Source organism: Undibacterium sp. Ji50W, assembly GCF_049340445.1.
Lineage (GTDB): Bacteria > Pseudomonadota > Gammaproteobacteria > Burkholderiales > Burkholderiaceae_D > Undibacterium.
In genome coordinates this window covers 57,672-114,420 of record NZ_JBMPOX010000020.1, presented here as the reverse complement: position 1 = coordinate 114,420, position 56,749 = coordinate 57,672, and the positions used below count along the sequence as shown (strand labels likewise).

51 protein-coding genes, 1 pseudogene and 1 riboswitch (1 of these 53 running past the window's edge) are annotated in these 56,749 nt (G+C 52.3%); of the genes and pseudogenes, 24 read left to right on the top strand and 28 right to left on the bottom strand.

Features of this window, described 5'->3' with window-relative positions:
* Positions 1-1,415 precede the first annotated feature (1,415 nt).
* The 6 genes from ACO0K9_RS22370 to ACO0K9_RS22345 all read left to right on the top strand — a co-directional run bounded on the left by ACO0K9_RS22370 (position 1,416) and on the right by ACO0K9_RS22345 (position 9,579).
* Positions 1,416-3,209: an ABC transporter substrate-binding protein gene (locus tag ACO0K9_RS22370; RefSeq protein WP_422988554.1), complete on the top strand. Its 1,794-nt coding sequence runs from the start codon at positions 1,416-1,418 to the stop codon at positions 3,207-3,209.
* Between the two features lie 72 nt (positions 3,210-3,281).
* Entirely contained in the window at positions 3,282-5,129 is a 1,848-nt protein-coding gene (locus ACO0K9_RS22365; RefSeq protein WP_422988552.1) for an ABC transporter substrate-binding protein, read from the top strand.
* A gap of 50 nt (positions 5,130-5,179) precedes the next feature.
* Positions 5,180-6,118 (top strand): ABC transporter permease, encoded by a 939-nt coding sequence (locus ACO0K9_RS22360; RefSeq protein WP_422988550.1) that lies wholly within the window; start codon positions 5,180-5,182, stop codon positions 6,116-6,118.
* Positions 6,119-6,127: 9 nt separating this feature from the next.
* A complete protein-coding gene (locus ACO0K9_RS22355; RefSeq protein ID WP_422988548.1) occupies positions 6,128-7,243 on the top strand; it encodes an ABC transporter permease in 1,116 nt (371 codons plus the stop codon).
* Positions 7,244-7,252: 9 nt separating this feature from the next.
* Entirely contained in the window at positions 7,253-8,953 is a 1,701-nt protein-coding gene (locus tag ACO0K9_RS22350; protein ID WP_422988546.1) for an ABC transporter ATP-binding protein, read from the top strand.
* Between the two features lie 89 nt (positions 8,954-9,042).
* Positions 9,043-9,579 (top strand): NUDIX hydrolase, encoded by a 537-nt coding sequence (locus ACO0K9_RS22345; RefSeq protein ID WP_422988544.1) that lies wholly within the window; start codon positions 9,043-9,045, stop codon positions 9,577-9,579.
* Positions 9,580-9,743: 164 nt separating this feature from the next.
* Here ACO0K9_RS22345 and ACO0K9_RS22340 read toward each other — a convergent pair whose 3' ends face one another.
* Positions 9,744-10,025, bottom strand: a complete 282-nt coding sequence (locus ACO0K9_RS22340; RefSeq protein WP_422988542.1) for a hypothetical protein — start codon at positions 10,023-10,025, stop codon at positions 9,744-9,746.
* A gap of 141 nt (positions 10,026-10,166) precedes the next feature.
* Complete coding sequence (locus tag ACO0K9_RS22335; RefSeq protein ID WP_422988540.1) at positions 10,167-10,658, bottom strand: hypothetical protein; 492 nt, start codon at positions 10,656-10,658, stop codon at positions 10,167-10,169.
* 500 nt (positions 10,659-11,158) lie between these two features.
* On the opposite strand from ACO0K9_RS22335, the gene ACO0K9_RS22330 reads away from it, so the two are divergent.
* The 10 genes from ACO0K9_RS22330 to ACO0K9_RS22285 all read left to right on the top strand — a co-directional run bounded on the left by ACO0K9_RS22330 (position 11,159) and on the right by ACO0K9_RS22285 (position 22,579).
* Positions 11,159-12,556 (top strand): TldD/PmbA family protein, encoded by a 1,398-nt coding sequence (locus ACO0K9_RS22330; RefSeq protein WP_422988564.1) that lies wholly within the window; start codon positions 11,159-11,161, stop codon positions 12,554-12,556.
* The gene (locus ACO0K9_RS22325; RefSeq protein WP_422988538.1) at positions 12,556-13,878 is read left to right on the top strand and encodes a TldD/PmbA family protein; all 1,323 of its coding nucleotides are present in this window, start codon (positions 12,556-12,558) and stop codon (positions 13,876-13,878) included. Before ACO0K9_RS22330 ends, ACO0K9_RS22325 begins: the two co-directional genes overlap by 1 nt.
* Before the next feature lie 390 nt (positions 13,879-14,268).
* Positions 14,269-15,063, top strand: coding sequence for an enoyl-ACP reductase FabI (gene fabI, locus ACO0K9_RS22320; protein WP_422988536.1), 795 nt, complete (start codon positions 14,269-14,271; stop codon positions 15,061-15,063).
* A 79-nt stretch (positions 15,064-15,142) separates the two neighbouring features.
* Positions 15,143-16,336, top strand: a complete 1,194-nt coding sequence (bcsZ, locus tag ACO0K9_RS22315; RefSeq protein ID WP_422988534.1) for a cellulose synthase complex periplasmic endoglucanase BcsZ — start codon at positions 15,143-15,145, stop codon at positions 16,334-16,336.
* A 459-nt stretch (positions 16,337-16,795) separates the two neighbouring features.
* Entirely contained in the window at positions 16,796-18,259 is a 1,464-nt protein-coding gene (locus ACO0K9_RS22310; RefSeq protein ID WP_422988532.1) for a DEAD/DEAH box helicase, read from the top strand.
* 160 nt (positions 18,260-18,419) lie between these two features.
* On the top strand, positions 18,420-19,478 hold the full coding sequence (gene selD, locus ACO0K9_RS22305; protein WP_422988530.1) for a selenide, water dikinase SelD: 1,059 nt from the start codon (positions 18,420-18,422) through the stop codon (positions 19,476-19,478).
* 33 nt (positions 19,479-19,511) lie between these two features.
* A complete protein-coding gene (tal, locus tag ACO0K9_RS22300) occupies positions 19,512-20,447 on the top strand; it encodes a transaldolase (RefSeq protein WP_422988528.1) in 936 nt (311 codons plus the stop codon).
* Positions 20,448-20,519: 72 nt separating this feature from the next.
* The gene (locus ACO0K9_RS22295; RefSeq protein ID WP_422988526.1) at positions 20,520-21,164 is read left to right on the top strand and encodes a CatA-like O-acetyltransferase; all 645 of its coding nucleotides are present in this window, start codon (positions 20,520-20,522) and stop codon (positions 21,162-21,164) included.
* On the top strand, positions 21,161-21,844 hold the full coding sequence (locus ACO0K9_RS22290) for a hypothetical protein (protein ID WP_422988524.1): 684 nt from the start codon (positions 21,161-21,163) through the stop codon (positions 21,842-21,844). The genes ACO0K9_RS22295 and ACO0K9_RS22290 overlap by 4 nt, the downstream gene beginning before the upstream one ends.
* A 33-nt stretch (positions 21,845-21,877) precedes the next feature.
* On the top strand, positions 21,878-22,579 hold the full coding sequence (locus ACO0K9_RS22285; protein WP_422988522.1) for a tetratricopeptide repeat protein: 702 nt from the start codon (positions 21,878-21,880) through the stop codon (positions 22,577-22,579).
* A 575-nt stretch (positions 22,580-23,154) separates the two neighbouring features.
* Here the strand turns inward: ACO0K9_RS22285 and ACO0K9_RS22280 are convergent.
* The 18 genes from ACO0K9_RS22280 to ACO0K9_RS22195 form a co-directional block, all read right to left on the bottom strand.
* Positions 23,155-24,789: a DUF342 domain-containing protein gene (locus ACO0K9_RS22280; RefSeq protein ID WP_422988520.1), complete on the bottom strand. Its 1,635-nt coding sequence runs from the start codon at positions 24,787-24,789 to the stop codon at positions 23,155-23,157.
* Positions 24,790-24,984: 195 nt separating this feature from the next.
* Positions 24,985-25,728, bottom strand: coding sequence for a hypothetical protein (locus ACO0K9_RS22275; protein ID WP_422988518.1), 744 nt, complete (start codon positions 25,726-25,728; stop codon positions 24,985-24,987).
* Positions 25,729-25,806: 78 nt separating this feature from the next.
* A complete protein-coding gene (locus ACO0K9_RS22270) occupies positions 25,807-27,246 on the bottom strand; it encodes a cobyric acid synthase (protein WP_422988516.1) in 1,440 nt (479 codons plus the stop codon).
* Between the two features lie 17 nt (positions 27,247-27,263).
* A complete protein-coding gene (locus ACO0K9_RS22265; protein ID WP_422988514.1) occupies positions 27,264-28,073 on the bottom strand; it encodes an ABC transporter substrate-binding protein in 810 nt (269 codons plus the stop codon).
* On the bottom strand, positions 28,070-28,987 hold the full coding sequence (locus ACO0K9_RS22260; RefSeq protein ID WP_422988512.1) for a cobalamin-binding protein: 918 nt from the start codon (positions 28,985-28,987) through the stop codon (positions 28,070-28,072). The genes ACO0K9_RS22265 and ACO0K9_RS22260 overlap by 4 nt, the downstream gene beginning before the upstream one ends.
* Positions 28,988-29,099: 112 nt before the next feature.
* Positions 29,100-30,113, bottom strand: a complete 1,014-nt coding sequence (gene cobD / locus ACO0K9_RS22255; protein WP_422988510.1) for a threonine-phosphate decarboxylase CobD — start codon at positions 30,111-30,113, stop codon at positions 29,100-29,102.
* A complete protein-coding gene (cbiB, locus tag ACO0K9_RS22250; protein WP_422988508.1) occupies positions 30,106-31,059 on the bottom strand; it encodes an adenosylcobinamide-phosphate synthase CbiB in 954 nt (317 codons plus the stop codon). The genes cobD and cbiB overlap by 8 nt, the downstream gene beginning before the upstream one ends.
* A complete protein-coding gene (gene cobU / locus ACO0K9_RS22245) occupies positions 31,053-31,631 on the bottom strand; it encodes a bifunctional adenosylcobinamide kinase/adenosylcobinamide-phosphate guanylyltransferase (protein WP_422988506.1) in 579 nt (192 codons plus the stop codon). The genes cbiB and cobU overlap by 7 nt, the downstream gene beginning before the upstream one ends.
* Positions 31,628-32,977: a cobyrinate a,c-diamide synthase gene (locus tag ACO0K9_RS22240; RefSeq protein WP_422988504.1), complete on the bottom strand. Its 1,350-nt coding sequence runs from the start codon at positions 32,975-32,977 to the stop codon at positions 31,628-31,630. The genes cobU and ACO0K9_RS22240 overlap by 4 nt, the downstream gene beginning before the upstream one ends.
* On the bottom strand, positions 32,971-33,540 hold the full coding sequence (gene cobO / locus ACO0K9_RS22235; RefSeq protein ID WP_422988562.1) for a cob(I)yrinic acid a,c-diamide adenosyltransferase: 570 nt from the start codon (positions 33,538-33,540) through the stop codon (positions 32,971-32,973). The genes ACO0K9_RS22240 and cobO overlap by 7 nt, the downstream gene beginning before the upstream one ends.
* A gap of 106 nt (positions 33,541-33,646) precedes the next feature.
* Entirely contained in the window at positions 33,647-34,420 is a 774-nt protein-coding gene (locus tag ACO0K9_RS22230; RefSeq protein WP_422988502.1) for an ABC transporter ATP-binding protein, read from the bottom strand.
* Positions 34,420-35,430 carry a FecCD family ABC transporter permease gene (locus ACO0K9_RS22225; protein ID WP_422988500.1) on the bottom strand — a complete coding sequence of 337 codons (1,011 nt, stop codon included), beginning with the start codon at positions 35,428-35,430 and terminating at the stop codon, positions 34,420-34,422. Before ACO0K9_RS22225 ends, ACO0K9_RS22230 begins: the two co-directional genes overlap by 1 nt.
* Positions 35,431-35,631: 201 nt before the next feature.
* Positions 35,632-37,524 (bottom strand): TonB-dependent receptor domain-containing protein, encoded by a 1,893-nt coding sequence (locus ACO0K9_RS22220; protein ID WP_422988498.1) that lies wholly within the window; start codon positions 37,522-37,524, stop codon positions 35,632-35,634.
* A 315-nt stretch (positions 37,525-37,839) separates the two neighbouring features.
* Positions 37,840-38,093: riboswitch (cobalamin riboswitch) on the bottom strand.
* Between the two features lie 115 nt (positions 38,094-38,208).
* A complete protein-coding gene (locus ACO0K9_RS22215) occupies positions 38,209-38,553 on the bottom strand; it encodes a PilZ domain-containing protein (protein ID WP_422988496.1) in 345 nt (114 codons plus the stop codon).
* Between the two features lie 53 nt (positions 38,554-38,606).
* Entirely contained in the window at positions 38,607-39,164 is a 558-nt protein-coding gene (locus ACO0K9_RS22210; RefSeq protein WP_422988494.1) for a histidine phosphatase family protein, read from the bottom strand.
* A 1-nt stretch (position 39,165) separates the two neighbouring features.
* On the bottom strand, positions 39,166-39,933 hold the full coding sequence (locus ACO0K9_RS22205) for an adenosylcobinamide-GDP ribazoletransferase (RefSeq protein ID WP_422988492.1): 768 nt from the start codon (positions 39,931-39,933) through the stop codon (positions 39,166-39,168).
* Positions 39,934-39,959: 26 nt separating this feature from the next.
* Complete coding sequence (gene cobT / locus ACO0K9_RS22200; RefSeq protein ID WP_422988490.1) at positions 39,960-40,997, bottom strand: nicotinate-nucleotide--dimethylbenzimidazole phosphoribosyltransferase; 1,038 nt, start codon at positions 40,995-40,997, stop codon at positions 39,960-39,962.
* Positions 40,998-41,005: 8 nt separating this feature from the next.
* Positions 41,006-41,404, bottom strand: coding sequence for a diacylglycerol kinase (locus ACO0K9_RS22195; protein WP_422988488.1), 399 nt, complete (start codon positions 41,402-41,404; stop codon positions 41,006-41,008).
* 230 nt (positions 41,405-41,634) lie between these two features.
* On the opposite strand from ACO0K9_RS22195, the gene ACO0K9_RS22190 reads away from it, so the two are divergent.
* Positions 41,635-42,414: an IclR family transcriptional regulator gene (locus ACO0K9_RS22190; RefSeq protein WP_422988486.1), complete on the top strand. Its 780-nt coding sequence runs from the start codon at positions 41,635-41,637 to the stop codon at positions 42,412-42,414.
* Between the two features lie 88 nt (positions 42,415-42,502).
* Here the strand turns inward: ACO0K9_RS22190 and ACO0K9_RS22185 are convergent, their stop codons facing one another.
* The 8 genes from ACO0K9_RS22185 to tkt all read right to left on the bottom strand — a co-directional run bounded on the left by ACO0K9_RS22185 (position 42,503) and on the right by tkt (position 49,679).
* Positions 42,503-43,102, bottom strand: a complete 600-nt coding sequence (locus tag ACO0K9_RS22185; RefSeq protein ID WP_422988484.1) for a hypothetical protein — start codon at positions 43,100-43,102, stop codon at positions 42,503-42,505.
* A gap of 20 nt (positions 43,103-43,122) precedes the next feature.
* Positions 43,123-43,410 (bottom strand): hypothetical protein, encoded by a 288-nt coding sequence (locus ACO0K9_RS22180; RefSeq protein ID WP_422988482.1) that lies wholly within the window; start codon positions 43,408-43,410, stop codon positions 43,123-43,125.
* Between the two features lie 244 nt (positions 43,411-43,654).
* The gene (locus ACO0K9_RS22175; protein ID WP_422988480.1) at positions 43,655-44,116 is read right to left on the bottom strand and encodes a cache domain-containing protein; all 462 of its coding nucleotides are present in this window, start codon (positions 44,114-44,116) and stop codon (positions 43,655-43,657) included.
* A 182-nt stretch (positions 44,117-44,298) separates the two neighbouring features.
* Positions 44,299-44,763 carry a BON domain-containing protein gene (locus ACO0K9_RS22170; RefSeq protein ID WP_422988478.1) on the bottom strand — a complete coding sequence of 155 codons (465 nt, stop codon included), beginning with the start codon at positions 44,761-44,763 and terminating at the stop codon, positions 44,299-44,301.
* 289 nt (positions 44,764-45,052) lie between these two features.
* Positions 45,053-45,733 (bottom strand): signal peptidase I, encoded by a 681-nt coding sequence (gene lepB / locus ACO0K9_RS22165; RefSeq protein WP_422988476.1) that lies wholly within the window; start codon positions 45,731-45,733, stop codon positions 45,053-45,055.
* A gap of 108 nt (positions 45,734-45,841) precedes the next feature.
* Positions 45,842-46,855 (bottom strand): type I glyceraldehyde-3-phosphate dehydrogenase, encoded by a 1,014-nt coding sequence (gap, locus tag ACO0K9_RS22160; RefSeq protein ID WP_422988474.1) that lies wholly within the window; start codon positions 46,853-46,855, stop codon positions 45,842-45,844.
* 206 nt (positions 46,856-47,061) lie between these two features.
* The gene (locus ACO0K9_RS22155) at positions 47,062-47,670 is read right to left on the bottom strand and encodes a GNAT family N-acetyltransferase (protein WP_422988472.1); all 609 of its coding nucleotides are present in this window, start codon (positions 47,668-47,670) and stop codon (positions 47,062-47,064) included.
* A gap of 5 nt (positions 47,671-47,675) precedes the next feature.
* Positions 47,676-49,679: a transketolase gene (gene tkt / locus ACO0K9_RS22150; protein ID WP_422988470.1), complete on the bottom strand. Its 2,004-nt coding sequence runs from the start codon at positions 49,677-49,679 to the stop codon at positions 47,676-47,678.
* Positions 49,680-49,883: 204 nt separating this feature from the next.
* On the opposite strand from tkt, the pseudogene ACO0K9_RS22145 reads away from it, so the two are divergent.
* The 7 genes and pseudogenes from ACO0K9_RS22145 to ACO0K9_RS22115 all read left to right on the top strand — a co-directional run.
* A pseudogene (locus tag ACO0K9_RS22145) lies at positions 49,884-50,159 on the top strand (SWIM zinc finger family protein); the annotation flags it as partial.
* 57 nt (positions 50,160-50,216) lie between these two features.
* The gene (locus ACO0K9_RS22140) at positions 50,217-53,237 is read left to right on the top strand and encodes a DEAD/DEAH box helicase (RefSeq protein ID WP_422988560.1); all 3,021 of its coding nucleotides are present in this window, start codon (positions 50,217-50,219) and stop codon (positions 53,235-53,237) included.
* A 9-nt stretch (positions 53,238-53,246) separates the two neighbouring features.
* Positions 53,247-54,488 (top strand): polyamine aminopropyltransferase, encoded by a 1,242-nt coding sequence (speE, locus tag ACO0K9_RS22135; protein WP_422988468.1) that lies wholly within the window; start codon positions 53,247-53,249, stop codon positions 54,486-54,488.
* 13 nt (positions 54,489-54,501) lie between these two features.
* Complete coding sequence (locus ACO0K9_RS22130) at positions 54,502-55,005, top strand: hypothetical protein (RefSeq protein WP_422988466.1); 504 nt, start codon at positions 54,502-54,504, stop codon at positions 55,003-55,005.
* Positions 55,005-56,138, top strand: coding sequence for a glutathionylspermidine synthase family protein (locus tag ACO0K9_RS22125; RefSeq protein ID WP_422988464.1), 1,134 nt, complete (start codon positions 55,005-55,007; stop codon positions 56,136-56,138). Before ACO0K9_RS22130 ends, ACO0K9_RS22125 begins: the two co-directional genes overlap by 1 nt.
* A gap of 8 nt (positions 56,139-56,146) precedes the next feature.
* Complete coding sequence (locus tag ACO0K9_RS22120; RefSeq protein ID WP_422988462.1) at positions 56,147-56,554, top strand: DUF350 domain-containing protein; 408 nt, start codon at positions 56,147-56,149, stop codon at positions 56,552-56,554.
* Between the two features lie 173 nt (positions 56,555-56,727).
* A protein-coding gene (locus tag ACO0K9_RS22115; protein WP_422988460.1) for a 16S rRNA (uracil(1498)-N(3))-methyltransferase crosses the window boundary here: on the top strand, positions 56,728-56,749 show its start. Its footprint extends 704 nt past the window's final position; 22 of the gene's 726 nt are visible here — the first part of the coding sequence; it begins with the start codon at positions 56,728-56,730; its stop codon lies beyond the right edge, outside the window.

Sequence of the window (56,749 nt, the reverse complement as noted above, 5' to 3'; positions counted from 1 at the left end):
CTTCCATGGCCTTGCGCGCCAGGCCCGATACCAGTGCATATACCACCAGCACGTGAAATAATATGACCAGCCCTAATCCGATAAATTTCTTTCCCGGCTCTTGCTGGCGATTTGAAAAATCCATTCCTGCTCCTCCACTACCACAAGGTCTACTGTTTGACGCGAGTCAAAACAACTCAAACAAAAAAGCGATTATAAATGCTGCGTGTCAATAAAACGCCATACTGACTTAAAACCGCTTATAAATTCATAAGCGGCAGGCTCACCAAAATATAAATCGCGCTTTAACCTAAAACTGACTTATTTAATTTTGCCAGCAAGCTTTTTTTTATGCCTACTAAAGCCCAACTGGTCCGACCAGTTATTGAGCAAATAGATAAGACTCAATCAATCGCTTAAGCCATTTACTTATTCAACCCGCACATTCAACACTATTTAACGATGCAACATAAGCTTATGACGATGCAACATGGACTTATAAGCTTGCTGCATACGCAACATCCAATGGCAGGTACAGTGAATAAGAAAGATCATTCTTTTTCAGTACTTACACAAAATCACATCCGACTGCGTTGCAGCTGCTGACACCAGCACTGGTCGGGGCTATTTTGCGTCTGCCCTATTTTTATTATTAAAATAATTATCAGCAAAACCACGCGGCAAATTATGCCTGTTTTTTACTCACTTGCTGCATTTTTCGCGATGAAAAAAATTTTCTCAGCTTGCGCGAAAATGAAAATTTACCTGTCAGAAAATTTTCCGAAGGCGCATAAAACCACTTATGCGAAGAAACTGTCAAGCGCTTTGCCAATTCTCCGGGCAAAAAAACAACATGGCGCATTTTGCCAAAAAATTCCTCATATAGGAAACCTAATTTCTTGTGCTATGCAGCATAAAAATGGTGCAAGCCTGTTTCCAGCCTACTCTCCCCATCGATAAATTTGCCTGCGACGTTACGCACCAAAATTAAATTTTTTTTGGCATGTTTTTTGCGATCAAAACTACCTTAAGTTGCGTTGCCAGTTTTCATTTTCATTACGCACAGCAACAAAGTGCAGTTCAAAATGGTGCGTTTTTTTCGCATTTCATGCTTAAACAACTACTACTGAAAGGATATTGCCCATTTATGGTGCCGGACTTGAAATAAAAATTTTCGTGACATGCGCCCGAGCGTGAAGACTTACGTTATGGTTACGGCTTTTTAAACCTTTCAAAGCTTTACCAAGGATAAGCAAAAGCAATTGCAGCGCGGCCCTGCCCTGAATCTGCGATGTCGCATACACTCGGACATCTGCATGTGCAACAGCAAACCTCGTGCTGACTGTTTCGTGGTCATTACGATATTTGGAAAACATATATCAGTGCCCCTTGCCTCCCTGGAAATGAATGTGATCTTCGAATAAGAGGTATGTGAAATGCCAGACCCGGTCAAGAATTTATATTCTACCCTTGCGCTGTTGATTGCTGCGACTGCAACACCATTCCTGCAAGCTGCTAACCCTGCTAATCCTGCTGATCCCAGCAAAATAGTCAGGCAAGCTTTTGAAGCCGCCGATGACGGCTTCGACATGGCGAAAACACAAAATTTCTATTCTGGCTGGGTCTGTGAAGCCCTCTTTGAACCGCTGCTCAGCTATGACTACCTGGCGCGCCCTGCCCGCCTGCTACCACTGACAGCCGAAGCCATGCCAGAAGTCACAGACCAGGGCAAGGTGTTTGTGTTCAAGATCAAGCCTGGTATTTTCTTCGCCCCCGACCCTGCATTCAAGGAAAAGAAGCACGAACTGACTGCAAACGACTATGTGTATACCTTCAAGCGCGTACTTGATCCGGTCAACCGTTCGCCAAATGCCAGTTTCATCGAAGGCAAGATAGTTGGGCTGGACGATGTCGCGACAAAAGCCAGGAAGACTGGCAAATTTGATTACGATGCCCCCGTCGCTGGCCTGAAAGCAGTCGATAAATACACCTTGCGTATAGAACTGAAGGCAACCGATTACAACTTCCTGTACGTAGTTGCCTATGGTGGCTTTGGAGCCGTTGCCAGGGAAGTCATCGAAACCTATGGCGACCAGACCGGCCTGCACCCGGTCGGCACCGGCCCTTACATGATAGAAAAGTACCTGCCGCGCAGTAAAATCGTGTTGACTGCCAATCCGGAATACCGCGGCTTTACCTGGGATTTCAAATCGACCGGCAGCGCCCGCGATGAAGAAATCGTCAAGCAGATGAAGGGCAAGAAAATGCCCCAGGTCGGCAAGGTCGACATCAGCATCATAGAAGAAGAACAATCGCGCTGGCTGGCATTTCAGGATGCCCAACTGGATATAGACAAGCTGCCGCAAAGTGCCGCGACTGCTGCACTGGATGGCGTGGAGCTGAAACCGGAATTGAAGGCCCAGGGCATCAAGATGGACCGCGTCACGGATGCCGGTATCGTCTTCACGATTTTCAATATGCGTGACCCGGTCGTCGGTGGCTATACCAAAGAAAAAATTGCCCTGCGTCGCGCGATAGGCATGGCCTACAGCTATGACGATGAAATAGCCCAGATGCGCCTGGGGCAGGCGGTGCGTTCAGAGATGATCATCCCCAAAGATGTGGTCGGCTATGACCCGGCTTACCGCAGCAGCCTGGCCTATGACATCAGCCTGGCGAATAAATTGCTCGATTATTTCGGCTACAAACGTGGTCCTGATGGATACAGAAACAACCCCGACGGCAGCCCGCTCATCCTCAAAAAAACCGTGGAACCGGCTGCCATCTTCAAAGTGCAGTCAGAAATCTACAAGCGCGGCCTGGACAAAATAGGTGTGCGCATAGAATTCCCGGTCAGTAATTTTGCCGACAACCTGAAGGCAGCATCCGCCTGCAAATTAATCATGTGGGGTGGTGCCTGGAATGCCGACTTCCCTGATGGCGAAAATTTCCTGCAATTGCTGTATGGTCCTAAAGCCGGCGCTGGCAACCACGCCTGTTATGAATCACCAGCTTATGACGCCTTGTTCCGCAAAGCGGTATCCCTGCCTCTGGGTGAAGAACGCAATAAGGTATATGCGCAAATGAATCGCCAGGTAGAGGCCGATACGCCCTGGGTGGTGCACACATCCCGCATCCGCAGCTGGCTGTATCGTCCCTGGATCACCGGCTACAAAAAACACCCAATATTGCATTCTGACTGGGTCTTCATAGATGTCGAAAAGCACTGAGCTTTTTCATTTTCTATAAAGCCCGTCATCACCATTAGCCCACACCGTTTTACCAAGCAGGAGAATCCGTCAATGAAGTTAGCTCATCCGTTTCAGCGCGATAAAACAGCGCGCACGCTGACCAGAACAGGCATGGCATTATGTCTGGCCCTGGCTGGCCTGATGTCATCTGCCCTGCCCTTGCAGGCGCTTGCCGCCACGCCTGACTTTGCTGATCCGGATAAAGTATTGCGCACCATCTTCCCGGTTGCTGAAACCGGCTTTGACCCTGCGGCGACCCGTGACCTGTATTCAAACGCGGTCAACGAAGCGATTTTCGAGCGCCTGTTTACCTATGATTACCTGGCCAGTCCCGCGAAAATCATTCCGGAAACAGCAGAAAGCATGCCCGAGATTTCTGCCGATGGCAAAACCTACACCATCAAGCTGAAGAAGGGTATTTACTTCACGCCTGATGCCGCCTTCAACGGCAAGAAACGTGAGCTGACGGTGGAAGATTATGTGTATTCCTTCAAACGCATCATGGATCCGAAAATCGCCTCTACCCATGTATGGCTGTTAGAGGACAAAATCACAGGTCTGGATCAGTTGGCTGCGCAGGCCAAAAAATCGGGCAAGTTTGATTATTCTGCCAAAGTGCCCGGCCTGGAAATCATCGACAAATATACCTTGCGCATCCACCTGACGCGACCGGACTTTAACCTGCCCATGATATTGGCCTACACCGCCATGTCTGCCGTCGCACGTGAAGTCATAGAAAAATACCAGGACGTACGGGGCGCTGCCATGGCCAACCCGGTAGGCACTGGCGCTTTCAAGTTGATTGAATGGGTACGCGGCTCGAAAATGGTATTGGATGCGAATCCGGATTACCACACCAATATCTGGGATTTCCAGCCCAGTGCCGACCCGAATGACCAGAAAATCGTCGCGGCAATGAAAGGCAAGCGCATGCCGCAAATTGGACGCGTCATCGTCAACGTGATACTGGAAGACCAATCTCGCCTGCTGGCATTCCAGAAAGATGAAATTGATTTGTTTCAGCTATATGGTGGCCTGGCACCACAAGTGCTGAACGGCCCGGATTTGAAACCAGAACTTGTCAAACGTGGCATACAGATGTCACGTATCGTTGACCCAGAACTGACTGTCTACTACTGGAATATGCAAGACCCGGTATTTGGTGGCTTGAGCAAGGAAAAGATCGCTCTGCGCCGCGCCATGGCCATGGCACACAATGTTGAAGAAGAAATACGTATCGTCGACAATGGTCATGCGGTACCGCTGCAATATCCTATTCCCCCTGGTGTGGTGGGACATGACCCGAATTACAAGAGCAGTATCCAGTACAATCCTGCCGCCGCCAATGCCTTGCTGGACAAATTCGGCTACAAAAAAGGCAAGGACGGTTACCGCACCCTGCCTGATGGCAGTCCGCTGGAAATTGTCCACACAGCACAGACTGAATCACGTGGCCATTTACAGGCCGAAGTCTGGAAAAAATCCTATGACGGCATAGGCATAAAAATGCGCGCCGAATTCCGCCCCTTTGCCGAAATCCTGAAAGCGGAAAAACAATGCCAGTTGATGCAGCGTATTGCGCCGTGGATAGCCGACTACCCCGATGGTGACAATTTCATGCAGCTGTTTTACGGCAAGAACATCCATATGAACAACAACGGCTGTGTCACCATTCCCGAATATGACAAACTGTATGAACAGTCACAAAAACTGGCACCGGGGCCAGAGCGTGATCTGCTGTATCACAAGATGACCCGCATCATGGAACTGTATTCTGCCCAACGCCTGGGCTATGCCCGCCACCGCATGATGCTGGCACAACCACGCGTAATAGGTTACAAAAAACATCCCATCATGCACATAGAGTGGATGCAGATCGACATCGACAAAAACAAATAGATAAAAAATGAGCCGCAGACTAACCGAAATTTGAAAACCGAAAGACAAACATGACCGCTTATATTCTGCGCCGCTTATGGCAGATGGCACCAACGATGCTGGGTGTCATCCTGCTGGTGTTTTTCCTGTTCAACTGGGTGGGTGGCGACCCTGCCTATATCCTGGCAGGCAAGATGTCGAATGCCGAACAGATTGCCAATATCCGCACACAACTGGGCATAGACCAGCCCTATTATGTACAACTGTGGATATTCATCAAACAGATCGCCACCTTCAACTTTGGCAATAGCTGGAGTACCGGTGAAGCCGTATCGTCCATCATAGGCACGCGCCTGGGACCATCGCTGACGGTCCTGATTCCCCTGACCATCATCGAAACCCTGATCGCGATTGCACTGGCGCTAGCGATTGCCTTCAAGCGCGGCTCATTCACCGACCGCGCCGTGATGATTGCCTGTACCGTCGGCATGTCGGTCAGTATCCTGGTGTACATCATCGTCGGCCAGTATTTCTTCGCCTACAAACTGGGCATGTTCCCGGTACAGGGCTGGGGCAATCATTTTGTCGAGAACCTGTTCAAATATTCTGCCCTGCCTATCCTGATTGCCCTGGCTGTGGGCGTGGCACCAAATCTGCGCCTGTTCCGCACCTTTGTTCTGGATGAAGTGAACCAGGATTATGTGCGCACCGCCCGTGCCAAAGGTGTGGCCGAAAGCCGCGTGAAATGGGTGCATGTATTGCGCAATGCATCGATCCCCATCATCACCCACGTCATGTCGAACCTGCCAGCCCTGCTGATTGGTGCCTTCCTGATCGAACGTTTCTTTTCCATTCCCGGCATAGGCCGTGAAGTGATCCTGGCAGTGGAACGCAGTGACTTTCCTGTGATTAAAGCCATCACCGTGTATGTCGCTGCCGCCACCATGTTCTTTAATTTGTTGACCGATCTGTTGTACCAGGCGGTTGATCCACGCGTACAGTTGAAATAAGGATCATTCATGAGCACGACTACAACAAATCCATCTGTTCAAACTGTATCTCCCGGACTATGGGCGCTGGCCTGGCGCCGTCTGCGCGCCGACAAGGTCGCCATGATAGCCATGGGAATAGTGATCGCCTTTTTAATTGCCCTGGTGCTGTCTGCCACCGGTGTCATCGCTTCTGACTGGGAACAGGAAAGCGGCGTCAGCTATGCCCCGCCGACCTTTGTCGGCGCAGATACGGGTACTGTCACCAAAGCTGAGGTCGAAGCACCACCTCCTGACAATCCGCTAGACCCGCTGGCCGACATCATTCGTGAATTGCGCAAGCAGCCTGATGCTGATCAGGCTGTCGTCGTCAACGAGTATGGCATTCCTGACCCGCTGGCAAAAGAAATGGCAGAAATCCGCGCTGAACTTGCCAAGTCTGGCAAAGCAGTCGTAGGCGAACGCCTGACTACCTTGCCATTTGGCGCTGACAAATGGGGACACGACATCATCAAGAAAACTGTCAAGGGTGCCGAGACTTCCATCGTCGTTGGCCTGGTTGCCGCTTTCCTGGCGACTTTGCTGGGTACCATGTTTGGTGCGCTGGCTGGTTACTTTGGTGGGAAAGTCGATGATTTCTTTAACTGGTTCTACAGCATCTTTACTTCCATCCCCTACCTGTTGTTGATACTCTCGGTTGCCGCGGTATTACAGCAAAAAGGGGTGACCACCATCATCCTGATTCTGGCCTTTACCGGCTGGACTGGTCCTTTCCGCCTGATCCGTGCCGAATACATGAAGCACAAGGCGCGTGAATACGTATGGGCGGCTGATGCCATCGGCGCTTCGCATTGGCGCAAGATGTTTGTGCATATCTTCCCGAATGTCAGCCATGTGGCGCTGGTGCAGGTATCGATACTGGTCGTCGGTTTTATCAAATCCGAAGTTATCTTGAGTTTCCTGGGCTTTGGCGTGCCGGTTGGCGTGGTGTCCTGGGGCAGTATGTTGAATGAAGCACAGAATGAATTGATTTTGGGTAAATGGTGGCAACTGGTTGCCGCCACCGCTGCGATGGCAGTGCTGGTGACAGCCTTCTCATTGTTCACCGATGCCTTGCGCGATGCGCTCGACCCCAAGCTGAAATAAGGACAGATCATGAGCCAAGAAAACCAGAATCAAACTTTGCTGAAAGTAGAAAACCTGCGCGTGTCTTTCCGCGTCAGTAAAAAAGACAGTGTGGAAACCGTCAAGGGTATTTCCTTTGACATCCCGCGCAATTCCACCGTCGCCCTGGTGGGTGAATCCGGTAGCGGCAAGTCGGTCAGCTCGCTGGCCGTGATGGGCTTGCTGCCGCCAGATACATCCAGCATTGCTGCCGACAGCAAAATCATTTTTGAAGGCCGCAGCCTGCTGGAACTCAGTATCGCGGAAAGACGCGATCTGTGCGGCAAGGAAATCTCCATGATTTTCCAGGAACCCATGACCTCGCTGAACCCGGTATTTACGGTCGGTTTCCAGATCGCCGAAGTCTTGCGCCTGCACATGGGCATGGATGCCAAACAAGCGCGGAAGCGTGCCATAGAATTGCTGGAAGAAGTCGGTATTCCCGATCCCAAAAACAAGATCGATGCCTACCCCAGCCAGATGTCTGGTGGGCAGCAGCAAAGGGTGATGATCGCCATGGCAATCGCCTGTGAACCCAAGTTGCTGATCGCTGATGAACCGACCACCGCGCTTGATGTCACCATACAAAAACAGATCATCGACCTGATCGATGCCCTGCGTATCAAACACAAAATGTCGGTATTGTTCATTACCCATGATCTGGCACTGGTCGGTGAAATTGCCGATCATGTCATCGTCATGCGCAATGGCGAAATCCGCGAATCCGGCACGGTAAAGCAAATCTTTGAAAGCCCGAAAGATACCTATACCCAGGCCCTGCTGCACTGCCGCCCTACGCTGGATACCCGCCCCTGGCGCTTGCCGGTGATTGCCGATTTCATGAACAACAATGGTGCCCTGGTCGACCAAAGGCAGCGCCCGCGTGGTTTGAAGGGCGATGAAGATATCGTGCTGGAAGTGAAAGATTTGGGTAAAAGTTTTTACTCACGTGAAGGTTTCTTTGGCAAGAAAGAATTCAAGGCCGTCGAAGGCGTATCCTTCAAACTGGCACGTGGCAAAACCCTGGGTGTGGTGGGTGAATCAGGCTCCGGCAAAACCACGGTTGGCCTGACGCTGATGCGCCTGCATCAGGCGACTTCTGGTCAAGCGCTGTTTGAAGGCAAGGATATCCTGGCCATGTCGAACAAGGAATTCCATCACTACAAGCGCCGCATACAAATCATTTTCCAAAACCCGTATGCCTCGCTGAACCCACGCTTCACCGTGGGACAGATTTTGATGGAACCCATGCACATCCATAACATCGGTGCCAACGACAGCGAACGCTCTGCCATGGCTTACCAGTTACTGGAAAAAGTTGGCTTGCCTACCGCCGCCTTCCACCGCTACCCGCATGAATTTTCTGGTGGCCAGCGCCAGCGCATCGCCATTGCACGCTGCCTGACCATGAAGCCGGAAGTGCTGGTCTGTGATGAATCGGTATCGGCACTCGACGTATCGGTGCAGGCACAGGTATTGAATCTGCTGCAGGATTTACAGGAAGAATTTGGCCTGTCCTACATCTTCATCTCGCATGACCTGGCTGTCGTCAAATACATTGCCGACCAGGTGATGGTGATGAACAAGGGCAAGGTAGTAGAACTGGCAAATTCGGATGACCTGTATCTGAACCCGACCCAGGCCTATACCAAGACCTTGCTGAATGCCATACCAAAAGGCTTGCAGCACTAGGTTTTGACAATGCAGTTCATGTTGTCAGGTTCTGCCCTGTTTGATCAGGGTAGAACCTGTTTTACAAAAACCACGTTCTTACGCTATCCATGCAAGACCAGCTCATCGCCTTACTCAATGCCCACCAGCCAGCAGATGCCACCGAAGCCGGGCACCTGCAAAAGACCCTGAGCTTTGTCACCCATACCGCAAACTGCTGCAGCCGCCAGACACTGACAGGCCATGTGACAGCATCTGCATGGATCTTGTCACCAGACGGACAGGCAGCCTTGCTCACCCACCATAAGAAACTGGATCGCTGGTTGCAACTGGGTGGGCATATGGACGATGACGATATCAGTGTACAAGCAGCAGCCACACGCGAAGCACGGGAAGAAAGCGGCATCCAGGATTTGCAATTGCTACATACAGCATTGTTTGACGTGGATGCACACGCCATCCCCGCAAGACCAAATGAACCAGGTCATTACCATTACGATTTGCGCTTCCTGTTCCAGGCACGACATCTTGATTTTTGCGTCAGCGACGAATCGCATGATCTGGCGTGGGTGCCACTGGCAACGCTGGCGAACGACAGCAATAACAAATCGATCAGCCGCATGGCGAAGAAAGTATTTAAAATATAGAAGCAGAAGCACGCCTGCGCGCAGTGCGCAACACGGTCCCAATCTCAGTAATAATAACTCCCTAAACCGGTGCGCATGGCGCACCCTACGAATCGCCTGAATATCTGCCATGGCGTAGGGTGCGCCACGCGCACCGTTTCCCAAATATGTTCACCACAAAAAATTCAATCGTAGTCAACAATAAGAACTCGTGGGACGCCTTTTCTGCAAGACTTCACACAATACATTGAAGACTCACTTTGAATCTTGGGAGCATTACTTTTGATCACCCAAACTACTCCGTTTAACTCCGACTTCGGTTGGTCTCCACAATAAATTAAAACAACACTGCCTCGCTCCCGAATCGAAAAGCATCCAGGTGCCGGTTTTTCGCCTTTCATATCCTGAACCATCACTTCGTTAAGTGTATTTTCCTCGTCACCAAAAATTGGGTTTTCCACCGACAAACGATTTCCGATCCAGAAGTTGTATCTCCCGCCTCGAAAGTATGGTGCTGGACCGGCGTGACTAACGCACACGCAAGAAACTAACAAAATAGCGACTGCAACTTTAAGCATGCTTTTTGACTTTACAATTTCAGATGAAATTTAGTAAGCAGAAAATCTAGTTTCCCGCCTAATTTCGTCTCGTTTCCTGCGCTCTATTGTCGCTGGAAATTCTTTATTAAAACGCTTGTCGCCAGCTATTTCGACTTGCGTATAATTTCCTTGTTCCAGCTCTTTCGCAATGTCCATCACGATGTTATAAGGCACTTTTTTAACAGGGAGCAAAGTAATGTGTATTTCCGTCATAAAACTAGGCGATTGGGGGATGTACTTCAACTGGTCCCGTATATCAAATGAATGGCCGCCCATCTGCAAGCTCCCATTGGCTTTGATATTGACTGTAACATCAACGGTTAGAATACCTCCTCCCCCGTAACATCCCCATATTCTAAAACCTTGAAACAACTCCCATACCTGATGCGATGAAAACACGATCATGAAAGCAATAATCAATCCAATTAACGCAGTGAGCAAAGGCGCGATATTGAGCTGCTGTAGCAAATCGTCATCTGGGTAGTCTGCATTGGCCATCATGTCTTTATCCTATCTATGCCATCTAATTTGGAGGTGAGTTACAGCAATTCAGGTTCATTAATAATTCGGCTGCATTTAGGTTTAATTAACACCATGCGTTGGAAAAATGATCATTCATCTTACACAGATTAAACCCGCCTGCAAAGTCTACGAAAGTGTAAAAAAGTACATGGCGCTTGACGTGTGATGTGTGACTAACCCGCGTATGAAAAAATTGTTGACCTCTTTCCATATGTCTCGTGGTATTTGGCAAAGTGAAGCGGTGCGCTATGCAATACAGATCTATGATGAAAACCTACCTCGCCCTCCCGTATCAACGCGTATCATTTACCAAATAAAAAAACAGCTTTTCTGGTCTTGGTCACATTTCATAACATTTATCTTTTTGACCAAAATTACAAACACTGGCAAGATGCCCACATCATGGCGGTATCCGCCCTTCTCCTGCATATAAGACGGAGTCCCGATTGGATGCTTTGAAAAGTTTGTTTCTGGAATTGATGCCCGCGGTGGATTTTTGTTCCATGCGTGTGGTTGACGAACGCAGTGAAGAACTGCTGGTCAGGCAAAATATTTTGCAGCCCCTGCATAGCCGTCGCAGTTATGGCGCGATGCTGACTGTCATTCATCAGGGTGGGTATGGCTATGCCGCCACCAGTGACCTGTCGCGCCACGGCTTGCGTGCTGCACTGCACCGCGCCACCGAATGGGCCGCCATCAGTGCAGGCAAGACCGTGACCGATTTCAGCCAGATCAAACAATCGTCGGTGGTCGGCACCTATCAAAGCCCGGTCGGCAACCACTGGAGTCGCAAGGATTTGATCACCTTGCTGATGCAGGAATCAGCCGATTGCCAGATCAGCCGGTTCATCGTGGACTGGAGTGCATCCATCGGCAGGGTCACGACAGAGCAATTGTTTGTCAGCAGTGCCGGTGCAGATATCCGCCAGCATTTCAATTACCTGATCCCCAATCTGAGTGTCACTGCGAATGAAGGAGTAGAAACCCAGACCCGCAGCCTGGGTGGCCAGTACAATGGGTTTTGCCGCCAGGGAGACATGGAAGTCTTGCAGCAGGCTGGTTTTTACGGCGCAGGCAAGCGCGTTGCCGCCGAAGCACTGGCTTTGCTGCACGCGCAAAATTGCCCCAGTGGCCGCATGGATTTGCTGCTGATGCCTGAGCAGATGATGTTGCAGATTCACGAATCCATCGGTCATCCGCTGGAGCTTGACCGCATACTTGGTGACGAACGCAATTTTGCCGGCACCAGTTTTGTCACGCCCGAGATGTTCGGGCATTTCCGCTATGGTTCGGATTTGCTGAATGTCACCTATGACCCGACCCGCAGCGAACAGTTTGCCAGTTTTGGCTGGGACGATGAAGGCAGCGTTGCCGATAAAACCTGGATCATCAAGAACGGCATACTCGAAAAACCGCTGGGCAGCGCCCTGTCGCAAGCCCGAGCCGGTATGCCTGGTGTCGCCAATTCGCGCGCCTGCGACTGGAACCGGCCACCAATAGACCGCATGGCCAACCTGAACATAGAAGCTGGCGACAGTAGCCTGGAAGAGATGATAGCCAGCATTGAGTATGGCGTGCTGATGAATACCAATGTGTCCTGGTCTATCGATGACTCACGCAACAAGTTCCAGTTCGGCTGTGAATTCGGGCAAGTGATACGCGGTGGCAAATTGCAGGAACTGGTGAAGAACCCCAATTACCGCGGCATATCAGAAAGCTTCTGGCGTTCACTAAAAATGGTGGGTAATAACGCTACCCTGGCCGTCATGGGTACACCTTTTTGCGGCAAGGGAGAACCATCGCAAGTCATACGTGTAGGCCATGCATCCCCCGCCTGCCTGTTCAGTCAGGTGGAAGTGTTTGGAGGAGAAGTCTGATGTATGCCTACTTTATTTCCCTGGCCGATCTGGTGCAGCAGCAATTGCAAGGTACGGAAATCAGCACCACCTGGTTTTCGGCAGAATCCAGTGATTTTGTACGCTTCAATCACAGCGCTATCCGCCAGCCTGGTCATGTCTTGCAGCAGACTTTACGCATACAGTTGATACAAGGGCAAACCCATGCCGCCAGCAGCTTCAGCCTGAGTGGTGATCTGCATGGCGACCGCCTGACAATCAGCCGGGTGGTGCAGGATTTACGCGCCCAATTGCCTGAACTGCCAGCCGACCCACATTTGCTGATTGCCGATACCGTCCATAGCAGCACCCGTATCTTGCCGTCTGCCCTGCCGCCGGTGGAAGAGATGCTGCAACAGATATTGGCCACCGCGGGCGATGTCGATATGGTGGGCTTGCTGACCACTGGCACCCTATATCGCGGCTTTGCCAATTCTCTGGGTCAGCGTAACTGGTATGAAAGCCATAACGTTAATTTCGACTGGAGCCTGTTCCATGCGGCGGACAAGGCCGTCAAGGCGAATTACGCCGGATTGAGCTGGGACAAAACCGCTTTCCTTGTCGCATTTGATGACGCCCGACAAAACCTGTCCTTGCTGGCACGGCCACCCATCACTGTACCGGCGGGCAATTACCGCGTTTACCTAAGCCCGACCGCCCTCAATGAACTGATCATGATGCTGAACTGGGGTGGGCTATCAGAAAAAGCCTTGCGCACCAGGCATAGTTCCCTGCGCAGGTTGCAATCCGGTGAAGCCAGCCTGCACGCCATGGTGGATATCAGTGAAGACAGCCGCATAGGTCTGGAACCCGCCTTCCAGGCCCAGGGCTTCATCAAGCCTGAAGTGATAGCGCTGGTACAGGCCGGCAAGCTGACCGGCAGCATGGTCTCGCCACGCAGTGCCAAGGAATTTGGCATGACGGGTAATGGGGCGGCTGAAGATGAATCAGCCCAGTCACTGGTGATGCGCGCAGGTCAACTGGCTAAAGCCGATGTGCTGAAAGAACTCGGCACTGGCGTTTACGTCGCCAATCTGTGGTACCTGAATTTTTCTGACCGCGCCACCTGCCGCATCACCGGCATGACGCGCTTCGCCACCTTCTGGGTAGAAAACGGGGAAATCAAGGCACCACTGAATGTCATGCGCTTTGATGATTCACTGTTCAAGATACTGGGTGAAAACCTGCTGGCCCTGACACAGGAAACCGAAGTCATCATGGATGACCGCTCATACGGCGAAAGACATACCGGTGGTGCGGTATTGCCCGGTGCCCTGGTGAAGGAGATGCGGTTTGTACTGTAGTTTGTACCCAGGTTTGTACCTTAGTTTGTACCTTAGTACGTACCTAAGTTTGTACCATCGTCAGGCCATAATTTCTATTCAAAATAGCAATTTTTTGCTTGATTCAATCAAAATCAGACGTTTTTCCTGCCACACACTATGATGTATGCAGACCGCCCCTCCTATGGGCGGCCACTTTAGGGCAAACTTAGCATTTGCCCGTTTCGATGAGAGCAACTACAATTCCGACCTGTTGCGGAAAAGGCTGCAATTTACGCATTCCACACAGAGGGCAAGAACCCTGGTGTAGAAACAACAAGTAACAAAAACCCACAGCGCAATAGAATAAGGCTTTCCACCACATGATGACGGGAGAGCCTTAAGCATATTGCGGTCATATCTGGAGTCAACATGGCATTTCTGCAAGGCAAAAAAATTCTGATCACCGGTTTGCTGTCCAACCGTTCTATCGCTTACGGCATTGCCCAGGCATGCAAACGCGAAGGCGCTGAACTGGCATTTACCTATGTAGGAGAGCGTTTCAAAGACAGGATCACCGATTTTGCGGCTGAATTTGACAGCAAACTGATCTTTGACTGTGACGTCGCCAGCGACGAACAGATCGAAGCAGTCTTTACTGATTTGGGCAAATCCTGGGATCAACTCGATGGCCTGGTACATGCAATCGGCTTTGCGCCGCGTGAAGCCATTGCCGGCGAGTTCCTTGACGGTCTTTCCCGCGAAGCCTTCCGCATTGCGCATGATATTTCTGCTTACAGCTTCCCGGCAATGGCAAAAGCCGCCCTGCCGCTGTTGCGCGAAGACTCTGCACTGCTGACTTTGTCTTACCTCGGCGCCATCCGCGCCATCCCGCATTACAACACCATGGGCCTGGCCAAGGCATCGCTGGAAGCATCCGTGCGTTATCTGGCAGAACACCTGGGCAAAAAAGGCATACGCGTCAACGGTATCTCGGCCGGTCCCATCAAAACCCTGGCCGCCAGCGGCATCAAGGATTTTGGCAAGCTGCTGGGCTTCGTGGCAGAACACGCACCGCTGCGCCGCAATGTGACCATTGAAGATGTAGGCAATACTGCTGCCTTCCTGCTGTCACCTCTGGCAAACGGCATTACCGGCGAGATCACCTATGTTGACGGCGGTTTCTCGCACGTCATGGGTTTGAATGCTGATTCTTACGACAAATAAGTAGTCTTTCGCCCTCCCCCTGACAATACGGGATACGCCCAGTTGCATCCTGTATCCCGTATTGCAGTATGCTTATGGCATGCATTCTTCCCCCATCCTGATGTTCAAGACCTTGCACGGCACATCCGCTTACATCTACCGGCTGCTGCTGGTCAGTCTTGGCTTTTGCCTGCTGTTGTGCAGCAGGGTTCATGCTGCTTCATGCAATGACCCCTGGCCAGCCTGGGACAGCTTCAAGAAAACCTTTGTCGCCGATGATGGCCGGGTGATAGATCACAGTGGCGCACGTAAACCCACCACGTCAGAAGGCCAGGCCTATGCCCTGTTCTTTGCCCTGACGGCCAACGACAGACCCGCCTTTCAGCGCATCTTGACCTGGACAGAAAACAATCTCGCCGCAGGCGACCTGACAACCCGTCTGCCAGCCTGGCAATGGGGGCAGCGTGAAGACAATAGCTGGGGCATCATCGACAAAAACCCGGCATCAGATGCCGATTTGTGGATAGCCTATGCCCTTGGCCTGGCGGGTGAACAATGGAAAGAACCGCGCTTCAGCGCCTTGTCGAGCTTGCTGGCACAAAGAATCCTGAATGAAGAAACCGCAGACCTGCCCGGCCTGGGCCTGACGCTGCTACCCGCCCCCAGCGGTTTCAATTTGCCCAGTAACCAATGGAAACTGAATGCAAGTTACCTGCCACTGCCACTATTGCGCTGGTTTGAACGCAAGGAAAGCGATGAACGCTGGAAGCGCATGCTGGCCCCCGCCATCCGCCTGATCACTGCCAGTGCACCCAAGGGTTACGCCGCTGACTGGATCATCTATGACAGCCAGAAAGGCTTCCAGCCAGATACCCAGGGCGTAGAAAAAGGTCAGGGTGGCTATAACGCCATCCGCATCTATCTATGGGCCGGCATGATGGCGGATAAAGACAGTGAAAAAGCCCGGCTGCTGAAACAACTGCGCCCCATGGCCAACCTGGTGGACAGCAAGGGCTTCCCGCCCGAATACATCAACATCCTCACTGGCGACATCAACGGCCCCGGTTCCAGCGGATTTTCTGCTGCCACCCGGCCTTTCCTGCAGGCCTTGGGCATGCAAAAGACGCTGGTACAGCAGCAATTGCGCTTGCAGGCACAGCCCATCAAACCGGATGCCTATTATGACCAGGTGCTGTCACTGTTCGCCCTTGGCTGGCAAGACAAGCGCTTCCGTTTCGATGCCCAGGGGAATGCGGATTTTTATTGGCAGCACTTTTGCTGGCGACCATTTTAGAGTTATCAGTAGCAATTCTTAGTACCTTTTGCAGATATTTCACAAAATGGGCTGCATTTTCTCTGCAAATCGTGTATAGTCTCGTTTTTTGCATTGCAATATTTCTGTAAGCAGTGATATCAATGTAAAACAAGTAGCATCGCAAGCCTGTGCACATCCATGTTGTTGGGATAGTGCATGTAAAAGCCCTCCCGCCTCGCATGTCTGGTTGTAATCCATAGACATCATACCGGCGCAAAGCTTTTGTGCCGAAATTTCATTGTCGTCCCTTGTCGGATTTTCTGTGTTCATTTCGTTTGGTTGGCGCTGCATTGTTGCGCGCGTTCGTTTAGCAACGCGCTAATTTATACTGGGACAAAAGCAATCGTTCCGGCAAACATGCTGCCAGACCAGCCTTATCGCTGGTTGTCCAGGCATAGCTGCCGCATTTTGCAGACGCCCTAATTACGAAAGAAATTCATGAGTTTTGAAGCACTAGGTCTCCACGTCAACATCATCCGCGCTCTGACTGATTCCGGCTATACCAAGCCAACTTCGGTACAAGAACAGGCGATCCCTGCCGCGATTGAAGGTCGTGACCTGATGGTCTCATCCCAGACCGGCTCCGGCAAAACTGCCGCTTTCATGCTGCCTGCCCTGCATAAACTGATCACTGCTGAAGTTGTCAGCTATGACGCTGCCAGCAGCAAAACCCCTAATCAAGAACGTCAGGCTGCCCGTTCACGTAGCGACAAACCACGTTTTGTAGCCGCAAAACCAAAAATGCTGGTGTTGACACCAACCCGCGAACTGGCTTTGCAAGTGACTACAGCAACCGACAAATACAGCGCCTATTCACGCCGTATCAAGGCCGTGTCCATCCTGGGTGGCATGCCTTATCCTAAACAGATGCAATTGCTGTCCCGCAATCCTGAAATCCTGGTGGCAACACCTGGTCGTCTGATCGACCATATGGAATCCGGCAAGATCGATTTCTCTGAACTGCAAATGCTGGTTCTGGATGAAGCCGACCGCATGCTGGACATGGGTTTCATCGATGATATCGAAAAAATCGTCGCTGCCACACCACCTACCCGTCAAACCATGTTGTTCTCTGCAACACTGGATGGCGTCGTCGGCAACATGGCAAAACGCATCACGACCGAACCTTTGGTCATCCAGATTGCCGGTTCTGCCAGCAAACATGAAAACATCGAACAGCGCGTTCACTTTGTGGACGACCTGTCGCACAAAAACCGCATGCTTGATCACCTGCTGCGCGACACAACCGTCGACCAGGCTGTTGTGTTCACTGCCACCAAGCGTGATGCAGATACCATTGCTGACCGTCTGAACATCGCCGGTTTTGCCGCTGCTGCCCTGCATGGCGACATGCACCAAGGCGCACGTAACCGCACACTGGATGCATTGCGCCGTGGCCAGGTACGCGTACTGGTAGCAACTGACGTTGCTGCCCGTGGTATTGACGTTCCTGCGATTACCCACGTATTCAACTACGATCTGCCTAAGTTCCCGGAAGATTATGTCCACCGCATCGGTCGTACCGGTCGTGCTGGCCGTAAAGGTCTGGCGATTTCCCTGGTGAATCATGCTGAAGGCATGCACGTCAAACGTATCGAACGCTTCACCAAGCAATTGATACCGGTCAATGTCATCGAAGGTTTTGAACCTAAGAAATCAGCAACACCGGCACGCTCTGCTGCCCGCAAGCCTAACGGCTGGAAACCTGGCGACACACGCAAAGCAGGCGGTGGCGGCGGTGGTGGTTATGGCAACAGCAAGCCAGGTCAGCGCAGCTTCAGCAAACCTGCAGCGCCTTCTTCCAGTGGCACAGGTGCAGGCCCACGCAAAGAAGGCAGCGGCGGCTACAAAGGCAATCGTTCCAACGACAGCAGTACACGTCGCACCTTCGGCGATTACTAATGCCTGTCAGCGCTGTCCTGCGATAGCGCAAGCAACATAGACATTGCTGCATAAGCAATATCACAAAAAAGCGATCACTTATGTGGTCGCTTTTTTTATACTTAATCGCCCGGCGTATAATGATTAGCTTCCGGCATGCATAAAAAAGTATAAAAACCCCATGAGCACACCTACCGACACGCCAGTTCGCCTTACCTCCTTCTCGCACGGTGGTGGCTGTGGCTGCAAGATTGCGCCGGGTGTACTTGCCGAAATATTAAAAAAATCATCCGGCTTCCCTGTGCCCGCAGCCCTCATGGTCGGTATAGAAACCTCGGATGATGCTGCCGTCTATAAACTCAATGACGAGCAGGCGCTGATCGCCACCACTGATTTTTTCATGCCCATCGTGGACGACCCTTTTGATTTTGGTCGTATCGCTGCCACCAATGCCATATCAGATATCTATGCCATGGGTGGCACCCCCATCATGGCCCTGGCCCTGGTCGGCATGCCCATCAACCAGTTGCCACTGGAAGTCATAGGCAAGATTATCCAGGGCGGCGAAGCCATCTGTGCCGAAGCTGGCATTCCCATCGCTGGCGGCCACACCATAGATTCCGTCGAACCAATTTATGGCCTGGTGGTCATGGGCCTGATCCACCCCTCCAAAGTCAAGCGCAATGCCGGTGCCAAGGCGGGCGACAAGCTCATCCTTGGCAAACCACTGGGTGTGGGTATCTTGTCTGCCGCCCTGAAAAAGCAAGTGCTGGACGAAGCTGGCTATGCCACCATGATCGCCAGCACCACCAAACTCAACAAACCCGGCCAGGCCCTGTCTGCCCTTGACAGCGTGCATGCCATGACTGACGTTACCGGCTTTGGACTGCTAGGCCATTTGCTGGAAGTCTGTCGTGGCTCGGCACTCGGTGCCCGCCTGCAGATGTCTGCCATACCCTTGCTGGCCAATGTTGAACGGCTGGCAAGAGATGGCTATGTGACTGGCGCATCCGCCCGCAACTGGGCTGCCTATGGCCAGTCGGTCCGGCTGGACGCACAAATCAATCCACCCCAGCAATCTTTGTTGACCGACCCACAAACATCCGGCGGCCTGCTGGTTGCCTGCGACCCGGCAGCAGTAGATGATGTGTTGACAATCTTCCGTCACGGCGGCTTCTTGGAAGCTGCCGTGATTGGTGATATTGTTGCAGGTGAGCCCCTGGTAACTGTCCTACCCTGATTTTTTGACCTTGCCCCTACTTTTGCACATACCATGAATCAATTAGAACAACTCAAACAATACACCACCGTTGTGGCCGATACCGGTGATTTCCAGGCAATACAGGCCTATGCGCCACGCGATGCGACCACCAATCCATCCCTGATCCTGAAGGCAGTGCAAAAGCCGGAATACCTGCCCTTGCTGGAAAAAGCGGTCAAGGACACCGCAGGTAAATCGATTGATGAGACCATCGATCACCTGCTGATCGCCTTTGGCCTGCAAATCTTGAAAGTCATCCCTGGCCGCGTTTCTACCGAAACTGATGCCCGCCTGTCCTTCGATACCGCCGGCACCATTGCCAAAGGCCGCCAATTGATCGCCATGTATGAAGCTGCCGGTATCCCGCGTGACCGCATCCTGATCAAGATTGCCTCTACCTGGGAAGGCATACGCGCCGCCGAGATCCTGGAAAAAGAAGGCATACGCTGCAACATGACCCTGCTGTTCAGCCTTGCCCAGGCGATAGCCTGCGCCGAAGCCGGTGCACAATTGATTTCCCCTTTCGTTGGCCGTATTTATGACTGGTATAAAAAACAGACTGGCCAGGAAATCTTTGGCGCGGACGACCCGGGCGTCTTGTCCGTCAAGAAAATCTATACCTACTATCGCAAGTTTGGCTACAACACCGAAGTCATGGGTGCCAGCTTCCGCAATACCTCACAAATCCTGGAACTGGCTGGCTGCGACTTGCTGACCATCAGCCCCGATCTCTTGCAAAAACTCAGCGACAGCAATAGCAATGTCACGCAAAAACTGAGCAAGGAAATGGCACTGACATCCGACCTGCAAAAAGTCAGCATGGATGAAAAAACCTTCCGCCTTGAACTGAACGAAGATGCCATGGCGACAGAAAAACTGTCCGAAGGCATACGCGCTTTCTGCGCCGATACTGTCAAGCTGGAAAAGATGATTGCTGCAATGCGTTGAATTGATCGCATCTGACGGGTTATGATAAGGGGCGGATTTATTCTGCCCTTTCTTTTGATAAATGACGTTAACATGAAAAAGCAGTTAGACTTGGCAAGCTGGAACCGACGCGAGCATTTCGCCTTTTTTTCCCAGCTTGACGAACCCTTCCACGGCACGAACCTGAACGTGGACTGCACCCACGCCTATCGGTATTGCAAGCAAAAAGACCTGTCTTTCTTCCTGTTCTATCTACACAGCATTTTGCGCGCCACCAACGAAACAGACGCCATGCGTTATCGTGTAGAAAACGAGGACGTTGTCGATTACAGCGTTATCCACGCCAATGCCACCGTGCAGCGCGCCGACCACACTTTCGGTTTTTGTCCCATTTATTACAACGACAATTTCCACAGTTTTGCCAGCGGCGCGAATGAAGCCATGGACAAAATAAAAAATAGCAGCGGCCTGTGCTTTAACGATGAATGCGCGCGTGAAGACGTCATCCACTTTTCTGCCATACCCTGGATCAGTTTCACTGGCCTGACCCACGCACGGCAATATGATCGCAAGGACAGTGTCCCTAAAATATCGGTGGGCAAGATGTTTGAGCAAGATGGCAAACTGCTGCTACCCTTTGCCATATTCGTACACCACGGGCTGGTTGATGCCTACCATGTGCACCAGTTTCTGAGCAGACTGGAGACTCTTTTCAATAATCCGGAAAAACAAACATGAAAAAACTGATCGCCGTGGCTTGTGCATGTCTGCTGGTGTTCATTAGTGAAGCAGCATTGGCGAACGACAAAGACGATGTATTATGGGCCAAGATCATTGCCCAACACACAGCTGGTAGAAATTGGGAAGCGCAGGAAATACGTCAGGTTAGTGAATATTTACACACGGGTAGTCGCTCAACATTTATGTACGCATTAAGCACGATGAAAAATCGTGATAGTCAAGTGCGCGAGTATGAAACGATTTTAACGGACAGCAATTGGCAAGCGCTTCCAGCACTAGATGATATTTCCAAACTGAGACAATCAATAGCAGGAATGTCAACCATACTAAGGCATACGATTGCATTGGATTATGGAAAGCCCATACGTTTGGGAAATCTATATTTGGAATACAAAGAACTGACAGTTTTTCAATTGGCCGCTAGCGAAGGATTTGATCCGGTCTATACCAGAGTTTGGGCGTACGTAGATACAGGCTGCCTGCAAAAAATAGAAACAAGATTAGGATCAAGAATCGAAATGACTCTTCTTTACGGCGAAGCCAACAAAGATGGAATTTGTCTTCCCGTTGAATTTAATCAGTCAAGCAACTTTGGTACATATTCCTCTGAGAAGAGGAGCAATTTAAAGCTTCTCTATCAAGACTGGCAACCTGTAACTAACGACAAGGCCCCCTAACACGCCCCCCCCTTTTTAATTTGAGAGGTCACCATGTCAAGATACAAAACCCTGCTGCCCCTGCTTGTCATGCTTGCTGGCTTCGGCATGGCGCCCCTGTCCCACGCCGATGATTTTACTGACGGTGTCGCCTATTATGAACAGGGTGATTTTTCATCTGCCATAGAATCATTCAAGACTGCAGCCAACAAGGGCAATGCCGATGCCCAGTTCAACCTTGGCCTGATGTATCTGAATGGCGAAGGCATACAGCAAGACTACAAACAGGCCATGGCCTGGTTTGAACAATCTGCCAGCAAGAACAATGTGCGCGCCCAGGTGAATCTGGGGCGCATGTACGCGAAAGGCAAAGGCGTGGTCTCGAACCACGGCATTGCCGCATCCTGGTTTAAAAAAGCCGCCGACCAGGGCTATGCCGACGCCCAATACAGCCTGGGCATACTGTATGTCACCGGCACTGGTGTGCCTCGTGATTTTGCCAAAGCCAGGGAATTATTCCTGCAAGCCGCCAATCAAAACAATGCCAGCGGCCAATACCAATTGGGCCTGATCTACCTGAAAGGCAAAGGCGTCAACGTCAACCTGGTGGAAGCCTACAAATGGCTGACCCTGGCCGGCGATTATGAAGACACCGCCGTCTACAGGAAATTTGTCGAAGCCAAAATGAGCAAGGAACAAGTCAACGAAGCCCTGGCACTGGCGCAGGACTGGCAGCCGGAGAAGGCAATTAAATAAGCCTACCCACTTCTCTTTTTACCCTCCAAGAAAGTAGGGGCAAAGAAGGCGCACGTGGCGTCGCATTCCACTGTGCCGCTTTCAGCTTGGATGTTAGCAGCGCAAAGCATGCTTTGTGAAACCCCGCCAACATCAAAAACAACGACAACCCCCAAAACCACGAGTAATCAACAGTATTCAAATAAATATGGCATGTGGTTGTGTTGACGTTGGTTTTGACTTTGCTGTTGTTGTTGCCGTTGCTGTTGCTGTTGACCTTAATCCGCTTGGGACGATGTAATTTGTGCGTCACAGAAAATGGAAAAAGAATATCCGATGTCTGAGCCGCAGGCGAGTTGCGGATATTCCCATTTTTTGGGATGCACAAATTATGCTGAAGCGTAGCGTAAGCACCCGAAGGGCGAGTCTGCGGTCGCCTTTCTTTGATTCCGTTCTTTGGCGAAGCAAAGAAAGGAATTCGGCCGCCGGGCCGAGACCCGGCTTGGTTCTACGAAGGGCAATCGCTTTAATCAAAGTACAACATGCAACGAACGCCACTGGAGCGATTGAGGCGACAAGTACCAAATAAGCAAAACTCACACGATCACTATCCTGCCGTCACGCACCTGATAATTACCTGGCCCAGCATCCTCCTTGACCACCCACTTTTGTTTGCCTATCTGGATTTCCACACCTTCATGGATTTTCTTGATGACCTTGACGCCCGCTTGCTCTATCAATTCCAGTTCGGATTCCAGCGTGTCAATCTCTGCGTCCAGTGCCTTTAATTCATCTAGCAGATGCAAGCGTTTGGCGTCGACTTTTTCACCTACACCACCGGCAGCTTTTTGCGGATTTTTGGCGAAAAAAGCCAGCAACTTCAAGACCTGATCAAGCTCTGCTTCCTTGCGTCCCGCCTGGTTTTCCTTGCTGTTGATTTCTTCTTCCAGGTAAGGATCAAAACCTACCTGTATCTGGGTTCTTGTACCATTGGAAGAACCCAGCGAGGCAGCAGCGACCAGCAAGGCTGCCTGCGCCCTGCCACCAAGGATATTACCGACACCCGAGCCAGGCTTGCCGACCATGATTTCTTTTCTGGCAATCAAATCACACTGGCGGGCACTTTGTTCCAGCTGTATGGCCTGCCCAGCTTCGATATGGGAATGCTCGGCAAACAGTGCCTGCACCGTTCCCCCGCATTTGATGCGCGAGGTGATGCCGCTCATGCTTTGGGTTCCTGGCTTTTTCTCGGCCAGGCCGATAATGCCGCCCTTCACTGCCACGTTGCCACCGGCAATAATCTCGGCCGCTTCTACCAGGCCATTGACGATCACATCGCCTGTCACATTCAGGCTCATGCCGGCCTTGATATCACCTTCGACATGGATGGTGCCTTCAAAGTGGATATTGCCGGTACTGAGATCGACATCAGGCACCTGGAGTACAGGGTTGACGATCACACCATCAGGCACAATCATGGGCTGGCCACTATTCGTCGCCAGCAACAAATCCGGGTCAGTGGCTGCGGGTGCAGCACCTTGCAAGGTGGGGCCAAACAACATCTCTGGCAGGGGCTTGGCCAATACCACCTGGCCCATGATGTTCATACCGAACTTGCCTTGCACTGGCGGTATGCGGCGCATCAGCTCATCACCGGCATGCACAATCAGGATATGGCCCAACTCGCGGAACTTGATGACGGCCAGTTCATCCCTTTGCGCTTTCGCATTTTTATGTTCGCCAAACAAAGGTTCCAGTCGCCCTTCAATACCATTGAGTACCGGATCGCCATGGACAACCAGCAGATTGTCACACACACCTGCTGCCAGCGCGGCATCCAGTTCTGCATGCAAAATACCATGCACAATGCCCTGTTCACGCAAGGCATCGTTGACCGCTTTGCCGACCGGCTTGCCACCTTGTGCTGGCATCAGCGTCAACCAGGCAGACAATAAATCATCGGACAAGCGCAATGAAAATTCCGCATCCCTGCGGGCACCAATGTCCAGCTTGACTGGCTCTTTGGCATCCCTGCACAGTTTTATAAAAGCCAGCAGGGCGGACTGTTCCCTATAGAAATTGGCATATTCACTGGCATCCAGAGCCTCTTCCAGGTCAGCCAGATCGGGAGTGCCGCTGCCTTCCTGTGGCGTATAGTGGGCGCACAACACCCCTGCGGACTCGTCCACAAAAAATGACAGTGTTGCCGAATTAGAAAGCGATTCGTCCAAGATGCTTCCTTAAGATGGAGGTTCGACGTCAAATACGTTGCATATTAAAGCCGCATATTATTACATCATAAATGAGTGATCTAGGGCAACGTTTCTGAAATTAGCTTCATCTTGATTGAATTTGGCAGGAAAAGCCTGTTTTATCGAAAAACCTGTACATATAGGCATGAAGATTCCTGCCCTGCGTGCTGCGGCTTACTTTGATCCGGCAGGCTCTTCGCTGACGGCAAGGAATTCAAATTCGACCAGGGCATCGTCACCCCAGGCCTTCTTATACAGAGGTGGTATATATTGCAGGCCATTTTTACTGATCTCTATTTTTTCTCTTCGGTCCTTGCTGACCAGATAAGCCGCACTCAATCTCCGGGGCGACCAGAAAGAAATAACAATCAAGGATGAGTTGCAGGCACCGCCAAGAATCCGGAACAGATTGCGCGTGTCGTATGGCGTATCGTCATATTCCACTGCCCACCATATGGCGCATTCCAGGCGCAAATCACCCAAACGTCGCATGTCTGTTGGCACACCTTCACTGTGTATATCGGGGCGCCAGCGGAACTGACCTCTTTTCCGGTTCAGCAGCAGATCTGCATTTTCATCCAGAGCCTTGGGAATTTTTGGTAAGACAAAACTGCCATCGATGTCAACAGCGATAGGGACCGAGCTTTGTTCGCTGGCAATACGCAAGTTCAAATCACGCAAACTGGTATTGGCGTCAACCGGTAGCAGGATGAATTTCAACATCGCCGCAGGTGCCAGTTGGCGGTACTGATCAAATGCTTCCAACCCCTTATACATCTGCCTGTATGATTTCAGCTCAGGATCTCTGGTACTGGAAATTTCTACTTTGGCCGGCACATCTTCACGCGAATATGCAAAGCAATGCGCGCTCATGATACCTAATGACAGACAGGTGGTGAGAACGGTTTTAGCGATCAAGTGTTTTCCCAAATCGTGAATGATGCGGATGTGAAGACCTTACATGCATGCAACCGGCACAACAAAGCCAGCACAATATTATAACCGTTGCAAGGCATCCAGCAGCGGCACGCAGGCGTCTGCCACCCGGTTAAGGCTGTGTTCGCGCAAGGCAGCCAGATCGACCTTGTGTTCGCTTTCCAAACCGGCCCAGGCCAGCAAGGCAGCGCAGGCTTCAGGATGGTCAAACAAACCATGCAGATAAGTGCCCAGGATCAGGTCATCTTGTGAGCGTGCGCCTTCGTCTTCGCCATTGATCCTGAAAACCGGCTGCGTATCATTACTGGCATAGGTAATGCCCATATGGATTTCATAGCCACTGACCTTGGCCGTGCTGGAATTGAATACACAGAGGCCAGTCACCTGTTGCAGGCGTTTTTCCTGCGTCAGTTCAGTGGTGATGTCGAGCAGGCCCAGACCATCAGAATCACCGGCCTGCCCCTCAACACCATGCGGGTCACTGATGACCTGGCCCAGCATTTGATACCCGCCACAAATGCCGATGACCTTGCCGCCATAACGCAGATGCTTTTCCAGCACGGCTTGCCAGCCCTGTGCCTGCAAAAAAGCCAGGTCGGCGCGGGTGTTTTTACTGCCAGGCAGGATGATCAGGTCGGCAGGCGGTATCGACCGGTCGGGGCCAATGAATTGCAGATCGACATCCGGGTGGGCACGCAGCGCATCAAAATCCGTATGATTTGATATGCGCGGTATGGCAGGCACAATGATGCGGAACTTGCCAGCATGACCCTGGCTGGACTGTATTGCATCTTCAGCATCGAGTTGCAGGCCATGCAGGTAGGGCAATACCGCCAGCACCGGTTTGCCAGTCTTTTTCTCCAGCCAGTCCAGGCCAGGTTCCAGCAGGCGGATATCGCCACGAAAGCGGTTGATGACAAAACCGACGATGCGTTTTTGTTCGGATTCTGACAGGCAATCCAGGGTACCAACAAAATGAGCAAACACGCCGCCACGGTCAATATCGGCCACCAGGATGACGGGGCAATCGACGGCTTCAGCAAAGCCCATATTGGCAATATCGCGATCCCGCAAATTCACTTCAGCCGGGCTACCTGCGCCTTCGACAATAATCGCGTCATATTGCTGTTGCAGACGGCCATAGGATTCCAGCACGGCACCCATGGCGACGGTTTTGTATTGGTGGTAATCACGCGCATCCATGTCTGCCCTGACCTTGCCATGGATGATAACTTGCGCACCAGTGTCGGAAGATGGTTTCAGCAAGACCGGATTCATGTCCGTATGTGCAGGCAAACCTGCAGCCACTGCCTGTAGGGCCTGGGCACGACCTATCTCGCCACCATCTACAGTAACGGCACTATTGAGTGCCATGTTTTGCGGCTTCATGGGCACCACCCGCACACCCTGGCGGTGCAACAACCGGCACAGGGCGGCAACGACCGTGCTTTTGCCCGCATCGGAAGTCGTGCCTTGCACCATCAAAGTTGAAATTTTCATGATAACCGTGTTCTTATTTACGCTTTCTGCGCTGCCTGCCATTCGGCAATCAGTATATGCAATTGCACCAGCCCGTGCTGTATCGCCGATGGGCCCGGCGACAGGATATCAGCCGACTTGATTTCCAGCACCCGTCCATAACGCACGGCAGGGATATGGTCCCAGCCGTCGCGCGCCACTACACTGTCGGGCCGGAACTTCTTGCCACACCATGAACCGATAATGATATCCGGCGCACGCCTGACAACTTCAGCAGGGTCGGCAATGATACGCTGTTTGGCACTGTGAAAAACTGCCAGGTCGGCAAAAGCGTCTTCCCCACCGGCTATCTGTATCAATTCAGATACCCAGCCTATGCCTGACATCAGGGGTTCATTCCATTCTTCAAAATACACCCGGGGGCGGCGGTTCCATAGCGCAGCCTGTTGTTTGATGGTGTCTATCTGGGCTTGCAGCTCGGCAATCAGTGCTGCGCCCTGTTCCTGCTTGCCGACCAGGTTCGCCACTACCTTGATCATGTGCAAAATGCCTGCTACGTCACGCTGGTTGAAGGCATGCACTTCTATCCCGGCGCTGATGAGTTCACGCGATATTTCTGACTGCATATTCGAATACGCCAGCACCAGATCAGGTTTAACCGCCAGGATACGGTCTATCTGCGCCGATGAAAACCCGCTGACCTTGGGTTTTTCATCGCGGGCACGCGCTGGCCGGGTGGTGTAGCCAGAAATGCCGGCGACGCAGTCTTCTGCCCCCAGGGCATACAAAACTTCCACCGCTTCAGTGGACAGGCAGGCAATGCGTTGATACATACTGGCTGAATTCATTTTTTCCCTTGTGGCTGGGCCACGGTTTTATCGCGTTTCTGTCTGGCAAGTTCCAGTGCCTGGCAAATCAGTTTCGTGCCTTCGATAATGCGCGGACCAGAACGGTTGACCAGATCACCTTCTATAGACACCAGGTTATTGCTTTTTGTTGCAAGCAAAGTAGGAAAAGTTTTCCATTGCTCGATACCGCTCACGGCCTGGGTTTTGCTGTCGCCGGTGATGATGACTTCCGGGTTTTCCTGCAAAACTGCTTCTGTCCCGACGATGGGTGCAGTAGTAGACAATTTACCAAATATATTTTCCCCACCACAGGTATGAATCGCATCGCTGACGATGTGGCTGTCATTAAGCGTGTAGAGCGGCTTGCCCCATACCTGGTAAAAGGTCCTGACCTTGCTTTTATTCTGGTACTGGCTGTTCAACTGTTGCACTTGCTGTCTGAATTCTGTCGCCGCTGCCTGCGCCTGTTTTTCTGTACCAAACAGGCTACCGAACTTGATCAGGGTTTCCGCTACATTGTCCAGCTTATGTGGTTCGCTGAAAAAATAAGGAATGCCGGAATTATGCAGTACCTCCAACTGGCGCTCATAGGCACCATGCATCCAGACGATCAGCAAATCCGGCTTCATCGCCAGTATGCGTTCAATATCCAGTTGCCTGTTGTCACCAACATGCGGGATATTTTTTGCCGCTGCCGGATAATCGCTGTATTTGACCGTGCCAATAATCCTGTCACCCGCACCTGCCACGTAAATCATTTCCGTCACATGCGGCGACAAACTGATAATCCGCTGCGCAGGTTTAGCTAACGTAACCTGATTACCCAAGTCATCCGTCACCGTAATAGCCGCTTGCGTATGACCAGTCAATACAGCAAATCCGGCAATCATCACAAAGCTTAAAAACTTGGCCATATACTTCCCATATTCAAAAATATAAAAACGAAATGCATCTTTGCACTTACTCTGCACTTCCTCTGCGCTCACTCTGTGTCTCTGTGTCTCTGTGCCTCTGTGGTGAGTGGTCTTAGGTTTTCAACTCACACCACTCATCCAGACCGCTCTCCAGCCGCAACCATCCCGCCTCACTCCCTGGCAATCCAAAGCGCAGGCCATGTGGCCGATGGTGTCCCTGCGCAAACCAGCGCAGCCATATGCCGCGCTCTGCCATGAATTGCCATAACTGTTCTGATTTACCATCCAGTTCATGATGACTGCACCACTGGAACAAATCAGTACCTGACGTATGCATGCCATGCGCTTTCAAAAGCTGGCGCAGCCGTTCGCCTTCTTGCTGCAAGCGTTGCGCCGTCTGCGACTGCCACATCTGGTCAGTCAACGCGGCAGTAGCGATTTGCTGGGCTGGTCCGCTCACGCTCCAGGGACCAAGGTAATTCGCCAACTGCTCCAGGAAATTTTTCTCAGCGGCGACAAAACCCAGGCGTATACCTGCCAGACCAAAGAACTTGCCGACTGAGCGCAAGACGATCAGGCCGGGCTGCTCTGCATGGGCCGTCACACTGATATCAGGCAGGGTATCGGCAAAGGCTTCATCCACCACCAGCCAGCCGCCGCGTGCAGCCAGTTGCGCAACCCAGCGCAAAAGCTGGGCTGGCGGGATGGATTCACCGGTGGGGTTATTGGGATTACACAGCACCACTACATCGGCCTGTGCGACGGCTGTATCCAGCTCTGCATACGCACATTCCGTCACTGCATGCCCGGCTTGCCGCCATTGGTAAGCATGTTCGGCATAGCTGGGGGCTGATACGACCACGCGCGCAGCCTGGCGCAAGCGCGGCAAGGCCTGTATCACCGCCTGCGAGCCTGCCACCGCCAGCATGCGTGGCGCGCCATAATAAGATTGCGCAGCCTGCACCAGCGCATCAGAATATTCAGGCAGACGATGCCAGGCGTTCGCTGCCAGTGGCGGTGCCGGATAAAAATGCGGATTGATGCCAGTGGACAGGTCCAGCCAGTCTTCCAGCGGGCGGCCAAAATGCCGTACTGCATCGCGTAGATTGCCGCCGTGTTCAAGCATGGATGACTCCGCCGAGAAATAGTGCTGCCATCAACGCAATTTCACACCACAGTGCAGCACCACCTTTGACCAATTGCAAGGCACGCAAAATATCTGCTGCTTTTGCGGTATCACCTTCCCCCAGCAGTGGCCGCATTTCCGCCACGCCGTCATAACTGGCACTACCGCCCAATGCCAAGCCAAGCGCACCGGCACCGGCTGCCATCACTGGCCCTGCATTCGGGCTGGGCCAGCTGGGTGCCTGGCGCTGCCAGCATTGCCATGCCAGACGGGTCTTGCCCAGCACGGCATAAGTGCATGCAGTCAAACGGGCGGGTATCCAGTTCATGACATCGTCGATACGCGCAGCGACGCAGCCAAAGCGCAAGAATCGTGTCGAGCGATAACCCCACATGGCGTCCAAAGTATTCACCAGCCTGTACAGCACCGCGCCAGCACCACCCAGCAAGATGAACCAGAACAAAGTGGCAAAGACGGCGTCACAACCATTTTCCAGTACGGATTCAACACTGGCTTTAGCCAGGTAGGCTTCATCCGCATCTTGCGTATCACGGCTGACGATATAGGATGTACGTTTTCTGGCTTCTGGTAAATCACCGGCCTGCAAGGCGCTGGCAATGGCGGCATTATGTTCATGCAGGCTGCGCAAGCCCAGGCAAAAATACAGCAAGACAATATGCAATACCGGGGCCAGCCACAGGCTGAAACGCTGTGCCAGCACAAGTCCCAACAGACTAAGGGCTACCAGCGGCAAGACCGCCAGGCACCAGGCCACAGCCCCGGTCCAGCGGCTTGCTGTTGGCGTATTCAGTCGGCGCTCCAGCGCATTCGCCAGATTGCCAAAACCCACCAGCGGATGAAATTTGCTTGCTTCGCCCAAGCCCACATCCAGCAAGATGCCCAGCAACAGACATAACACCATGGCCAGGCCATCCTGCATCAGCATGGCTGGCCTTTAAAATACAGCGGCAAACCGGCAGCAACCCAGACCACCGTATCTGCAATGGCAGCCACGGCCTGGTTCAAACGCCCTGCTTCATCCACAAACCAGCGCGATACGGCCCCCATGGGGACGATGCCCATGCCGACTTCATTCGTTACCAGAATAATCTGCCCGGGTGCCTGCGCCAATGCATCCAGCAAGGCCTGGCGTTGCACGGCAAACTGTGCCGGTGGCGTGACATGACCTACATCAGGAAAGTCTGCCGCTTCTGAAAACAGCAGATTCGACAGCCAGACCGTCAGGCAATCAACCAGGATGATATTGTCTGCACGACTATGCGCCATGATGGTCGCGCCCAGTTCCAGGCTTTGTTCCAGCGTGCGCCAATGCGCGGGGCGGCGTGCGCGATGATGGGCAATGCGCTGCTGCATTTCGGCATCATCCGCGTTGGCGGTTGCCAGGTACAGTACCTCTTTTTTGTTGGCACTGAAGCCGCTCGCCAGTTGCTCGGCAAAAGCACTCTTGCCGGAACGCGCACCACCAAAGATCAGGCTGGTACGATGTGCGGGTTTCATGTTGCATCTCGTAAAAACAGCGCTGCCGTTGCCGCCGGGTTGGAAGCAAAGTAGGCATGAAAATAAGAAGCGCGCACGTTAGCATTTCTGTAAATAGCCTCGCCCTGCTGTTGGGTGGAATGTTGGGTGGAATGTTGGGTGGAATGTTTGATGGTATGGCTGCTGGCCGTCAATGTGGTTTCAAAACGCGAGTAATGAAAGGTATGCCCGCGCAATTCCCCCTGCGGGGTAACCCAGGCTTGTGAGCCGAGTGCTGTCAATTTTTTTTGCATGATGACTTTGCCTGGCAATATGCCTGCCATAGGCCAGCTTTGTTCCTGCTGATCTACCAGGCCTTCAGTGATCGCCATCATGCCACCGCACTCTGCCAGTATAGGCATGCCTTGCGCATGGGCGGCATGCAGTGAAGCCAGCCAGTTGCTGGCCTGCGTCAGCGTCCTGGCATGCAATTCAGGGTAACCGCCGGGCAGGTACAGGGCATCAGCTTGGGCCGGTATCGCTTCATCTGCCAAAGGCGAAAAGAAAACCAGTTCAGCGCCCAGCCCAAGCAGGCACTCAAGATTGGCTGGATAGATAAACGCAAATGCGGCATCGCGCGCAATGGCAATCGTCTTGCCTGCCAGGTTGGCGGCGGCTTGTGATGCATGTTGCAAAATATGATGTGATGCATGCTCATGCAATTCAAAGCTGTTGTCTGGCAAGGCATCCCAGGCTTGCATGTCCAGTTCCAGGCTGCTCGCCATGGTATCGAGTATGGCTTCGATGCGATCCACTTCTTGCGGCAAGACCAGGCCCAGGTGACGTTCGGGCAGGAATTCTTCCTGACGCGGCAAGCTGCCCAGCAAAGGAATATCGCGCATGGCAGCTGCCACCATTTTGGCATGGCCTTCCGAGGCGATGCGGTTGGCGATGACACCAGCCAGATGTACCGGTCCAAAATCACGCAAACCCATGGCCAGTGCGCCTACCGTCTGCGCCATGGCAGAGGCATCCAGTACCGCCATGACTGGCACGCCAAAGGCGCGCGCCAGGTCAGCCGACGACGGGTTGCCGTCATACAGGCCCATCACACCTTCAATCAGGATGACATCGGCATCCAGCGCAGCGCGCGCCAGCATGCGTTCTGAATCAGCCTGCCCCACCATCCATAAATCCAGCGAATGCACGGCTGAACCGCAAGCGCGTTCCAGCATCATGGGGTCGATGAAGTCTGGCCCGGTTTTAAACACACGCACCCTCTTGCCAAGGTTCACCAGCTTGCGTGCCAGTGCTGCCGTGGTGGTGGTCTTGCCCTGGCCTGATGCAATGGCCGATATCAGAACGACCTTGGCGCTGGGCCTTACCATTCCACACCCGCCTGCGCCACGATACCTTCCTTGAAGGCATGCTTGATGACCTGCATTTCTGTAACTGTATCGGCAATGGCAATAATCTCTGGCAAGGCACCGCGACCGGTGACGGCAACGTGCTGCATTTCTGGCCTGCCATCCAGATCATCGATGACCATCTGCAAATCCAGGTAATGGTATTTCAGGGCGATATTGAGTTCGTCCAGCACCACCAGGCCTATGGTCGGGTCAGTCAGAAAGCGTTTTGCCTGTTCCCACGCGGCGGTGGCTTTTTCCATATCACGTTCGCGGTTTTGGGTGACCCAGGTATAGCCTTCACCCATGGCATGAAATTCGACTTCATCAGGAAAGCGGCGCAAGAAAATTTCTTCCCCGGTCGACATCGCCCCCTTGATAAATTGCACCACGCCGACCTTCATGCCATGTCCCATGGCGCGCATCACCATGCCAAAAGCGCTGGAACTTTTGCCCTTGCCATTGCCGGTATGTACCAGCAAGACACCGGTCTTGCGTTGTGCCTGTTCTATCTTTTCATCCATCAGCGCTTTCTTGCGTTGCATGCGGCGTTCATGGCGGGTATTGATGTTGTCTGTGGCGGTGTCTGGCTTGGGCGCTGTATTGCTGCCCAAGGTATTAATGCTCAATGGATCACTGCTCATAAGGTTCTCAGTTTTGCGGAAAGAATAAGGTTTGTTCACCATGGGTGAAGCGCTCTATGGGATGCCCCAGACAGATACTGAGTTGGGATGCATTAAATATTTCATCAGCAGGCCCGGCTTGCCAGTTGCCATCGCCCATCAGCAACAGGGCATGGGTGGCAATGCGGTAGGCCATGTTGAGGTCGTGGCTGACCATGACGACCGCCTTGTTGTGTTGCGCATCTTCTTTGCTGCACAAGCGGGCAAACAGTTGCATGACGCTGACCTGGTGCCCAAGGTCCAGCGCATTCGCCGGTTCATCCAGCAACATCCATTTCGCATCTTGTGCCAGCAAGGCGGCAATGGCCACGCGCTGTCTTTCACCGCCAGACAGGCTGCGCACATCGCGTTCAGCCAGGTCGGCGACATCCATTTCGCGTAAGGCTGCCATGGCAATTTCCAGGTCGTCGCTGTTTTCCCAGTAATGTGCATCCTGGTAGGGATGACGGGTGCTGAGCACGGTATCCAGTGCAGAATAACCAAAAACATCCACTCTGCCCTGCGGTAAAAACGAACGCTCACGTGCCAGCCCGGTCAATGGCCAGTCTTGCAGCAACTTGTCGCGCAGGTAGATCTGACCGCTTTCTATCGGACGCAAACCAGCCAACGTGCGCAGCAAGGTGCTTTTGCCGGCACCATTGCGGCCTATGATGCACCAGCATTCACCCGGCTGTATATGCCAGTTCAGTTCACGCACCAGTACACGCTTGCCTACCGATAGATTAAGGGCGCGGATGTCCATCAGCGCCTCCGCAGTTGATGCAATTGCAGCAAAAACAGGGGAACACCTACCAACGCGGTAATGACTCCAACCGGCAACTGCTGTGGTGCCACGACGGTACGTGCGACCGTATCTGCCAGCACCAGGAAGCAACCGCCAGCCAAAGTCGCAGCGGGCACCAGCAAACGGTGATCAGGACCCCAGGCAAAGCGACACAAATGCGGCATGATCAGACCAACAAAACCGATGCTGCCTGCATTGCTGACCGCGCTGGCCGTCAACAAGGCAGAACATAAAAACAGGAACTGGCGCAAGCGACCAATATTGACACCCAGGGTGCTGGCGTTATCGGCATGCATGGCAGCCACATTGATGGAGCGTGCATTGCGCATGGCAAACAGCAAGATACCGCCAAGTATCAACCAGGGCAGATAGCGTGACTGGGTATTCGACAGATCACCTATCATCCAGAACACCATACCGCGCAAACGGCTGTCTGGCGCAATCGACAGCATGAGAGTGATGATGGCACTACATCCGGTGGCGACAATGACGCCGGTCAGCAATAAGATAGGTGCACTGCCGTCGGTGCTGCCAGCACCACGCAGATCACGGTAAGCCAGGCCAAATAACAGCAGCGCAACGGCAATCGCGCCGACAAAGGCGGCCACATCCACCAGCCAGAATGCGCCGAAAAACAATATGGTTGCCAGCGCACCAACAGATGCACCACCAGATATACCGAGCACATAAGGATCAGCCAGCGGATTGCGCAACAAGGCCTGTAACATGACACCAGCCAGCGCCAGTGTGGCACCGGTAACGAAACCGGTAAGCGCACGGCCCAGGCGCAAATCCAGCAGGCTGCCGGGCAAGCTGGTCGGCGGGCCGCGCAGCAATTCCAGCAAGGCTTGCCATAACTCGACAAAGCTCAGGGACACCGAACCACAGACACAGGCAATCAATATGCTAGCTATGGCGGCGGCCAATAAAATCGGGAGAACCAGTCCGGCACGTTGAGCGACCGCCATCCCGGGAGATTGCTTACGCTGTCGTGCAGAAAAAAAAGACGCCATCATCGGTCTGATCCAAAGGAAAAACAGGTTTTGATGTGCAGCGCCAGTCAATATACACCAGCCTGCACATCAGAAAATCAGCCCGAAACGTGGCAAATCACATCAATGTCTTGCCACGTCCCTGTCAAACTTATTAGCTTGATCAACTTGTTCAGTTTATTTAAAGCCGTAGTTCACACCGACAAATACATTCGAACCGGCTGTCGCATAATTTTTTGCCAGTTCATAGTCTTTGTTCAAGGCATTGTTCCAGCGTGCCAACACGGTGGTGTTTTTTGCCAGTTCATACGTCGCATACAGGTTCAACAAATTATACGAACTCAATTTTCTCAAGTTGGCAGCATCATCGTAGCGGTCGCCAGAGTAGATGGTTTCCACGCCAACTTTTGCATTCGCAAACGCGTATTCAGCAGCCAACGTACCATGCTGTTTGGAACGGCGTGCCAGACGTTTGTTTGCCGTGTCGTCTCTCGGGTCCTGGATGTCGATGGAGGCACGCAGTGTCAGGTCAGCAAAACGGGTTGTACCACCAACTGTCAAGCCAGACAAAGTCGCCTTGTTAACATTATGCGCACAGCCAAAAGAATAATTAAGCGTGTTTGGGCAATAAGCTTTACCTTGTGGATCGTTACCAGAAACATAGACCAACAAGTCCGTTGCCTTGTTCTGATAATACACAGCGCTCAACTGCGTATCGCCCTGTTCAAAATACACGCCGATTTCTGCATTTTTTGCTTTTTCTGGTTTGTTGCTGGCAACGCCATAACCAGGGTAATACAGTTCATTGAAAGTTGGTGCACGGAAGCTGGTGCCATAGCTGGCATTGACGCGCAGCGCATCAGTGAAACGATAACCGTAAGCGACGCTGCCCGTGGTATTGGAACCATATTGCGAGCTGCGGTCGTTGCGGATGCTGGCGCTGGCCAGATGCGCATCTTGCTTGAACACATATGATGCGGCAAAAGAATTCGTCGTGCGTTTCGTGCCATTGATGCCCTCTGTGACCAAGCCTGAAGAAACAGAATCAACATTTTCCTCACGCGTTTCAGCAATCAGTTGTAATACATCTTTACCGATTCGGATATCATTCTGGAAGCTGATACTGTTCTGACGTGTATCGATCTGGCTGGAGCCAAAGCCTGTGCTGAAACCCTTGTCAGCCGTTTCTGCATATTGCAGCGATGCAGACCAGTAATCTGTCAACTTGCCACGACCAAAGATGGCGATGGTTTCCAGTGTCCCGATATTGTGGTCATCGCTACCAGCACCGGCATCATATTGTGCATTATTTTTGCTGTGTAAAACACTGGCACCCAGTTCATAACCCTTGCTGATTTCCCATACCAGACGGCCATTGAAACTATCCATCTTGTAGCCATCTTTGTCAGCGTTGTAGGTGAAAGCACCTGCGCCTGGCTTGCTGGCAGAGAAACCTTCACTCTCTTCATGCCCGGCATTCATGCTAAGGCTGAGGTTGCTGGCAACAGAACCAGAAAAACCGGCCTGCAATTTACGTGTGCCATAGCTACCCAGACCAGCCGAAACGGTAGGCGTAATTTCGCCCGTGCCTTTTTTAGTAAATATCTGTATCACACCGCCCATGGCATCCGCGCCATACAGGCTGGACAAAGGACCATACACGACTTCGATACGGTCTATCTGTGACAGAGGAATGGAAGACCAGGTAGCGCCACCAGTCGTGGATGAACCAATGCGTACGCCATCAATCAACACCACGTTTTGTGCATTGCTACCACCGCGCATGAAGACTGAGGATGTCGTACCAGGACCACCATTGCGGGTAATTTCTATGCCGCGCTGTTGCTGCAACAGGTCAACGATGGAAGCCGCGCCGGATTTGGCGATGTCTTCCGCAGTGATGACGACATTATCAGCCAGCACATCTTTGGCGGCTTGCGCCTGACGGCCAGCGGTAATGACCACACTGGAAGCAGCGCCAACGGCAGCAGTTTGTGCAAAGACGGTAGAAGACGGGAATGCAGCGGCCAAGGCCAGGCTGAGGGCGAGCGGTTTGAATACAGATGTCATGATTTTCAGAAAAATAAAACATGCAGCCGACGTCCCCGCAGGCTGCAATGGAAAAAGCAATAGGAACATCGGTATCGTCAGCGCCAGTGGTCTGATTAAGAACCTGTTGTCGATCTTACTGCGCGAGCGCAATCGTAATCTACGCGGGGCTCATGCGCTGCTCAAAATGCTCATGTACTTAAGTACATTCCGCTTTTTGCGCTGCGCTTTTGTTACCCTTACCCCGCTGACGCTCGCTCGCTACAGATCGACAACAGGTTCTCGGAAGCGGACGCAGCGTTCTGCGCCTGATTTCCACGAAATTTCCCCGTCCGTATTACTTCACTTATTCTGGCCGGTATCCGGGCTGACAAGTATCACCATCTGACCTTCCCATGCACATAGCACAGTGGTATTGGAAAATGGCTGGCTACAAATCTGAATGTGAAGAAACAAGCATTCAGTTTTTGCAGCAACTTGTACACCGTTGCGGGGGCAGCACACGTTTGCCTAGCGTAGCTAAGCGTCGTGTTTCCCGTTTAACCGCAGATATGAACATATCCGCAAGCACCAAAACCCCGCCATTCTATAGACAGACGGGGGTAGCCGCAAGTTCAGGGGGTTTAAAAACTGAGGCAGATCAGTTTATTAACTTATTGAAAACAAAGCAGATTTGCTTTGCCAACATTGTCCAGACATCCGATTTCAGGCCAGATGCGCCGTTTTGGATATCCAGGCAACAACAAGTTGCGCGTGCAATTCAGACATTTCTGATAACAGCATGCCAACGTTGTAACTATCACCGCTGAGAATGGCATGCCTGACCGTGCCCTTGCAACTGACCTTATAGATCTCGGCTTCTTGCACAATACCGGGGATTTCTATCATCATCGGATAGCTGCGCTGAGGAAGCAGGCTTTCAGGCGACTGCAAAAGCACACCCTCTGCCGATATATTGATCACCCGGGTGAAGATCAATCTGCCATCCGGCATCTTGATACCAGAGCGCCAGGTGACGGTGACACGGGGTGATTTTCTGAGTTCTATCATGCAATGGCTATGCCTGGTGCGCTGACGGCTTCACTGTCGGTCTTGCGTAAATACTATCTGTAGTATTTACGAAATACCAGTATTTCCGTATATTCACCAAAGCTAAGGCTGAGGTTTTGTGCACAAACCAGTTGCGCCAGTTCATCTGCTGCCATGCCATCCTGCCAGACCAACAGCATGCGCATGATGCCGGCATGCGCCACCACCAGCGCTTCTGACAATTGCATCTGACGCAGATCAGCCAACCAGGCAATCACCCGCTGCGCCACATCCAGCGCCGATTCACCGGCACCGGGGCGATAGGTCGCCGGGGCTGCTGCCCATGCATCAATCTCGGCGCGTGGAATGGTATCCCAGGCGCATAGTTCCCATGCACCAAAATGCATTTCCATCAAACGCGGGTCGAGTTGTGGCTGCGCATGCAAGGCTTGCGCCAGCAAGGCACAGCGTTGCAAGGGGCTGGAAAATACGGGGATAGCGGCAACCAATTGCTGGCGTATCTTCGCTGCGAGTATCTGGTAATCGGCAACCAGCACCGGCACATCGGCCTGCCCATAGCACAGACCATCGGCAATCTGTGGTTTGGTATGGCGCAGCAAATGCAGGCGCATGTCAATGCACCTGAAAAGCCAGCAAACCCAGATAGATGCCGACTTCTGCCACCTGCTGCGTGGCCCCCAGGCAATCACCGGTAAAGCCATTGATACGACGCTGGAACATGCGCGCCATGCGCCAGGTCAGCAAGACGATCAAAACAAGTGCCGTCAGCAATGAGGCGGGCTGGAATGGAAAGTAGACCAGCAACAAGGCCGCAGGCAAGCATACGGTCAGGCAGGCGATCAGGAATTCATCAGAACGCATTTCCTGCGCCAGTGGCTTGGCCTTGCCTTCATGCCGCGCATAGTCCATGCGCCAGATCAGGCTGCATGATGCCAGGCGCGACAAGGGGTGGGCCAGCAACAAGGCGGGCACTGTCACCTGCGCAGGCAGGCTGATCAGCAATGCCAGCTTCAGCGCCAGCATCAGCAGGATACCAATGGCACCATAGGCACCCACGCGTGAATCCTTCATGATGTCCAGCACGCGCTCTGGCGTCATGCCACCACCAAAACCATCGCAGACATCGGCAAAACCATCTTCATGGAAGGCACCAGTCAGCAAGATACCGGCAATCGTGGACAACACAACTGCCACCGTATGCGGCCATAACTCGGCCGCGCCAGCGTACACGCCAGCACATACCGCGCCGACTACCCAGCCAATTGCCGGAAAATAACGCGAAGACTGACGCAGCCAGTCCGCCTCAAAGCCCACCCACGCAGGAATGGGAATGCGGGTAAAAAACTGCAGGGCAATGAAGAATAAGCGTAGTTGATGCAAGCCAGCTCCTGCAATGGAAAATTATTTCAATCGCTGCTTTTTTCGCTCACCTGGGCGGAGGAAAAAGTCGCCATCTGGTTCAGGAAATTCACCGCAGCCTGCAACATCGGGTACACCAGCGCCGCACCTGTGCCCTCACCCAGACGCAAATCCAGTTGCAGCAAGGGCTTGACCTTTAATGCCTGCAACATGCGTGCATGGCCGCTTTCATCTGACTGATGCGAGAACACGCAATAATCAAGTATGGCCGGCTGCATTCTGGCTGCCACCAGCAAGGCACTGGTCACGATGAAACCATCGATCAGCAAGACCATGCGGCGCTCTGCCGCCGCCAGCATGGCACCGACCATGGTGGCAATTTCAAAACCACCGAAGGTAGCCAATACATCTGCCGCCTGGGTCACGCCAGCATGCATGGCAACCGCTGCTTCAATCACGGCCTGCTTGTGCCGTATGCCTTCGCTCGACAGCCCTGTACCTGCACCGACACAATCGGCGACCGGGATACCAGTCAATTTGTGCATGAGCGCTGCTGCTGCCGTCGTATTGCCTATGCCCATCTCGCCAAAACCCAGCACATTGCCCGATAAACCGGCTACCAGTTCACCACCATTTTGCAGGGCAGCCTGGCATTGCGCTGCTGTCATTGCAGGCTCTTTGGCAAAGTTGCGCGTGCCTGCTGCCACCTTCATGCTCAACAGCTTTTCACGCGGACCAAAATCATGATTCACACCCGTATCCACTACATGCAGGGCGATGCCATTCTGCCGGGCAAAGACATTGATCGCTGCGCCATCTGCCAGGAAATTTTCTACCATCTGCCAGGTCACATCCTGGGGGAAGGCAGAAATACCTTCCGCCACCACACCATGATCACCGGCAAATACGATGATGGCCGGGTCACGCAATTGCGGCTGGCTACTTTGCTGTATCAGGCCGATTTGCGCGGCCAGTTGCTCCAGGCGACCAAGGCTGCCCAGGGGTTTGGTCTTGTTATTGATGGCTGCAGCCAGTTCAGCTTCCAGCGCAGGATGGGCAGTGCCAATAATGTTGGTATTTGTCATGGGGCGTATCAATAGTAAAAGCGGTCCATCAAAATGACTACCCAGGTTGCCACCGCAATCAAAAAGGTCAGCAACACAGCAGCACTGCCAAAGTCCTTGGCATTTTTAGACAGGGTATGACGTTCCAGCGAGACGCGGTCAACGACTGCCTCAATCGCTGAATTGATCAGTTCCACCACCAGGATCAACACCAGCACGGCAATCATCATCAGTTTTTCAAACGCCGACACCGGCAAGACCAGGGCGATGATGACGCCGATGATGACCAATACCAGTTCCTGACGGAAAGCATGTTCGTTTTTCCAGGCGGAACGAAAACCATCTATGGAATAAAAGAAAGCCGAAAAAATCCGGCGCAGGCCACTTTTGCTTTTGAATTCACTGACAGCTTGTTCTTTTTCAGACATTTCTCTTCCTTAAACCTTATTCGCGGCATGGCAAATCCACGCCATACCGCCCTAGCTTTGCTCAGGTGGCGAATTTTACAGGACTATGTGCGGCGAAGAAGAAGATTTACTTGACGCAAATTAAATTATTGTCAGCGAATCTCTAGACACGTTGGCATTTTGCCGACGAAGCAGTGACGTTCATTTCACATTATGGTATAAGGTATATATTGCAGCGCACCAACCATAATATGAAAAACGATTCTACCAGCTCAGATAAAACCTCGATTCAGGTCATAGAGCGCATGGTATCCCTGCTGGATGCCCTGTCGCGCTACCAGGACCCGGTCAGTCTGAAGGAGTTGGCGATAGTAACAGGCTTGCATCCTTCGACTGCGCACCGCATCCTCAATGACATGGTCATTACCCGCTTTGTTGACCGTGCTGATACGGGCTATTACCGCCTGGGCATGCGCTTGCTGGAATTGGGCAATATCGTCAAGAGCCGCCTGAACGTGCGCGAAGCCGCGCTGGAATTCATGCGTGCCCTGCACCGCCAGACCAACCAGACCATCAACCTGTCGGTACGTCAGGGGGATGAAATCGTCTACATAGACCGGGCATTTTCCGAACGTTCCGGCATGCAGGTGGTGCGTGCCATTGGTGGGCGTGCACCACTGCACCTGACATCCACCGGCAAGCTATTCCTGTCACTGGATGAACCCAAGGCCATCCGTGCCTATGCCACGCGCACCGGCCTGGCGGGTCACAATAAAAATTCGATTACCGATCTGAACAAGCTGGAAAAAGAACTGGCCGCCGTCCGTGAAACCGGCTACGCCAGGGATAATGAAGAACTGGAACTGGGTGTGCGCTGCATGGCCGCCGGCATCCATGATGACAGCGGCAAGATGATCGCCGGGCTGTCCATTTCCGCCCCTGCTGATCGCCTGCAGGAAGAATGGCTGAGTAACCTGATCGATACCGCCAAGCAGATTTCATTAACCCTGGGATATACCGGCCCGGCGTAAATGCTGACGATCAAACCCTGCAAGCATTAGCAGATGCACCCCGGGGCTGGCATTGATTGACATCTGCCTCGCGTTACTTCTAGCTCACTTAGTCATCATCTATAGGCAGGTAGCTCAGGGGTTCAATGTCCCATTTTCCAACATCCTGTTTCCACCATGTCAGCCGACCGATCAATTCACCGTCAATGTCATACAGTCGGATATTGGCAGGTGTGGAAACCCCAGGTGAGGAACCGCACGAACTACCAATACGCATGGATCCAGAAACAAAACCAAAATCGCATTCGGCGTGTTTTATTTGCATTTGTGGTTCGTCCATGAATTGGAAGTTTGACCCACCACAACAAAGTGCCCGGGGCACATGTCCACGCAACATCCTCCAGCGCAAATAACGCTTGGCTTCACCTACTACTTCAGCTTCATCCATGTACTCAGATTGAACTGGATATTCAATCGAGCGACCTGCTCGCGCACTACCGTATGCATTTTCAAATTCACGCAGTGCGAGGATATCCTCTGCAATGCACAGACTGGAACAATCCCTGCACCATGCATGGCGAACCAGAACCTTCAGTACATCGTCATCCGCCACTTGCTTCCCAACCGGTTTAGGACCTAAATAGTAGCAAGCATCCGTAAATGGGAGGAAAAATTTTTCCCGACAACTGCTGCAAGTATACGTGTACATAGTATCTCCTGAGCATATCCTTATCGATGAAAGCCGAGAGCTCTGAAGATAACGAACACTACCATAATTGCCACAAATCCTAGCACGGCATTAATGCTCGTTGCGGTATTCATGCTTTTCTTTCTTTTTCGATTTTCTTCTAAAATGTCAGAGCCCATTTTCAAAGAGCGGGAACAATATTCGTTCACTTCCTGAGCATTTGCGAAAGTTCTGCGTATTTTTGCATAGGCATTCGTGCCGACAATACTAAATGCAACACCAGGCTCTTCGCCAGAAGTACCGTCAGCGGTAATTGCAATCAAATGCAAAAATGGTGCTCCCCCTCACCACTATCTCTGTCGAGAGCATATTCACATTTTCCTTCATCATCGATGGCAAACAAGCGCCTATAACCATTGATTTCTCGCGTTTCAAATCTGTCAAACATATAAACCATCATATGACGCACCTTTCATAAAAAAACATCTTATATTGAAGGTAAGCCGAATCGCAAGAACTGGCATAAAAAAACCGGTACATACCCTCTGTACCGGTTTTTTTTGACACTTTGCCTTATTTATAAGCACCGCAACCGACAAAATAATCATCTACTTTTTCAAAATAACTGGACTTGGTTTCCAAGGCCTTGGTGACCGGGTTTGGCCATTGATAATCTATCCAGCCATCGTTTTTTGTTTTGAGTGCCGTGATCATGTCCCGGATGATGGACTTGCCTTCCACCTTCAAGTCCAGCAGATTCTTGCCTATCATTTTGGGATTGGCACCGTGCGACAAATTCACCCCGTTCATGTCATAAACAAACAGGTATAAATCGCGATCATGAAAATCCTTGTTGGCTGCATCGTTAAAATCTGCAAAGGCTTTTTCACGGCCGTTTTTCTTGATGTAGGCAATGCCCTTTTTCACCATGGCCTGCGCCTGCGCAGTGGACCCGCGGTCTTCCCGCGCTGATGCTGGTGCCGACATAACAAAACCCATCACTGCGATAGAAATCAGCTTGCTTATCCATTTCATGACATATCTCCTTAGTGTTTGGTCTGGATCAACAACTCCAGCACATGGTTGTTCTTGTCTTCAGAAACCAATATTTCATGGTGAGCTGCGCTTAGTCCAGCATTAACCACTGTGCAACGCAGCATTTGTGGCGGGGTAGCCCATGCAACGTCACATGCAAAGCCACATGCATAGCGAGATTTTTATTTGACCGTCAGTTGATTCATGACCCCTTGCACATCATCCAGGCCACGTACCAGTTTTTCCAGTTCACTGGCTTGCCCGGCGGTACGGACACAGCCCTTGAGCCAGACAAAGCGGCGCTGGCCTTCGACCCAGATGCTGGTTTCAGCAAAACGGCCATCCGCCTCTATGGCACGCTTCACTCTGGGAATGATTTCCTGGTCGTACAGATAGGAATTCGGCAGGCGGCATTGTCCTGACTGGTAGCAACTGGTGCCACGCTCGATACGACCATGTGCTTCTGCCCTGGCCTGTGCCTCTGTCAGCATGGGGCCGTCCGGAACCGGGCATGCGCTGATGGCCTGGGTCACCTTGAGAAAAGGGTCATTGAAATAATTGGTTCTGGCTTCATCACCAAGAGCACAGATTGGCAGTGAAATGAATGTTGCAAAAGCAAGCAGCCATCGACCTTCCAATGAAAACATACCTGAATTTCCTGAATAGCAATGTCAGCGAGATTACCATCTTAGAACCTGCTCACGATCTTACTGCGCGAGCGTGATCGGGGCTCATGCGCTGCTCAAAATGCTCATGTACCTGAAGTACATTCCGCTTTTTGCGTTGCGTTTTTGTTACCCTTACCCCGCTGACGCTCGCTCGCTCGCTACAGATCGTAAACAGGTTCTTAAGCAATGTATACCGTCTTTGTCAGGCGTAAAAAAGCCAGTACGTTAGCACTGGCTTTGAGGAATGCATTGAAGCAAGAAATTACATTCAGATTTTCGCGCCAAAGCGGTCAAATCGTGGTGAATAATACTGGTCGCCGTTCAGCGAATACATCAGGCGTTTGACTTGCCCGGTAATCAGTTCACGCTTGACCAGGCCGATGTAACGGGAATCGCGGCTATTGTCGCGGTTGTCACCCAGCATCATGTATTCGCCTTCCGGCACTGTGACGGGTTGAAAGCTGCGCAGGGCTTCACGGTCTGGCATGATGATCATGTCGTGCTGCAGGCTGCCAAGGCGTTCGCGGTACACCAGTTGCTGGCCACTGTATTCACGCTTTGGCGTCAGGTGGTCGTCACTGCGTGGCTGCAAAGGCTCATAGCTGGCAGCTTTGCCATTGATATACAGTTTTTCATCACGCATCTCGACCACGTCGCCAGGTACGGCAATCAGGCGTTTGACCAGGCGTACTCCATCTTCAGGCGAAGAGAAAGTCACTACATCACCGCGTTGCGGGTCAGCCATATGCTTGAGGATGACATCCGTAAACGGCAACTTGACGTCATAAGCCAGACGGTCACAGATGACGCGATCCCCTTCCAGCAGGGTCGGATACATGGAACTGGACGGGACGGTGTAGTAATCAGCCAGGGCACTACGCACAAAGACCATGCCCAGCATGAGCACGATGAAACCTTTATTGTCGGCAATTAATTTTTTAAGCTGCACGGTTATCTCCTATACATAAAAATCAAACTTGCCTGAGATAGACAAAAAAATACCCCGAAAGTTCGGGGTATTTTTAGCGGTGATGCAAAAGACTATTTCAAATGCAGGTTATTTCGCATTCATCAGTGCAACTGTTGTGTCCAGCATACGGTTGGAGAAACCCCATTCATTGTCGTACCAGCTCGATACCTTGACCAGGCGGCCAGATACTTTTGTCAGTGTTTCATCATAGGTACTGGAGGCAGGATTGTGGTTGAAGTCAACCGACACCAGCGGTGCAGTGTTGTAATCCAGGATACCTTTCAGGGCACCTTCGGATGCTGTTTTCAAGACCTGGTTGATTTCTGCCACTGTGGTGTCACGTGCGGCAACAAAAGTCAGGTCAACCACAGATACATTGATGGTTGGTACGCGCATGGCGTAACCATCCAGTTTGCCATTCAGTTCTGGCAATACCAGGCCAACGGCAGCAGCAGCACCAGTTTTGGTCGGGATCATGCTCATGGTGGCAGAACGGGCACGACGCAAGTCTTCATGCATCACGTCGGTCAGCACCTGGTCATTGGTGTAGGCATGGATAGTCGTCATCAGACCGTTGACGATACCGATCGCATCATTCAAAGGCTTGGCCAGCGGTGCGAGGCAGTTGGTGGTGCAGGATGCATTGGAAATCACTGTATCAGTGGCTTTCAGTACGCCATGGTTGACGCCGTAGACGATGGTGGCATCCACATCCTTGCCACCTGGTGCAGAGATGATGACTTTTTTCGCGCCGCCAGCCAAGTGGGCAGAGGCTTTTTCTTTTGTCGTGAAGAAGCCTGTGCATTCCAGCACGACGTCAACATTCAATTCACCCCAAGGGATATTGGCTGGATTGCGTTCTGCAAATACCTTGATTTTGTCACCATTGACGATCATGGTGTCGCCTTCGACCGTGACTGTGCCTGGGAACTTGCCGTGGGCGGTGTCATAACGGGTCAGGTGCGCATTGGATTCTGCATTGCCGAGGTCATTGATCGCAACGATCTGGATCTCGTTCTTGAACTTGCCACCTTCATAGTGAGCGCGAAGGATGTTGCGGCCGATACGGCCATAGCCGTTGATTGCGACGCGAATCGTCATGGTTTTATCTCCAAAGGACTAAACAACAATAAATACAAATTAAAAAACCTAAGACCTCTCAACACAGAGGCACGAAGACACAGAGAAAGGCAGAAGAACTACAAAAGCTATTTAGCTTATACAATTCATCATTCATCAGTTTTTCTCTTGTTTTTCCTCTGTGTCTCCGTGCCTCTGTGGTGAGCTTTTTGGTCTTCAAAATACGTCTAATGCAAAGACAAAGGTGTACGCATGGCATTTACCGATGCCATCAGTACCGACAAATCGCGCCAGCCGTAGCCTGCTTCCATCAAATCCATGCCATCCCAACTGAATGCCTGTTCGGTCAACAGGACGCCGCCCAGTTCCTCGTAGAAATTGCGGGCGATGGCGTTGCCGGATATGGCCCACACCAGCAAACTTTCCGCACCTTGCGCCTGCAGGGTACGTGCTACTTTCTGTACCATGCGACGCCCTATGCCGGCATGCTGCCAGGCGGGCCGCAGATAAATCGCGGTCAGTTCAGACTGCATGCCCAGCTTGGGTTCTGGCAGCATCATACCGGATGCAAAGCCGATCATTTGGCCTTCGCTTTCGGCGACATACACACAGATACGGTCGGCAGCTTCAGACATGGCCTGCAAAATCTGACGCCATTTCAACATACTGTCTTCCACGCGCATGGCATCCAGAAAGCTGTCGGGTATCATGCCGCGATAAGTCGCCTTCCAGCTTTCTACCCGCACGGCAGCAATCGCCTCTGCGTCATCTACAGTAGCACGACGCAGGCTAACCTCTTTGATGCTGCTCACAGTGCCGTCAACTAAATCAGTCATCTTATTTAAGCCAGCGTTGCTTTCACCTTGGCAACCACGTTGTCCACGGTAAAGCCAAAATACTTGAACAGGACGCTGGCCGGTGCCGATTCACCAAAGGTGTCGATACCAACCACGGCGCCTTCCAGACCTACATACTTGTACCAGAAGTCGGTCACACCGGCTTCGATGGCAATACGCGGCAAACCCTTGCCCAATACCGCTGCTTTATACGCTGCATCCTGACGATCAAATACGTCCGTACAAGGTATGGATACCACGCGTACCGGGATACCCTGCTGTGCCAGTTCTGCTGCAGATTTAACGGCCAGTTCAATTTCAGAACCGGTCGCGATCAATACTGCTTTTGCATCAGCCACGTCTTGCAGGACATAGCCGCCGCGCTGGATATCTGCGATCTGCTGGGTGCTGCGCTCTTGATACGGCAGGTTCTGGCGCGAGAAAATCAGGGTAGACGGACCATCATTGCGTTTTACTGCATGGGCCCAGGCCGCTGCTGATTCCACGGTATCGCATGGACGCCAGTTATCCAGATTAGGGATCAGGCGCATGCTGGACACGTGCTCGACAGATTGATGCGTCGGGCCATCTTCACCCAGACCGATAGAGTCATGCGTGAACACAAACAGGGTACGGATTTTCATCAGCGCAGCCATGCGGATGGCATTGCGGCTGTAATCAGAGAAAGTCAGGAAAGTCGCGCCAAACGGGATATAACCGCCATGCAGGGCGATACCGTTCATCATCGCGCTCATGCCGAATTCACGCACGCCATAATTGATATGGTTACCAGCCTGGTTGCCACGGACGGCGACGCATTCTTTCCAGTTAGTCAGGTTAGAACCGGTCAAGTCAGCAGAACCACCAAGGAATTCTGGCAGCGATGGCGCAAATGCCTGGATCGCATTCTGGCTGGCCTTGCGGGTAGCAATGTTTTCTTTTTTCTCTACGCAAGAGGCAATCGCATTCGCCACCACTGCATCGAAGTTGGCTGGCAAGTCGCCATTCATGCGGCGTGTCAGTTCAGCCGCTTTTTGCGGGAACTGGGCCGTGTAGGCTGCAAATTGTGCATTCCATTCAGCTTCGGCTTTGGCGCCATCCGCTTTTGCATCCCAGGCAGCATAGACATCGGCCGGCACTTCAAACGGAGGATATTCCCAACCGATATTGGCGCGTACTGCAGCAATTTCTTTGTCGCCCAGCGCAGCACCGTGCACATTGTGCGTGCCTTCCATGTTCGGCGAACCTTTGCCGATCACGGTCTTGCAGCAGATCAGGGTGGGCTTGTCAGATTTTTTGGCGGCAGTGATGGCATTGAACACGGCTTCGGCATTGTGGCCATCAATCGCCGGGATGACATTCCAGCCATAGGCTTCAAAGCGTTTTGGCGTATTGTCAGTGAACCAGCCTTCGACGTGACCGTCGATGGAGATACCATTGTCATCCCAGAAAGCGATCAGTTTATTCAGTTGCAGCGTGCCAGCCAGCGAGCAGGCTTCATGCGAAATACCTTCCATCAGGCAGCCGTCACCCATGAAGGCGTAGGTGTAATGGTCAACCACTTTCAGGCCGTCCTGATTGAACTCGGCGGCCAGCAATTTTTCAGCCAGTGCCATGCCGACGGCATTGGTAATACCCTGCCCCAGCGGGCCAGTGGTGGTTTCCACGCCTGGTGTCACGTGCACTTCAGGGTGACCGGCAGTTTTGGAATGCAATTGACGGAAATTCTTGATCTCTTCCATAGGCAGGTCATAGCCTGTCAGATGCAGCAGCGAGTAATGCAACATCGAACCGTGGCCATTCGACAACACAAAGCGATCACGATTAATCCATTTTGGATTGGTCGGATTATGGCGATAATGACCTTTCCATAAAGCAACAGCGATATCGGCCATGCCCATAGGCGCGCCCGGGTGACCGGAATTGGCTTTTTGTACGGCATCCATGGACAAGGCACGAATTGCATTGGCCATCTTGGTGAGTGTTGCTGGCTGAAGAGATGAAATCATGGTGTCAGAAGGTAGTCTTTAGAAAACTGGTCAGTGTAGCGTTTGGGGGACAGTAAACGTTCCCCACGAAAACCCGATATTTTACCAGAGCATGAGGTCCATACTACAATTGCGACTCTTTGGAAGTACAAACAGACGCAAACAATCGCCAAACAGGGCTATTTTCTGTCATCAAACACTTTGCTTTACCAGTAAAACGTACACATGCCATCAAAAAATCACCGCTTCACGCAAGAAGATTTAATTGAACAATTTCCCCGCGAGACTTTTATACGTGGAATTAGTTATGCAACAGATAAAAAAGTGAAAGGCTGGAGTTTTGAGAATGATTTTATAGAATCAGAAGTTCAAGGGAGCGGGCGGAATATTTACACCCAGGAAATTGAGCTTATCTTTGATAACAATGGGGTACTGGAAGAAGTCATCGGCAGCTGCAGCTGCCCGGTCGAATACAATTGCAAGCATATTGTTGCAGTTTTAATAAGTATTTTAGACCATCAGCAAAAAACCGCTCCTCCTGGCAAACCGGCCATCGAGGTGCCTCTTAGCTTTACGGAACAAAAATGGCTGCATGAACTGGAATTTGCGCAACATGTCAGACATTTCAATGACTATGCGGGTTCCGGCAAACCAGAAAAGCCGGATGACGGCTTTTTGATATTTACCCTGTCAACCCTGGCAAATAGCAAGGAAGTCCGCCTCATACCTGGCAAGGCAAAACTCAACGCCAAAGGGGAACTTAAATACAGCAAGTTGTCCCAGGCTGTGCGCGACGTAATGCGAACCAGTCACTTCATCAAAGGTGATGACTACGAATTACTGGCCCTGTTCAATATGAGCACCATGAATTCCTATTATTACTCTTACTACAATCCAAGAGAAAAAATGGGCGCGGTCTTGCTGGAACGCATAGCCAAGGCAGGCAAGCTGTACTGGTTAAGTACCGAGAACAAGCAAAGTTCGATCAAGAAAATGGAATTTCGTGAGCAGCAACATGCCCATCTGGCATGGCAGGAAGAGCAAGGCCATTTGCGCCTGCGCTGGCAACTATCAAAGCAAGACGACGATTTGCCAGAGGCATATTACCTGCTGCCTACCGACCCGCCGTGGATAGTGACGCCCCGGAGCTGTGGCAAACTGCACACGGCAACAAGCGGCAATCTGGATTTGCCAGCACTGATCAAATTGGCCGAAGAAGCACCGGCAATTGCCAGCACGCGCCAGAAAACCCGCATTGCAATGGCGCATAAATTACTTGAATTGGGCCTGCAAAACACCATCCCCCTGCCTGCTGAATTACAAAGAATCCAGCGCGACGACATCCAAATGCGCCCCTCGCTGGTGATGGGCTGCCAGGAACGCAGTGCGTCAGAAACCATAGACTTTGCCCTGCTCCAGTATTCCTACGATAACACCTTCGTTCCCTTTGACCTGCAAGGTGACAGTATCATGCGCCGCAACGGTGACCATGTGGAGAGCATCACCAGGGACAAGCAGGCCGAACAGGCTGCCTTGCAAACCTTGCTGGACCAGGGGTTTTCGGTATTGGATATCAGTGGGCGTAACGCCGGTGACGTGTTTGTACTTGGGGACCAAAACGCCTGGTTGAAATTTACCACCCAGCAATTACCGCTACTTGATGCGCAAGGCTGGGATGTGCGCCTGTTGGGTAATTACCGCTATGACCTGGAAGAGGTAGAAGACTGGTATGCCGAAGTGGCAGAAGAAAACCAGCAATCCACCTGGTTTGACCTGGAGCTGGGCATCGTCGTCAACCAGACAAAAATTTCGCTGCTACCCTTGCTGGTTGGCCTGATACGCCAGGCCCCGCAAGATTTTAGTGTGCAACAACTGAACCAGCGTGCCGACGATGAACAGGTATTATTGAGCCTGCCTGACAACAGCCGTGTGGCCCTGCCGTATGCGCGCATCAAACCTATCTTGCTGGTCCTTGGCGAGCTGTATTTCAATGAATATCAGGGTGGCGCAATACGCTTGCCCATGCTGGATGCGGCCCGCCTGGCAGAATTATCCGCCACCACGCAGTTGCGCTGGATAGGCGGTGAACGCCAGCAAGCCTTTGGACAGCGTCTTGCCGAATTTGGTGGCATCCATAGCATCACTCCCCCAGCCGGCCTGCGTGCCACCTTGCGCGAATACCAAAAAGAAGGTCTGGCATGGATGCAGTTTTTGCGTGAATACCAACTGGCCGGCATACTTGCTGATGATATGGGGCTGGGCAAGACCATACAAACCCTGGCGCATATCCTGATAGAAAAAGAAGCTGGCCGCTTGAGCCAGCCTGCGCTGGTGGTTGCCCCGACCAGTCTGATGGATAACTGGGCCAGCGAAGCGCAACGCTTTGCGCCTGATTTGCGGGTGCTGGTCTTGCAAGGCAAAGACCGCAGCAAGTTGTTTGAACAAATCCCTAACGTGGATCTGGTATTGACCACCTATGCCCTGCTGCCGCGCGATGAAGAAATCTTGCGTACACATCGCTATCATTTACTGATACTCGACGAAGCCCAGTATATCAAGAATGCCCAGGCCAAGGCCAGCCAGACTGCCAGCCTGCTGCGGGCCAATCATCGCTTGTGCCTGACTGGCACGCCCTTGCAAAATCACCTGGGTGAATTATGGTCCCAATTCAATTTTCTGATGCCTGGATTATTGGGAGACGCCAAAGCCTTTACCAGGGATTTTCGCAATCCCATAGAAAAGCTCGGTGACAGCCAACGCCATGCCTTGCTGACACGCCGCATCAAACCGTTCTTGCTGCGCCGTACCAAGGACAAGGTTGCCACGGAATTGCCTGCCAAAACCGAGATCGTGCGGCACATAGAACTCAGCGGCGCACAGCGCGACCTGTACGAAACCGTGCGTGTGGCCATGGATAAAAAAGTGCGTGACGAGATCGCAAAAAAAGGGGTGGCGCGCAGTCAGATTATTATTCTGGACGCATTACTGAAGTTGCGTCAGGTTTGTTGTGACCCGCGTCTGGTAAAAATCACCGGTGTTAACACGGGCAAGGGTAAAACCCCCGTTTCTGCCAAACTCACAGAACTGATAGAGATGGTGAAAGAATTGCTTTCTGAAGGCCGCAAGATACTGGTATTTTCACAGTTCACCAGCATGCTGGAATTGATAGCCGAAGCCCTGCAAGAAAAAAAATTGACCTACGTTATGTTGACCGGCGACACTGAACACCGTGGTGAAGTGGTGCGCCGCTTCCAGGAGGGGGATATCCCCTTGTTCCTGATCAGCCTGAAAGCCGGTGGCGTGGGCCTGAACCTGACAGCGGCAGACACCGTCATCCACTATGACCCGTGGTGGAACCCGGCCGCAGAAAACCAGGCTACCGACCGCGCCTGGCGTATTGGGCAAGACAAGCCTGTGTTTGTCTACCGCCTGATCGCCAAGGGTACGCTGGAAGAAAAAATCCAGGAAATGCAACTCAAAAAATCTGAACTGGCACGCGCCATACTGGATCAGGGCGAGGTCGGCAGTGTACAACTGACGGCAGAAGATTTGCAGGGCATTTTTGAACCCTTGAATTAAGAAGGATTTATGGAAGGCTTACACCTGACCGCGGACTGCTTTGACTGTGAAGCAGCGCCAGAATATTTCGTCAGCCCGGAAAGCCTGCGTCTATGCCTGAGCAGTATCACCATCGCCGCCGGCCTGACCATAGTCGGTGAAAAATTCCACCCCTTCACGCATGAAGACGGCAGCCCGGCTGGTGTCACCGGTGCCTTGCTGCTGGCAGAATCGCATGTCGCCATCCATACCTGGCCAGAACGCAATGCCATCACGCTGGATGTGTATGTCTGTAACTTCAACCATGACAATGGCAGCAAGGCCAGGCAGATCGTCGATGCCCTGATTGCCCTATTCAAGCCGCGCACGGTATCACGGCAAGAGTTGCAACGCGGCGAGCCTGGCACGGGCCTGGCATGGGAAGCCCTGAGCAACAACAGCTTTGCCGCCACCCGTATCAATCAGGTAGTGGCGCGGCACACCAGCGCCATGCAAGACATAGAGATTGCCGAGACCAGTGATTTTGGCAAAGTCATGCGCATAGACGGTGCCATGATGACCTCGGAAAAAGATGAATTTTTTTATCATGAATGCCTGGTACACCCTGCCGCCATAGCCCACCCCGAGCCACGCACCGCCCTGATCATAGGCGGTGGTGACGGCGGTTCATGCGAAGAATTGCTCAAGCACCCCAGCATCACCAGCATTACCCTGTGTGAAATTGATGCCGACGTGGTCGCCATGGCACGCCAGCACCTGGGCAAGATACATCGCGGCGCGCTGGATGATTCAAAAATACAACACCGTTATCAAGATGGCTTTGCCTATATACGCTCATCCGCTGATTGCTACGACCTGATTTTGTTGGACCTGACCGACCCCGTCAGCCCCACCGGCAATTCGCTGGCGGCTACCTGCATGACGCCAGCCTTTTTCCAGGCCTGCGCCCAGCGGCTGACGGCGCAAGGCATGCTGGTTCTGCATCTGGGCAGCCCGTTTTATCATCCTGAACGATTCAGCGACACACTGGCAAAACTGCATACAGCCTTTGCCCAGATCCATCCTTACACGGTGTTTATTCCCCTGTATGGTGCCCTGTGGGGTATGGCCATTGCCAGCAAAGAACTCAATCCGCAGGCGATTCTTGCGTCAACGGTAAATCAGCGCATCAAACACCGTGGCTTGCCATTGCTAAAGTATTACAATGCTGATGTGCATCAGGCATTATTTGCCCTACCCAATTATGTGAAAGACCTGATGCCGGCCACCTGAACCAGGAGAAACCGTGAGTGCCGGAAAAGACAGACAACATGGCAAACGCAGGGCAAGCCGCAGCCTGCCGCTAATGCTAGTGACCAGTGCTGCACTGACTGCCTGTAGCAGCAGTGACAGCGACAGCAACCAGGAACTGACCGCCATACGCGACCAGTACAAGAGCCTGGAAGATTGCCGCAAGGATTGGGGTGATGGCCCCGCCTGCGAATCGGTCGCCACCAGCAACCTGAATACAAATGCAAATCTAAACAATACCGACACCACAGGTACCAACACGGGCAATGGCTATACCGGCTCGTCTTACGCTGGCACCGGCGGGCATTACAACGGCTACACCATGCATTACTTTGGCCCGCATTACAGCCCGGGTAACCGCGAAACCGTGCAAAGAAGCTTTGGCTTTCAGGGTGGCAGCAGCGACCATGCCGTCAGCCGCAGCACCAGCACTAGTCGTGGCAGCGTCAGTCGCGGCGGCTTTGGTGGCACGTCCCACGGCTCTTCCGGGGGCGGTTAATGATACGCAACTCACTCACACCGCGCGCCGGCTGGCAGCAGCAATTTGAATCCCTGGGATTTAGCTATCACTCCATCGACGGCCTGTATTGGGATGAACGTTATGCCTACTGCTTTACCGCAGAGCAGATCGATATACTGGAACAGGCCAGCCTGGATTTGCACCAGATGTCCTTGCAAGCGGTAGACCACGTCATCAAAAATGGCATGCAGGAAAAATTTGCCATCCCCAGTGCATTCTGGTCGCAAGTGGAAGACAGCTGGCGCGCCAAAGAATTTTCGCTATATGGCCGCTTTGACCTCAGTTGGGACGGCAACGGCGCGCCCAAGATGCTGGAATACAATGCCGATACCCCGACCGGCCTGGTGGAATCCAGCGTCGCCCAGTGGTACTGGCTGCAAGATGTGCATCCAGATGCCGACCAGTTCAACTCCCTGCATGAAAAACTGATAGAACAATGGAAAAAATTCCCCAACAAGGGCATGCTGCATTTCGCCTGCGCAGGGGGTAATGAAGAAGACGAAGGCAATCTTTCTTACTTGCGCGACACCGCGATACAGGCTGGCTTTGCCACCAAACAATGCGCCATAGAAAGCCTGGGCTGGGATGAAGAAGAAGGCGTGTTCGTCGACGATGCCGACAGCCAGATAGACAACCTGTTCAAGCTCTACCCCTGGGAATGGCTGTGCCGTGAAGACTTCGCCAACCATTTGCTGAAGCGCCCCATGCGCATCATAGAACCGGCATGGAAGATGGTATTGTCCAACAAGGCCATACTGCCGATATTGTGGGAACTGTTTCCCAACCACCCCAACCTGCTGCCGGCATCTTTTGATGCCTGGCGCATCAGTGGCAACCACGTAAAAAAACCGCTGTATTCACGCGAGGGCGAAAACATATCCATCTATGCCAATGGTGAAGTGTTGCATACTGGTGGCGATTATGGTGCCGAGGGTTATGTCTACCAGGCCTATGCCCCCCAGCCCAGGTTTGACGACGGCATCACACCGGCATACACCTCGATAGGTGCCTGGATAGTCGGTGATGAACCCGCCGGCATAGGCATACGCGAAGATGAAACCCTGATCACCAAGAACACCAGTCGTTTCATTCCCCATTATTTTGTAGAATAGGATGCCCCATGAGTGAACAATTAGTGGCACACGGGCTGATCGCCTTCTTCAGCCATATCGCCGCAGCCTTTGTCTTGCTGGCGGTATTTGTGGTGATCTATATCCGCATTACCCCGTATCGCGAAATTGCGCTGATACGCGCTGGCAATGTGGCAGCGGCAGCCAGTCTGTCGGGTGCCGTGCTGGGGTATTGCACCGCACTGGCATCGGCCATTGCCAACAGCGTCAGCCTGGTGGACATGTGTTTCTGGGGTGTGGTGGCACTGGTAATACAGTTGCTGGCATTTGGCATCGCCCGCCTGCTGATACCGGGTATCGTGTCTGACATACCGGATAATAAAATTGCCTCAGGCGTTTTCCTGGGTGCATTAAGCCTGGGTTTGGGGATGCTGAACGCCGCCTGCATGACATATTAGAACCTGTTTACGATCTTACTGCGCGGGCGTGATCGGGGCTCATGCGCTGCTCAAAATGCTCATGTACTTATAGTACATTCCGCTTTCTGCGCGGCTCTTCACCCCGCTGACGCTCGCTCGCTACAGATCGTAAACAGGTTCTTAGAATAAGTTTTAAATTAATCGAGAAAGCAATGCCACGTTTTTATTGTCCGC

Excerpts from the sequence above, each read along its gene's own strand:
- ACO0K9_RS22370 (WP_422988554.1), top strand. The coding sequence starts at position 1,416 with ATGCCAGACCCGGTCAAGAATTTATATTCTACCCTTGCGCTGTTGATT.
- ACO0K9_RS22365 (WP_422988552.1), top strand. The coding sequence starts at position 3,282 with ATGAAGTTAGCTCATCCGTTTCAGCGCGATAAAACAGCGCGCACGCTG.
- ACO0K9_RS22360 (WP_422988550.1), top strand. The coding sequence starts at position 5,180 with ATGACCGCTTATATTCTGCGCCGCTTATGGCAGATGGCACCAACGATG.
- ACO0K9_RS22355 (WP_422988548.1), top strand. The coding sequence starts at position 6,128 with ATGAGCACGACTACAACAAATCCATCTGTTCAAACTGTATCTCCCGGA.
- ACO0K9_RS22350 (WP_422988546.1), top strand. The coding sequence starts at position 7,253 with ATGAGCCAAGAAAACCAGAATCAAACTTTGCTGAAAGTAGAAAACCTG.
- ACO0K9_RS22345 (WP_422988544.1), top strand. The coding sequence starts at position 9,043 with ATGCAAGACCAGCTCATCGCCTTACTCAATGCCCACCAGCCAGCAGAT.
- ACO0K9_RS22335 (WP_422988540.1), bottom strand. The coding sequence starts at position 10,658 with ATGATGGCCAATGCAGACTACCCAGATGACGATTTGCTACAGCAGCTC.
- ACO0K9_RS22330 (WP_422988564.1), top strand. The coding sequence starts at position 11,159 with ATGCCCGCGGTGGATTTTTGTTCCATGCGTGTGGTTGACGAACGCAGT.
- ACO0K9_RS22325 (WP_422988538.1), top strand. The coding sequence starts at position 12,556 with ATGTATGCCTACTTTATTTCCCTGGCCGATCTGGTGCAGCAGCAATTG.
- fabI (WP_422988536.1), top strand. The coding sequence starts at position 14,269 with ATGGCATTTCTGCAAGGCAAAAAAATTCTGATCACCGGTTTGCTGTCC.
- bcsZ (WP_422988534.1), top strand. The coding sequence starts at position 15,143 with ATGCATTCTTCCCCCATCCTGATGTTCAAGACCTTGCACGGCACATCC.
- ACO0K9_RS22310 (WP_422988532.1), top strand. The coding sequence starts at position 16,796 with ATGAGTTTTGAAGCACTAGGTCTCCACGTCAACATCATCCGCGCTCTG.
- selD (WP_422988530.1), top strand. The coding sequence starts at position 18,420 with ATGAGCACACCTACCGACACGCCAGTTCGCCTTACCTCCTTCTCGCAC.
- tal (WP_422988528.1), top strand. The coding sequence starts at position 19,512 with ATGAATCAATTAGAACAACTCAAACAATACACCACCGTTGTGGCCGAT.
- ACO0K9_RS22295 (WP_422988526.1), top strand. The coding sequence starts at position 20,520 with ATGAAAAAGCAGTTAGACTTGGCAAGCTGGAACCGACGCGAGCATTTC.
- ACO0K9_RS22290 (WP_422988524.1), top strand. The coding sequence starts at position 21,161 with ATGAAAAAACTGATCGCCGTGGCTTGTGCATGTCTGCTGGTGTTCATT.
- ACO0K9_RS22285 (WP_422988522.1), top strand. The coding sequence starts at position 21,878 with ATGTCAAGATACAAAACCCTGCTGCCCCTGCTTGTCATGCTTGCTGGC.
- ACO0K9_RS22270 (WP_422988516.1), bottom strand. The coding sequence starts at position 27,246 with ATGAAAATTTCAACTTTGATGGTGCAAGGCACGACTTCCGATGCGGGC.
- ACO0K9_RS22265 (WP_422988514.1), bottom strand. The coding sequence starts at position 28,073 with ATGAATTCAGCCAGTATGTATCAACGCATTGCCTGCCTGTCCACTGAA.
- ACO0K9_RS22260 (WP_422988512.1), bottom strand. The coding sequence starts at position 28,987 with ATGGCCAAGTTTTTAAGCTTTGTGATGATTGCCGGATTTGCTGTATTG.
- cobD (WP_422988510.1), bottom strand. The coding sequence starts at position 30,113 with ATGCTTGAACACGGCGGCAATCTACGCGATGCAGTACGGCATTTTGGC.
- cbiB (WP_422988508.1), bottom strand. The coding sequence starts at position 31,059 with ATGCTGATGCAGGATGGCCTGGCCATGGTGTTATGTCTGTTGCTGGGC.
- cobU (WP_422988506.1), bottom strand. The coding sequence starts at position 31,631 with ATGAAACCCGCACATCGTACCAGCCTGATCTTTGGTGGTGCGCGTTCC.
- ACO0K9_RS22240 (WP_422988504.1), bottom strand. The coding sequence starts at position 32,977 with ATGGTAAGGCCCAGCGCCAAGGTCGTTCTGATATCGGCCATTGCATCA.
- cobO (WP_422988562.1), bottom strand. The coding sequence starts at position 33,540 with ATGCAACGCAAGAAAGCGCTGATGGATGAAAAGATAGAACAGGCACAA.
- ACO0K9_RS22230 (WP_422988502.1), bottom strand. The coding sequence starts at position 34,420 with ATGGACATCCGCGCCCTTAATCTATCGGTAGGCAAGCGTGTACTGGTG.
- ACO0K9_RS22225 (WP_422988500.1), bottom strand. The coding sequence starts at position 35,430 with ATGGCGGTCGCTCAACGTGCCGGACTGGTTCTCCCGATTTTATTGGCC.
- ACO0K9_RS22220 (WP_422988498.1), bottom strand. The coding sequence starts at position 37,524 with ATGACATCTGTATTCAAACCGCTCGCCCTCAGCCTGGCCTTGGCCGCT.
- ACO0K9_RS22215 (WP_422988496.1), bottom strand. The coding sequence starts at position 38,553 with ATGATAGAACTCAGAAAATCACCCCGTGTCACCGTCACCTGGCGCTCT.
- ACO0K9_RS22210 (WP_422988494.1), bottom strand. The coding sequence starts at position 39,164 with ATGCGCCTGCATTTGCTGCGCCATACCAAACCACAGATTGCCGATGGT.
- cobT (WP_422988490.1), bottom strand. The coding sequence starts at position 40,997 with ATGACAAATACCAACATTATTGGCACTGCCCATCCTGCGCTGGAAGCT.
- ACO0K9_RS22195 (WP_422988488.1), bottom strand. The coding sequence starts at position 41,404 with ATGTCTGAAAAAGAACAAGCTGTCAGTGAATTCAAAAGCAAAAGTGGC.
- ACO0K9_RS22190 (WP_422988486.1), top strand. The coding sequence starts at position 41,635 with ATGAAAAACGATTCTACCAGCTCAGATAAAACCTCGATTCAGGTCATA.
- ACO0K9_RS22185 (WP_422988484.1), bottom strand. The coding sequence starts at position 43,102 with ATGTACACGTATACTTGCAGCAGTTGTCGGGAAAAATTTTTCCTCCCA.
- ACO0K9_RS22175 (WP_422988480.1), bottom strand. The coding sequence starts at position 44,116 with ATGAAATGGATAAGCAAGCTGATTTCTATCGCAGTGATGGGTTTTGTT.
- ACO0K9_RS22170 (WP_422988478.1), bottom strand. The coding sequence starts at position 44,763 with ATGTTTTCATTGGAAGGTCGATGGCTGCTTGCTTTTGCAACATTCATT.
- gap (WP_422988474.1), bottom strand. The coding sequence starts at position 46,855 with ATGACGATTCGCGTCGCAATCAACGGCTATGGCCGTATCGGCCGCAAC.
- ACO0K9_RS22155 (WP_422988472.1), bottom strand. The coding sequence starts at position 47,670 with ATGACTGATTTAGTTGACGGCACTGTGAGCAGCATCAAAGAGGTTAGC.
- tkt (WP_422988470.1), bottom strand. The coding sequence starts at position 49,679 with ATGATTTCATCTCTTCAGCCAGCAACACTCACCAAGATGGCCAATGCA.
- speE (WP_422988468.1), top strand. The coding sequence starts at position 53,247 with ATGGAAGGCTTACACCTGACCGCGGACTGCTTTGACTGTGAAGCAGCG.
- ACO0K9_RS22125 (WP_422988464.1), top strand. The coding sequence starts at position 55,005 with ATGATACGCAACTCACTCACACCGCGCGCCGGCTGGCAGCAGCAATTT.
- ACO0K9_RS22120 (WP_422988462.1), top strand. The coding sequence starts at position 56,147 with ATGAGTGAACAATTAGTGGCACACGGGCTGATCGCCTTCTTCAGCCAT.